Annotated in this window: 55 protein-coding genes, 1 tRNA gene and 1 pseudogene (2 of these 57 cut by a window edge); 21 read left to right on the top strand and 36 right to left on the bottom strand. The window is 61.5% G+C overall.

All coding sequences use genetic code 11. The features are described from left to right. A protein-coding gene (locus tag QZ964_RS03780; protein ID WP_292528934.1) for an FAD-linked oxidase C-terminal domain-containing protein crosses the window boundary here: on the bottom strand, positions 1-801 show its 5' portion. Its footprint begins 693 nt before the window's first position; 801 of the gene's 1494 nt are visible here — the first part of the coding sequence; the start codon lies at positions 799-801; the stop codon falls past the left edge of the window. Positions 802-1043: 242 nt separating this feature from the next. Here QZ964_RS03780 and QZ964_RS03775 point away from each other — a divergent pair, with 242 nt between their 5' ends. Together QZ964_RS03775 and QZ964_RS03770 are read left to right on the top strand one after the other, a co-directional pair. Beyond that, positions 1044-1418: a response regulator gene (locus tag QZ964_RS03775; protein ID WP_292528932.1), complete on the top strand. Its 375-nt coding sequence runs from the start codon at positions 1044-1046 to the stop codon at positions 1416-1418. A 124-nt stretch (positions 1419-1542) separates the two neighbouring features. After that, positions 1543-1618: transfer RNA gene (locus QZ964_RS03770), tRNA-Ala, on the top strand. Positions 1619-1973: 355 nt separating this feature from the next. On the opposite strand, the gene QZ964_RS03765 is transcribed toward QZ964_RS03770, so the two are convergent. Both QZ964_RS03765 and QZ964_RS03760 read right to left on the bottom strand, forming a co-directional pair. Further along, on the bottom strand, positions 1974-2288 hold the full coding sequence (locus QZ964_RS03765) for a hypothetical protein (protein ID WP_292528929.1): 315 nt from the start codon (positions 2286-2288) through the stop codon (positions 1974-1976). An 852-nt stretch (positions 2289-3140) separates the two neighbouring features. Further along, positions 3141-3305 (bottom strand): hypothetical protein, encoded by a 165-nt coding sequence (locus tag QZ964_RS03760; protein ID WP_292528927.1) that lies wholly within the window; start codon positions 3303-3305, stop codon positions 3141-3143. Positions 3306-3675: 370 nt separating this feature from the next. Here QZ964_RS03760 and terL point away from each other — a divergent pair, with 370 nt between their 5' ends. From terL to QZ964_RS03750, 3 genes are read left to right on the top strand one after another with little or no spacing between them, the layout of a single operon-like run. Beyond that, complete coding sequence (terL, locus tag QZ964_RS21475) at positions 3676-4098, top strand: phage terminase large subunit (protein ID WP_367119215.1); 423 nt, start codon at positions 3676-3678, stop codon at positions 4096-4098. A gap of 57 nt (positions 4099-4155) precedes the next feature. Then, entirely contained in the window at positions 4156-4488 is a 333-nt protein-coding gene (locus QZ964_RS03755) for a hypothetical protein (RefSeq protein WP_292528925.1), read from the top strand. A gap of 58 nt (positions 4489-4546) precedes the next feature. Continuing rightward, complete coding sequence (locus QZ964_RS03750; RefSeq protein ID WP_292528924.1) at positions 4547-4759, top strand: hypothetical protein; 213 nt, start codon at positions 4547-4549, stop codon at positions 4757-4759. Positions 4760-4763: 4 nt separating this feature from the next. Here the strand turns inward: QZ964_RS03750 and QZ964_RS03745 are convergent, their stop codons facing one another. From QZ964_RS03745 to QZ964_RS03735, 3 genes and pseudogenes are all read right to left on the bottom strand, one after another. Next, positions 4764-5075, bottom strand: a complete 312-nt coding sequence (locus tag QZ964_RS03745) for a cytochrome c (RefSeq protein WP_292528923.1) — start codon at positions 5073-5075, stop codon at positions 4764-4766. Between the two features lie 4 nt (positions 5076-5079). Further along, on the bottom strand, positions 5080-6285 hold the full coding sequence (locus QZ964_RS03740) for a molybdopterin-dependent oxidoreductase (protein WP_292528922.1): 1206 nt from the start codon (positions 6283-6285) through the stop codon (positions 5080-5082). Positions 6286-6520: 235 nt separating this feature from the next. Beyond that, positions 6521-6895, bottom strand: a pseudogene (locus QZ964_RS03735) (DUF2778 domain-containing protein); the annotation flags it as partial. Between the two features lie 751 nt (positions 6896-7646). Between QZ964_RS03735 and QZ964_RS21470 the strand changes: the two are divergent. Beyond that, positions 7647-8006, top strand: coding sequence for a TfuA-like protein (locus QZ964_RS21470; RefSeq protein ID WP_367119214.1), 360 nt, complete (start codon positions 7647-7649; stop codon positions 8004-8006). 41 nt (positions 8007-8047) lie between these two features. On the opposite strand, the gene QZ964_RS03730 is transcribed toward QZ964_RS21470, so the two are convergent. After that, entirely contained in the window at positions 8048-9634 is a 1587-nt protein-coding gene (locus QZ964_RS03730; protein ID WP_292528921.1) for an alpha-amylase family glycosyl hydrolase, read from the bottom strand. Between the two features lie 18 nt (positions 9635-9652). Next, positions 9653-11782 carry a glycoside hydrolase family 3 N-terminal domain-containing protein gene (locus QZ964_RS03725; protein ID WP_292528919.1) on the bottom strand — a complete coding sequence of 710 codons (2130 nt, stop codon included), beginning with the start codon at positions 11780-11782 and terminating at the stop codon, positions 9653-9655. Positions 11783-11957: 175 nt separating this feature from the next. Here QZ964_RS03725 and QZ964_RS03720 point away from each other — a divergent pair, with 175 nt between their 5' ends. Continuing rightward, the gene (locus tag QZ964_RS03720; RefSeq protein ID WP_292528917.1) at positions 11958-13745 is read left to right on the top strand and encodes an ABC transporter ATP-binding protein/permease; all 1788 of its coding nucleotides are present in this window, start codon (positions 11958-11960) and stop codon (positions 13743-13745) included. Here the strand turns inward: QZ964_RS03720 and QZ964_RS03715 are convergent. The 11 genes from QZ964_RS03715 to QZ964_RS03665 form a co-directional block, all read right to left on the bottom strand. Beyond that, a complete protein-coding gene (locus QZ964_RS03715) occupies positions 13731-14579 on the bottom strand; it encodes an ROK family protein (RefSeq protein WP_292528915.1) in 849 nt (282 codons plus the stop codon). The two genes, QZ964_RS03720 and QZ964_RS03715, sit on opposite strands and share 15 nt — an antisense overlap. A gap of 27 nt (positions 14580-14606) precedes the next feature. Next, positions 14607-14873, bottom strand: coding sequence for an acyl carrier protein (locus QZ964_RS03710; RefSeq protein ID WP_292528913.1), 267 nt, complete (start codon positions 14871-14873; stop codon positions 14607-14609). Beyond that, positions 14870-16048, bottom strand: a complete 1179-nt coding sequence (locus QZ964_RS03705; protein WP_292528911.1) for a dihydrolipoamide acetyltransferase family protein — start codon at positions 16046-16048, stop codon at positions 14870-14872. Before QZ964_RS03705 ends, QZ964_RS03710 begins: the two co-directional genes overlap by 4 nt. Continuing rightward, a complete protein-coding gene (locus tag QZ964_RS03700; RefSeq protein WP_292528909.1) occupies positions 16045-17052 on the bottom strand; it encodes an alpha-ketoacid dehydrogenase subunit beta in 1008 nt (335 codons plus the stop codon). Before QZ964_RS03700 ends, QZ964_RS03705 begins: the two co-directional genes overlap by 4 nt. Beyond that, a complete protein-coding gene (gene pdhA / locus QZ964_RS03695; RefSeq protein WP_292528905.1) occupies positions 17049-18035 on the bottom strand; it encodes a pyruvate dehydrogenase (acetyl-transferring) E1 component subunit alpha in 987 nt (328 codons plus the stop codon). Before pdhA ends, QZ964_RS03700 begins: the two co-directional genes overlap by 4 nt. Beyond that, entirely contained in the window at positions 18032-19810 is a 1779-nt protein-coding gene (gene acsA / locus QZ964_RS03690) for an acetate--CoA ligase (RefSeq protein WP_292528902.1), read from the bottom strand. The genes pdhA and acsA overlap by 4 nt, the downstream gene beginning before the upstream one ends. 467 nt (positions 19811-20277) lie before the next feature. After that, positions 20278-21696, bottom strand: a complete 1419-nt coding sequence (locus tag QZ964_RS03685; RefSeq protein WP_292528901.1) for a helix-hairpin-helix domain-containing protein — start codon at positions 21694-21696, stop codon at positions 20278-20280. A 42-nt stretch (positions 21697-21738) separates the two neighbouring features. Then, positions 21739-23397 (bottom strand): AMP-binding protein, encoded by a 1659-nt coding sequence (locus QZ964_RS03680; protein WP_292528899.1) that lies wholly within the window; start codon positions 23395-23397, stop codon positions 21739-21741. A gap of 55 nt (positions 23398-23452) precedes the next feature. Then, positions 23453-26278 (bottom strand): AMP-binding protein, encoded by a 2826-nt coding sequence (locus QZ964_RS03675; RefSeq protein WP_292528898.1) that lies wholly within the window; start codon positions 26276-26278, stop codon positions 23453-23455. Between the two features lie 483 nt (positions 26279-26761). Beyond that, positions 26762-26932, bottom strand: coding sequence for a hypothetical protein (locus tag QZ964_RS03670; RefSeq protein ID WP_292528896.1), 171 nt, complete (start codon positions 26930-26932; stop codon positions 26762-26764). Between the two features lie 224 nt (positions 26933-27156). Beyond that, entirely contained in the window at positions 27157-27858 is a 702-nt protein-coding gene (locus QZ964_RS03665) for a hypothetical protein (RefSeq protein ID WP_292528894.1), read from the bottom strand. A 380-nt stretch (positions 27859-28238) separates the two neighbouring features. Here QZ964_RS03665 and QZ964_RS03660 point away from each other — a divergent pair, with 380 nt between their 5' ends. Beyond that, complete coding sequence (locus QZ964_RS03660) at positions 28239-29282, top strand: hypothetical protein (RefSeq protein WP_292528893.1); 1044 nt, start codon at positions 28239-28241, stop codon at positions 29280-29282. Positions 29283-29375: 93 nt separating this feature from the next. On the opposite strand, the gene dapE is transcribed toward QZ964_RS03660, so the two are convergent. The 3 genes from dapE to dapD all read right to left on the bottom strand — a co-directional run bounded on the left by dapE (position 29376) and on the right by dapD (position 32103). Then, positions 29376-30533, bottom strand: coding sequence for a succinyl-diaminopimelate desuccinylase (dapE, locus tag QZ964_RS03655; protein ID WP_292528891.1), 1158 nt, complete (start codon positions 30531-30533; stop codon positions 29376-29378). A gap of 227 nt (positions 30534-30760) precedes the next feature. After that, positions 30761-31246 (bottom strand): hypothetical protein, encoded by a 486-nt coding sequence (locus tag QZ964_RS03650; protein ID WP_292528889.1) that lies wholly within the window; start codon positions 31244-31246, stop codon positions 30761-30763. Continuing rightward, entirely contained in the window at positions 31246-32103 is an 858-nt protein-coding gene (gene dapD / locus QZ964_RS03645; RefSeq protein ID WP_292528888.1) for a 2,3,4,5-tetrahydropyridine-2,6-dicarboxylate N-succinyltransferase, read from the bottom strand. The genes QZ964_RS03650 and dapD overlap by 1 nt, the downstream gene beginning before the upstream one ends. Before the next feature lie 317 nt (positions 32104-32420). Between dapD and QZ964_RS03640 the strand changes: the two genes are divergently transcribed. Continuing rightward, entirely contained in the window at positions 32421-32930 is a 510-nt protein-coding gene (locus tag QZ964_RS03640) for a DinB family protein (protein ID WP_292528887.1), read from the top strand. On the opposite strand, the gene QZ964_RS03635 is transcribed toward QZ964_RS03640, so the two are convergent. From QZ964_RS03635 to QZ964_RS03580, 12 genes are all read right to left on the bottom strand, one after another. After that, positions 32927-33631, bottom strand: a complete 705-nt coding sequence (locus tag QZ964_RS03635) for a pyrimidine 5'-nucleotidase (RefSeq protein WP_292528885.1) — start codon at positions 33629-33631, stop codon at positions 32927-32929. The two genes, QZ964_RS03640 and QZ964_RS03635, sit on opposite strands and share 4 nt — an antisense overlap. A gap of 118 nt (positions 33632-33749) precedes the next feature. After that, positions 33750-34445 carry an NAD-dependent deacylase gene (locus QZ964_RS03630; RefSeq protein WP_292528883.1) on the bottom strand — a complete coding sequence of 232 codons (696 nt, stop codon included), beginning with the start codon at positions 34443-34445 and terminating at the stop codon, positions 33750-33752. A 187-nt stretch (positions 34446-34632) separates the two neighbouring features. Next, the gene (gene argB, locus QZ964_RS03625; protein ID WP_292528881.1) at positions 34633-35499 is read right to left on the bottom strand and encodes an acetylglutamate kinase; all 867 of its coding nucleotides are present in this window, start codon (positions 35497-35499) and stop codon (positions 34633-34635) included. 235 nt (positions 35500-35734) lie between these two features. Beyond that, positions 35735-36397: a ribosome biogenesis GTP-binding protein YihA/YsxC gene (yihA, locus tag QZ964_RS03620; RefSeq protein ID WP_292528878.1), complete on the bottom strand. Its 663-nt coding sequence runs from the start codon at positions 36395-36397 to the stop codon at positions 35735-35737. Positions 36398-36471: 74 nt separating this feature from the next. Then, on the bottom strand, positions 36472-38253 hold the full coding sequence (yidC, locus tag QZ964_RS03615) for a membrane protein insertase YidC (protein ID WP_292528876.1): 1782 nt from the start codon (positions 38251-38253) through the stop codon (positions 36472-36474). Next, the gene (rnpA, locus tag QZ964_RS03610) at positions 38250-38675 is read right to left on the bottom strand and encodes a ribonuclease P protein component (RefSeq protein ID WP_292528875.1); all 426 of its coding nucleotides are present in this window, start codon (positions 38673-38675) and stop codon (positions 38250-38252) included. Before rnpA ends, yidC begins: the two co-directional genes overlap by 4 nt. Before the next feature lie 32 nt (positions 38676-38707). Continuing rightward, complete coding sequence (gene rpmH, locus QZ964_RS03605) at positions 38708-38842, bottom strand: 50S ribosomal protein L34 (protein WP_083858773.1); 135 nt, start codon at positions 38840-38842, stop codon at positions 38708-38710. A gap of 294 nt (positions 38843-39136) precedes the next feature. Further along, positions 39137-40189: a cytochrome c peroxidase gene (locus tag QZ964_RS03600; RefSeq protein ID WP_292528869.1), complete on the bottom strand. Its 1053-nt coding sequence runs from the start codon at positions 40187-40189 to the stop codon at positions 39137-39139. A 158-nt stretch (positions 40190-40347) separates the two neighbouring features. After that, the gene (locus tag QZ964_RS03595) at positions 40348-41031 is read right to left on the bottom strand and encodes an SCO family protein (RefSeq protein ID WP_292528867.1); all 684 of its coding nucleotides are present in this window, start codon (positions 41029-41031) and stop codon (positions 40348-40350) included. Then, on the bottom strand, positions 41028-42311 hold the full coding sequence (locus QZ964_RS03590; protein ID WP_292528865.1) for a selenium-binding protein SBP56-related protein: 1284 nt from the start codon (positions 42309-42311) through the stop codon (positions 41028-41030). Before QZ964_RS03590 ends, QZ964_RS03595 begins: the two co-directional genes overlap by 4 nt. A gap of 33 nt (positions 42312-42344) precedes the next feature. Beyond that, on the bottom strand, positions 42345-42614 hold the full coding sequence (locus tag QZ964_RS03585; RefSeq protein WP_292528862.1) for a DUF4242 domain-containing protein: 270 nt from the start codon (positions 42612-42614) through the stop codon (positions 42345-42347). Between the two features lie 64 nt (positions 42615-42678). After that, positions 42679-43308, bottom strand: coding sequence for a TetR/AcrR family transcriptional regulator (locus tag QZ964_RS03580; RefSeq protein WP_292528860.1), 630 nt, complete (start codon positions 43306-43308; stop codon positions 42679-42681). A 387-nt stretch (positions 43309-43695) separates the two neighbouring features. Here QZ964_RS03580 and ctrA point away from each other — a divergent pair, with 387 nt between their 5' ends. Beyond that, entirely contained in the window at positions 43696-44397 is a 702-nt protein-coding gene (gene ctrA, locus QZ964_RS03575) for a response regulator transcription factor CtrA (RefSeq protein ID WP_292528858.1), read from the top strand. Positions 44398-44557: 160 nt separating this feature from the next. Beyond that, positions 44558-45115, top strand: coding sequence for a DUF4142 domain-containing protein (locus tag QZ964_RS03570; protein ID WP_292528856.1), 558 nt, complete (start codon positions 44558-44560; stop codon positions 45113-45115). A gap of 132 nt (positions 45116-45247) precedes the next feature. On the opposite strand, the gene chpT is transcribed toward QZ964_RS03570, so the two are convergent. Then, entirely contained in the window at positions 45248-45937 is a 690-nt protein-coding gene (gene chpT, locus QZ964_RS03565; RefSeq protein WP_292528855.1) for a histidine phosphotransferase ChpT, read from the bottom strand. A gap of 190 nt (positions 45938-46127) precedes the next feature. Between chpT and cysQ the strand changes: the two genes are divergently transcribed. Continuing rightward, positions 46128-46982 (top strand): 3'(2'),5'-bisphosphate nucleotidase CysQ, encoded by an 855-nt coding sequence (gene cysQ, locus QZ964_RS03560; RefSeq protein WP_292528854.1) that lies wholly within the window; start codon positions 46128-46130, stop codon positions 46980-46982. 124 nt (positions 46983-47106) lie between these two features. Next, positions 47107-47703: a DUF1134 domain-containing protein gene (locus QZ964_RS03555; RefSeq protein WP_292528852.1), complete on the top strand. Its 597-nt coding sequence runs from the start codon at positions 47107-47109 to the stop codon at positions 47701-47703. Here QZ964_RS03555 and QZ964_RS03550 read toward each other — a convergent pair. After that, the gene (locus QZ964_RS03550; RefSeq protein WP_292528850.1) at positions 47672-48154 is read right to left on the bottom strand and encodes a hypothetical protein; all 483 of its coding nucleotides are present in this window, start codon (positions 48152-48154) and stop codon (positions 47672-47674) included. The genes QZ964_RS03555 and QZ964_RS03550 overlap by 32 nt on opposite strands. Positions 48155-48384: 230 nt before the next feature. Between QZ964_RS03550 and QZ964_RS03545 the strand changes: the two genes are divergently transcribed. From QZ964_RS03545 to QZ964_RS03515, 8 genes are all read left to right on the top strand, one after another. Beyond that, the gene (locus tag QZ964_RS03545; protein WP_292528847.1) at positions 48385-49428 is read left to right on the top strand and encodes a hypothetical protein; all 1044 of its coding nucleotides are present in this window, start codon (positions 48385-48387) and stop codon (positions 49426-49428) included. A 113-nt stretch (positions 49429-49541) separates the two neighbouring features. Then, complete coding sequence (locus QZ964_RS03540; RefSeq protein WP_292528844.1) at positions 49542-49823, top strand: YciI family protein; 282 nt, start codon at positions 49542-49544, stop codon at positions 49821-49823. Then, positions 49823-50242: an EVE domain-containing protein gene (locus QZ964_RS03535; RefSeq protein ID WP_292528843.1), complete on the top strand. Its 420-nt coding sequence runs from the start codon at positions 49823-49825 to the stop codon at positions 50240-50242. The genes QZ964_RS03540 and QZ964_RS03535 overlap by 1 nt, the downstream gene beginning before the upstream one ends. A gap of 167 nt (positions 50243-50409) precedes the next feature. Then, positions 50410-51132 (top strand): outer membrane protein, encoded by a 723-nt coding sequence (locus tag QZ964_RS03530; RefSeq protein WP_367119211.1) that lies wholly within the window; start codon positions 50410-50412, stop codon positions 51130-51132. After that, positions 51086-51301: an outer membrane protein gene (locus QZ964_RS21465; RefSeq protein WP_367119210.1), complete on the top strand. Its 216-nt coding sequence runs from the start codon at positions 51086-51088 to the stop codon at positions 51299-51301. Before QZ964_RS03530 ends, QZ964_RS21465 begins: the two co-directional genes overlap by 47 nt. 490 nt (positions 51302-51791) lie before the next feature. After that, positions 51792-52988: an ADP-forming succinate--CoA ligase subunit beta gene (gene sucC, locus QZ964_RS03525; RefSeq protein WP_292528841.1), complete on the top strand. Its 1197-nt coding sequence runs from the start codon at positions 51792-51794 to the stop codon at positions 52986-52988. Positions 52989-53292: 304 nt separating this feature from the next. Continuing rightward, positions 53293-54510, top strand: coding sequence for an LL-diaminopimelate aminotransferase (locus QZ964_RS03520; RefSeq protein WP_292528839.1), 1218 nt, complete (start codon positions 53293-53295; stop codon positions 54508-54510). Positions 54511-54793: 283 nt separating this feature from the next. Next, on the top strand, positions 54794-56751 hold the 5' portion of the coding sequence (locus tag QZ964_RS03515) for a valine--tRNA ligase (RefSeq protein ID WP_292528991.1). It continues 751 nt past the right edge of the window; only the first 1958 of its 2709 coding nucleotides appear in the window; the start codon lies at positions 54794-54796; its stop codon lies beyond the right edge, outside the window.

Here is a 56751-nt window from a genome sequence, read left to right as displayed (position 1 = left end):
TCTGTCCATCATCTCCAGCCCAGCCGGGATGACGCCGCGCGCGATGATCGCGCCGACGCAACGCGCTCCTGCCGCCACGCTCGCAAAGCCGAGCAGCAGCCCCCGCGCGAGAGGCGGCCTTTGCAACAGCCGCACCGTCACCTCCGTGACGACGCCGAGCAATCCTTCAGAGCCCGTCACCAGGCCTATGAGGTCATATCCCTCGCTATCCAGATGCTTGCCGCCGAGCCTGATCAAGTCGCCGCCCATCAGGACGACGTCGAGTCCCAGGATATTATTGGTCGTCAGTCCGTATTTCAGACAGTGAATGCCGCCGGCGTTCTCGGCGACATTGCCGCCGATCGAACAGGCGATCTGCGAGGATGGATCCGGCGCGTAGTAGAAGCCCTGCGCCTCGACGGCTTTGGAGATCGCCAGGTTCTGGACGCCAGGCTGCACGCGCGCGCAGCGGTTCTCATAGTTGATGTCGAGGATTCGATTGAATTTGGACATGCCGAGAAGAATGCCGTCCTCAAGCGGCATCGAACCGCCGGAAAGCGATGTGCCGGCGCCGCGAGGCACGACCTTGACATTCATTTCGGCGGCGAGCGCCATGATGGCGCGAACCTGCTCAACGCTCTCGGGCAAAGCGACGACAAGCGGCAGCGCGCGATACATCGTGAAGGCGTCGCATTCATAGGCGCGCCGCGAGACCTCGTCGACGATCAGGCTTTCACGAGGCAGAATGGCGCGAAGTCGCGCGATCAATTCGTTGCGTCGCGACATGATCTCCGGCTCGGGCGCCGGCATGAGGAGAGTCATCGACCCGCGCCTCCGATGCGAGCGAGAGCGCCGCTGAACGCCGCAGATTTCCGCTGACCGCGAAGCGTAGACTTTACGCCAGGCTGCGGCCTACCGCGCAATCCGTTTAGTTGAGGGCCGGAGTGAGCGCAAGCCCGCAAGGACCGCATAATCGTTAGAATTGCGCCGATCATTGGCGCTTTCCATTAAGCCGCTTATGCTAAGCGGAAATCCATCGCATCCGGACAGCGGGCCGAAAGGCAATGACCAAAACCATACTGATCGTCGAGGACAATGAGCTCAATATGAAGCTCTTCAACGATCTTCTGGAGTCCATCGGCCATGCGACGCTGTGCGCGAAAAACGGCCGCGAGGCGATTTCTCTGGCGCGCAATCATCGGCCCGACCTCATCCTGATGGATATTCAGTTGCCAGAGATCAGCGGCCTCGACGTCACGCGCCTGCTTAAGGCTGACGATGATCTAAGAGGGATTCCCGTCGTGGCGATCACCGCATTCGCGATGAAGGGCGATGAGGAAAAAATCCTTCAGGGCGGCTGCGAAGCCTATTTGTCGAAACCGATTTCAGTGGCGAAATTTCTGGAGACGGTGAATTCTTTTCTTGCCGAACGCCCCTGACCCACCGTTTCTTAGCGGTCGCGCCAGGTTTTCGACGGGCTTGCAGGCGACGCGCGGCTGAACTATACAGCGCGCGACGGCGACGAGCCGCCCGGACCTCCCCCAAGAGGCGTCCGAAAACTATGGGGCCATAGCTCAGTTGGGAGAGCGCTTCAATGGCATTGAAGAGGTCGTCGGTTCGATTCCGTCTGGCTCCACCACGTTAAGCCGCTGTTTGGATAACTCTTTTATCTCGTCGCAGTTCTGCCGACAGATCCGTGACTTAGCGTCCTCCTCCCATGAATAGAGCCTCACCGAGACGCCCGAAGTGGAGGCTTCTACCGCCATTTAGCCGAAAGTCTCTGCTCGCAAGAATTCGTTTTCCGTCGAGGGCGGCGCGGAGACTCGGTTCGACAATGGTCGAGACCGGTTCGATTCCGACATGGTTGGCGCGGCGCAATGTGGATTGAGCGACCAACCGCTGCATCGGGCATCAGTTCGAACTGATTATCTCGTGACGAGTTGGGAATTCAGCGAAGCCTATCGAAGCTCTCGCCGTCGCTGGCGATCGGCAAACTAGGCTGGTCGGTGAAGTCCTAGCGCGGACCACTGGTCGGCAAAGGCGATTGGCAAATCAGCAAGACGCGAGACGCCATGGCCGCGCGGGAGCCGACTATCGACCGCAGCCTTAACGATGGCAGGATCGAGGTATGCGAGCGATAGCGTCATGCGAACCGATCGCTCGCTGCGCTGTTCGCGTTCTGCAAGTTCGTTGATGTCGGCGATCGATCCCTGGACAATGTCATCGAGCCAGCGACGGGCCAGACTGATCGCTTTGACGAGCCGCGCCTGTTCTTCGACCCGGATCGGACGCATCGGCTTGTCGCTCATTTCGGGGAGAATGATCTGGCGTCTGCGGATTGCGAACGGCTTGACCCAGTCCGCGATGATGACGCCATCGGTGGAAGCGTCGCACGCTTAATTTCGACGGCGTATCTCCAGCCGGTCGGGCCGAACGATGACCCTGTCGAGTTCCTCCGCGACGATGGCGGCGCCAGTTTGATCCGATGCTCCGGCCTCTCGCTGATCCCGGGAAGTTCATTCAAGACCCGTTCTTCGATGAGTTCGGCCGGAACCCGCGCAATTGATCCAGCTTCTGTCTTGCGGCCCTGAGCGATGGCGCCTGAGACATAGTAGCGGTAGCAAACGCCCTTTTTGACCGCGAAGCTTGGCGACATTGGATTGTCTCGGTCATCGAAAATCTTGCCCATCAACAGCGCGGGCCGAAGCGAGACGGCGAAGCGATGGAGCGCAAAGCAGAGTTAGGGCTCTCGAATGACGTTCGGGCGCTAAGCGTCGCCTGCGCCTACCACGCTTGCCTCGGCGCGTTGGTCGGCGTCGCTCTCGTGGCGACCTTCTTCTGTCATCATTCCCGCGACTTCACGGTCGCGGGTCTTTTTTCAGCTTCACGCCGGCCGATCGGAGGACGATACTTGTCATCGCGTGAGCCGCGGCTATTCTGACAAATGCCTGCCTTCGGTGAGCCATTGCGATAGGTGGGCGCACTCCGTCCCTTGCCCGCGGCTTCGATGACGGCTGCGGGCTTTTTTGCGGATCAATGTGCTTGCAAGTTGGTCAGATGCGCCTGCGCTCCCCACTCCCGGCGCGTCTCTGGCCGCCAAGGCGAAGTTACCCGGCGGGAGCTGACGCCGAGCTAAGCTCACCGTCAGCTGAATTTTTGGTTTACATGAACAGGCCCAGGCACCCGCCTGCCAGTCCACCGACAACAGCCGCGGCGACCGTGTTGGCGACGCCGCCAAGCGCTATCGCAGCGAGACCTCCGATGATAACGGCCCCGATGGCTGCGAAGATGTATGTGTTCGACGTGACTTCGAGTTCTTTAGCCATGATCGTGACTCCATCCCTTGTTTCGGAGAACCGCGCCTAAACAATTGTTTTGTAGCGCTTTTTCTCGTCCCTCACCAGGGGCGCGCGTCATTTCGACGCAGCGTGACATTAGCACAAGGGCGGATTGAGTCCAATTTTGCGGCACCTCACGCCCGGCTCGCCGCCATTGATGAACTCGATGCCGACCTTTTCGAGCGCGGCGCGGATGGCGGTCAGCTCCGGCGCGAGGACCGCTCGCCGATTTGCGTGAAGGCATCGACCATCGCACGAAAAAGTCCGGCCATCGCTGACCGGGCTATATAGGAACCAAGAAATAGCCGGCCCATGCGGTGCCGGCGCATGCTCGTCAGATAAGGCGCGGACGCGGGGAGTGGAAGCTGCCTTCCGGACGAAAAAGCCCGGTCGTCGCCGGCCGAGCCGGAGTTTTACGGTTGAAAGGATCGTCAAGGATACGGAACTCGGCCGGGCGTTGGCGCAGGATCTCTACCGAACCGGTCATTTACGCGCGATCGCGCAACCGCCCCAGCGGGAAAAGCTCGCCAGGCTGCTGGCGCAGGCGGCGCGTTTCGAGGCCGGGCAGGACCACCTGCCCGAATCGGCGCCCTGGCTCGCGACCTATTTGAATGAACTACTCGGCTTTCCAAATTCGACGCACGACGACCAAGTCGACGCGACATCGCAGGCCTCATGCAACCTCGCGACGCTGCGGCAACCCAGCGCGTCCACGCGAGCATCGGCGAGGCCTATGCACGGGTGGACGCCGTCGCCGCCGAGGCGAAGCACGGGCAGATAAGCTTCCTCGCGGGAGGTCCATCGGATTGTTGCTCGCTGGCTGCGTCACGACCTCGTAATGATCGGGCGGGTCGCCTCCGAGCCTCTTCTCGAGAAATTCCAGCCGCGGCTCGGGCCCGTGCTCGACCGCGTCGCTGAAACCGCAGCAGATCATCTTCGCAAATGCGGAAAAGCGCTGGTCGCTCGGGGCAAGCCACCACCGCTCGACAAGGCCGAAGCCGCCATCGATCACTTCACACAGGCTCTTGCCGCGATTCGCCGCGAGGGTCTCACCCAGGACCTGAGCGTCAACGCAGTGGAACGCATTTTCACTCTCGGGTTTGCGCTCGAGCAGACACGCCAAAATCACCGCGACCTCGATGTTTGTGTAAGGCAAGCCGCGCGCAGATGATAATCGGTTGCGATGCGGACCGCTAAATTTGCTGGGGACGGCGATTCCCGCGAGAGCCATGACGGCTCAGGCGTTGGCGAATATGACGGCGAGCTTCGAATGCTTCTGCCATGCCTCGGGGATAGAGGCGCTCGCCGAGATGATGGAAAGCGACGCGGCGCCGTCCTGCGGCCCTCGGCATGCACGCGACAAGACGCGAAAGGCGCGCAACATCCTGGACCGCCTGCCGAAGTCCATGCATGCGTCCGTGCGGCGTAAGGCCGAGCGGTGAAGCTTCAATACGTCGCAGCGAGATAATCGACGATCGCGGCAGCGCCGGCCTCGTCGATCTCGGCGCGATAGGACTCGATCATTTTTTTCACGACGCGATCCCAGAACGCCCGTCCCATCCTGGCCGGCTGGCGCTCGATGTAGTCGACGGAATGGCAGGCGACGCAATTCTTCTGCACGGTTTCCTGGCCTAATCCGGCGCGCAGCCTCGCGGTCTCTTCCGGCAGGGAATAGGTGAGCGTCTCCGCGGCGCAGAGCGTGGGCGCGAGAAGCGCCGTCGTCGCGATCAGCATCAATCCTTTATGGAGGCGCTGCATGTTGCTACACTGCCTCTATCTGAACCGTCTCAACAACGTTGCGCATATAGCCGGCGTGGTTCCATAAGGGCGCCAAGGGCTGCGACTGGCCGACGCGATTGACGGCGCGGCATTTCAAATGATGCACGCCGGGTCTTAGGGACAGTTCGCTCCGCCATTCTCGAAAGGAATATCGACCCAGGTCTTCGCCGAGCCGAGTCGCGATCCAGCTCGCGCCGTCATCGGCGGAGAGAAGAACGGCCTCGACGCCATGACCGCCGTCGAAAGCGATTCCCTTGACCTCGAAGGCGACATGGGCCGCGACCTTCGCGTTTTCGGCCGGACTCGTAATGAAGCTGCGCACATTGAGCCGCTTGATCGGCCGCGTCGCGCCTTTCGGCGCTCCTGGCGTCACGCAGGCGCAGTCATTATCCGGGATGCGATACGCGCTCGACATCCAGAAGCCGTCAAAATCCTTGTCGAGCACTTCGATCTCGTTGAGATGCTTCACCCAATAGGTTCCATAGCAGCCGGGAACCACGAGCCGCAGCGGAAAGCCATTCAGCCATGGAAGATCTTCGCCATTCATGCCGTATGCGACCATCACTTCGCCGTCGCCCGCGTGCGCGACGTCCAGCGACTTGACGAAGTCCGGGGTTCCCGGCGCGACCGGACCGTCTAGTCCGTTAAACGCCACCGACCGGGCGCCAGGCTTCGGCCCGGCCTTTTCCAGGAGCGTTTTGAGCGCGACGCCCCGCCATCGGGCGTTGCCCATCGCGCCATGGCCAAATTGTCCGCCGGCGACGCGCGGCTCGAAGAAGCCGCGGCTATTGCCCGAACATTGGTTGACGGCGACGATCTCCGCCGGCTCGAAGTTGCGCTTCAGCTCTACAAGCGAGAACGAGAGCGACGTCTCGACATGGCCCCGCAGTTCGAGGTGAAAAGCTTCTGGGTCGATGGCTAGCGGAATGTTCGCCAAGTGATATCGAACGAAAAACGCGTCGTTCGGCGTCAACACGCCTTCGTTGAAAACCGAACAGGGGGTTTCGAGCTGGGGAGGCCTGATGGTCTGCTCAATTAGCGCGCGCTTCCCTGGATAGCGCACTAGAGTCCTCTCGCCATTGGCGAAGCCCAGCTGCGCGATTTCCGCCGACAAAGCGCGGCGCGCGGCCGGCAAAGAGAGCGCGGAGACGCCAGCGCCCCGCAGAAATGATCGCCTGCTTGTCGCCATTATTTACACCAATGCCGCCGTCCTTCCCTGACCTGACCGCTATTCTGGTCCGGCGGATTTGAGAGTAGTGCAGTGTCGCCCTCTGATCGAGAGTGGGACGGAGGCTGCACAAGATTTCCTGGTTTACGCACTCGTCGCGCAGCTTCCCATTGAAACCCCAGCAATAGCTGGCGCGCGTTCAGGTCAAATGTCGTAGTATTCGAAAAGTCTGTTTGAATGCCTGCATGCGCAACCTTCAATCTATATGCGCCATGACCACCAAACGTTTCACTTCGCCACTTTCAAACGCCTGCAAAAATGCGTCGTAGCGCTTAAAGACTACACAACCATTGGAATCGCCCTTCGGCCCAAGCATATACGTGTGCGCGAGGAGACCTGTCCGTCCATAGATATAGCCATTGCCCCCGATTGGCTTCAGACGCAATGCGCGAACGCCGTGAAACGGCTTCTCCCTCACGGCAAGCTCATATACGTGCGGCGGAGTGGCGCCCTCCATGCGTTTATGGACGTTACGCGGGTCATCCAAATTGGCGCCTCGGCCCGAGTGCGCCTCTAATGCCGCGCCATTGGGTAGATAGACCATATGCGCCGAGATATCATAGACAGCCGTCCATCGATCCAATCCAGACAGGCCGTTGGATGCAAATCGATTGTCAACAATGCTGGCCTCCGGCGACGCATAAGTCAGCGCGGGTTCCGAAAGCGACGGCCCAGAGTTATTCGGGGCGACGGCGAGTTCCGAGGAAAATGCGCGTTGATCCGATTGCACGGCTTCCACAGGCGGTTTTGCCAGAAAACGCCATGGGAATTGCGATGGACTGTAGAGTCGGGTCGTTGCCGCTACCGAACCGACGAACAAGCTGAAAAAGAACAGGACTTCAAATCGCCTAGCGAGCGGAGCCTCAGAATACCGCCATATCCAAATGATAAATGCTAAAGGCAAGCCAGCAATAGCTATTGTGTAACTATAGGGCCATTCCATTGGGCGTCCTATCGAACTAGGCGCGTTTGCGCGTCGAGGTCGTCGTAATTAATACATCAAGTTTATTGAGTTGGCTGTTGCAGGAAGGTCACACGGCCCGGCCATTAGGCAATGACGCGTTCAATCACCGACGCCGTTCTGGAAGCGCCTCGCGACGTTTTCGCTCGATCGTCGGACAGCCGCCTTGTTCAGCTTCACGGGGATCACCGCCACGCCGTCGGCGCGGCCGTTGTCACGAGTTTCTTTCGTTGCAATGCGGTAGTTTTCGGCATCTTCTCCTCCTTTACTTCGACAGCTGACGCTGTCGCCAGCACGACCCCGCCAAGGCCATTTAACCCGCGAGGTGAGGAGAGAAGCGCCCGAAATCGTGCCCGCCTGTATGTCCGAGCAACGCTCTCTTACGCAAGGAAGTCCAGAGAAAGGTCAGCGGCTGCAAGCTGCGCCGAAACAACCTTTCAGTCCCCAAGATGAAAAGGCGTCGCTGCCGCTCGTTCGGCAGCCCTCGCTAGGTATGCGTGAAATGGGGTGGATCTTCGAAGCCTACAAATGTGGGCGTGTGATTGGTGACGATGAGGTTGCACTCATCTACTCTCCCATCGACACGCCGGCCGGCGAGCGGCATGGACAATGGTCGAACCCGTCCATTTCGTCGAGGGCCGAAGTGGGCTGGTCGATGATAATGATGTCAGGGCGCTTCAACAGCACGCGCGAAGCATCCCGATCCTCATTGACAATCTGATCGCCGGCGGGGCTGTCGCATGGACCGCGGGTCAACGCGGTTCATGGTGAGGTGAGGAGGACGCCCTCATCGCGGCGAAGGCATAGTACCGTTCCGACGGCTTCACCGCGGCGGTCGCCATGGGTCGAGATCGTTATTTTGGCGCCAGCGGTCGTGGGAAGCGCGCAACTTCTGGGTTCGCTACAGAAATTGAGCGCCACGAATGCGCGTTCTTCGCCAGAAACACGCTCGTAGGCGAGAATGTCATCGCTAGAGCACAAGAGACGCCATTCGCCCTTGTTGAGCGGGGCACGTTCGCGCCTGTAATGGAGCAGCTTTCGCGTCAAGGCGAGGATCGATGAATTTTCGTCGCGCATTGTCGCGACGTTGCGTGTCTCGCGGTCTGGCGTCAGCGGCAGCCAAGGTTCGCGCGTCGAAAATCCCGCGAATTGCCCGGCGTCCCATTGCATGGGTGTTCTAGACGGATCACGGCCGACGCCGAGATCCGGCTCGCGCTTCGCCCAAGGGTCCCGCACGCGATCCGCCGGAATATCGACATGGCCGATCCCGATTTCATCGCCGTAATAGAGCGTCGGCGTGCCGCGAAGCGTCAGGAGCAGCATCGTGGCGATCCGCGCCTGCGCCGAGCCGACGCGCGCCGCAATGCGCGGCCTGTCGTGATTGCTGAGCACCCAGTTCGGCCAGGCGCCTTGCGGCAGCGCCGCTTCATATTTCTCGATCAATCGGCCGATCTCGGCGGCGTTCCAGCGCGCGTCTAGAAGCTGGAAATTGAACGGGAGATGGACGCCTTGCAGCTCTTTGCCGTAATAGGCGACTAGCCTCTCGATCGGCAGATAGATTTCGCCGATCAGCAGGCGATCGTCAAATTCATCGACCACCCGTCGCATCTCGGCGATGACGTCATGTACTTCGGATTGGTCCGAGGAATAGGTCTGGGCGAGACGAATGATGTCGGGCCCTTCTCCGGTCCAACTCGGATTGGCGGGATTGTCGCGGAAGGCGGCGTCCTTGACGATATGCGAGATCACATCGACGCGAAATCCGTCGACGCCGCGCCGCAGCCAAAAACGCAGCACGTCATGCATTGCCGCGCGGACTTGCGGATGGCGCCAGTTGAGATCGGGTTGCTCTGGCAAGAATGAGTGCAGATAATATTGTTGCGTTTGCTCATCCCAGCTCCAGGCGCCGCCGCCGAAATGGCTGAACCAATTGTTCGGGGGCCCGCCGTTTGGCGCGGGATCGCGCCAAAGATACCAGTCGCGCTTGGGATCGCTACGCGCGCCCTTGCTCGCTAGAAACCAGGGATGCACATTGGACGTATGGTTTGGAACGAAATCGACAATGATCTTCAGTCCCTTGACATGCGTCTCCGTGACAAGCGCATCGAAACCTGCAAGCGAGCCAAAGAGCGGATCGACCTCGCAATAGTCGGCGACGTCATAGCCGAAGTCATGCATCGGCGAAGGATAGAAGGGCGAGAGCCAGATCGCGTCGACGCCGAGCCAGACAAGATAGTCGAGCCGGTGCCGCACGCCCTCGAGATCGCCGACGCCGTCGCCGTCCGAGTCCTGAAAGGAGCGCGGATAGATTTGATAGACCGTTCCTGTTCGCCACCAGGCGTGCGGCATGTGCGCCTCCAACGCGCGTTAAGTCGAAATCATGCGCAAGCTTCCGGTCAACAAATTTTTCCGGTCCGCGCTGAGTCCGACCAGAATGTCGAAAGCGCCGGGCTCGAACATGAACTCCATATCCTCGCCTGGAAAGGAGAAACTTTCTGCGGTCAGCGTGAAAGCAACTGTCTTGCTTTTACCGGGCTCCAAGGCGACCCTGGCCCAGGCTTTCAACTCCATCAGCGGGCGCGCGACACGCGCCGCGACGTCATGAAGGAAGAGAAAGATCGTCTCTTCCGTCGCAACCTCGCTCTCATTACGCGCATCGACGCGCACCTCGACCTCATCGCCGCGCTGGAATTCAAGCCGATTGACGCGAAGATTCGCCAAGGTCACGCGCCCATAGGAAAGGCCGTGGCCGAAAGGAAATTGCGGCTCGACAGGAAGATCGAGATATTTGCTGCTGTAGAAATTGTTTGCGTCGGGCGGGCGGCCGGTCGATCGCGACGCATAAAAAATCGGAACCTGCCCGACATCGCGCGGCCAAGTGACGGCAAGCCGCGCGCAAGGGTTAAAACGGCCCGTGAGCACATCGGCGATGGCTTGGCCCGCCATATCGCCAAGGAACCATGTGGCGAGCACAGCCTGCGCTTCCTCGATAAGCCAGGGCGCGGTCAATGGGCGCCCGCTAGAAAGGAGCGCGATCGTCGGCGCGCCGACCGCGATGATCTTTTCCGCAAGCTGGCGTTGCTTTCCAGGCAAGCCAGGCGTCGCGCGACAGGCCGCTTCGCCGCTCATGCCGGCGGATTCTCCCAGGCAGAGCACGACGACATCGGCGCTTTTCGCCAGGACGCAAGCGAGTTCAATACCCCTCTCGTCGTCGCACTCTATCGAGACGCCCGCGCAGTGAATAAGGTCGCAATCCGGCAAGGCGGCCTTGAGCCCTTCGAGGATCGTGACACAATTTTCAGCCGCCCCGGCCGCCGACCATGGACCAAGCATCTGCACGCGCGCATCCGCCAAGGGTCCAATGACGGCGATCCGGCACACATCCGCGGCAAGCGGCAAAATGCCGTGATTGGACAGCAACGTGATCGCGCGCCGGGCGGCGTCCAGCGCCAGCTGCCGATGCGCCTCCTGCGCGCCTTCAGCAGGCGTCGCGAACCGATAGGGATCGTCGAATAGTCCAAGCCGCTCTTTTAGTCGCAAGACGCGCGCGACGGCTGCGTCAATGTCGGCTTCGGCCACCAGGCCGCGCGCCAGCGCCTCCGGCAGGCAGCGCAGGTAGGCGCCGCTCACCATATCCATATCGACGCCCGCAGTGAGCGCAAGGGCCGCCGCTTCGACAAGATTGCCGGCGACGCCATGCTCGACGAGCTCCGCGACCGCCGTGTAATCGCTCATGATGACGCCGTCGAAATCGAGTTTGCGCCGCAAATATCCGTTCAACAGCTTGTCGTGCGACGTCATAGGAACGCCGTTGACATTGTTGAAGGCGGACATGATCGCCGCGCATCCCGCTTCGACGGCGGCGCGAAACGGCGGCAGATAGACTTCGTGCAGCATGCGCTCCGAGACATCGACAGCCGCATAGTCGCGGCCTGCCGTAGCGGCGCCGCCTGCGCAGAAATGCTTGGCGGTCGCCGCGAGCGCGCCTCGACCACCAAGGCTCTCGCCCTGAAAGCCGAAAACCTTCGCCTGCGCGAATTTCGATCCGACAAACGGATCTTCGCCCGGTCCTTCCGCAATCCGGCCCCAACGCGGATCGCGGGAGACGTCGAGCATTGGCGCGAAGGTTAGATGTATGCCCTCGCACGCCGCCTCGAGCGCCGAAGCGCGCGCCGTGCGCTCCCATAAGAGCGGATCGAAAGCGCCGGCTTCCGCAAGCGGTATCGGAAAGATCGTGCGATATCCATGCAGAATGTCGAGGCCGAAGATCAGCGGCACGCCCAATCGAGTCTCCTCGACCGCGAACCGCTGCGTCCACGCAACGGCATCGCGCCCCCAAAGATTGAAGACGCCGCCAACCCGGCCAGCGCGAATGTCTTGCGTCGTTTCGCTCGGAACGATTGGGCCAGTGACGGCCTGCCCGGCCGTGACGAGGTTGAGCTGGCCGAGCTTCTCGTCAAGCGTCATGGTGCGCAGGAGAGAATCCATCCGGCTCATGGCGTCGCCCACATAATTATCGTCGTTTCTATCGGCGCCCGTATCGGCGCGGACATGGGCCTCGCCTTAGCGGAACGATCTGTTCTAAACTGCTTGTATAACAGATCGTCCGGCCGCTGACGGAGTGAAACGGTCGGAGACAGCGCCGTAAAATGCTTGGGTGAGACACCTCGAGATGACGGATCGAGACGACATGCAGCAGGAGGAAAAGGCTCGGCGAACGACCGCGGCCGGAGATCTATGGCCGCATCTCAAAATGATCCTCGACGCCCTGCGCGCGTCTCGCCAAAGATTCGCGCTCTATTGGCTGGGCGGCGCTATCATCGTGATCGTCAGCGCGACGGCCTATGGCCAGATTCGGCTAAACGCTTGGAATAAGCCTTTTTACGACGCGCTGTCGCGAAAGGAGCTCTCCGCCGTTACCGAGCAGCTTTTGGTTTTTGCCTATATCGCCGGCGCATTGCTAGTTCTCAACGTCGCTCAGACGTGGCTGGCGCAGATGGCCAAGCTGAAATTGCGCGAAGGGCTGACGCGGGACCTGTTCTTTCAGTGGCTGAAATCGCATCGCTGCTTCCGCATCGCGAGTCTGGGCGAAATCGGCGTCAACCCGGACCAACGCATTCATGCGGACGCGCAGCGGCTCGCCGAGGTCTCGACGGATTTGGGAATCGGCCTTCTGCAGGCGACTTTGCTGCTCATAAGTTTCGTCGGTGTGCTGTGGGAACTGTCGGAAGGCGTCACATTCGAGGCGTTGGACAGAAAGATCGTCATTCCGGGCTATATGGTTTGGTGTGCACTCCTTTATGCAAGCGTCGCGTCTTTCGCCAGCTGGCGTGTCGGGCGCCCGCTGGTCGAGCTCGGCGCCCAACGCTATGCGCGCGAATCCGAAATGCGTTTCGCGCTGATGCATGTCAACGAATATGGCGAGGCGATCGCCGTATCTCGCGGCCAGAAGCTGGAAGAAGATCGTCTGCACCAGGAGTTCGATCGTCTTCTCGACGTGCTGCGCCGAATTGTCACCGCAACCACCAATCTGACATGGGTCACGGCTGGATATGGGTGGTTCACCATCGTCGCGCCCATCATCGTCGCCGCCCCCGCTTATTTTGCGGGAAATCTCACCTTCGGCGGCTTGCTCATGGCGGTGGGGGCTTTCACGCAAGTGCAGCAGTCGCTGCGCTGGTTCGTCGACAATGCTGGAACGATTGCCGATTGGCGCGCGACGCTGCATCGCGTCGGCGGCTTTCGGCAAGCCTTGCTCGACATCGACAAGGACGGCTTGGACGCTCGTCGCATCTCATTCGAAGAGACGTTCGACGATCGGCTTGTCCTCGACGAATTATGCATTCTTTCGCCTGCCGGGCTTACGAGCTTAAGCGAAGGGCATGTCGAGATTGCGCCCGACCAACATGTTCTCATCGTCGGCGAGCCGAGGTCCGGCAAGACCCGGCTGTTTCAGGCGATGGCGGGATTGTGGACATCCGGGAGCGGACGCATTCGTCTGCCGTCGGCGGAACATGTTCTCTTTGTCCCGAAGCGCGCCTACATACCCGATCTTTCATTGCGCGCGATTCTATCCTACCCGTCGCCGTCGAACGGCTACCCCGAGGAAGCCTATGTCGCGGCGCTGATGCGCTTCGATCTTCAACATTTGGCGCCATGGCTCGATCGGGTAGCGCGATGGGAAAAGGAATTGACGGATACGGAGCAGCAACAACTCGCCTTTGCGCGCGTTCTGCTGCACAAGCCGCGCTTCGTCATCGTGGACGAGGCGATAGAATCGCTCTCACCCCATGCGCGCCAAACGCTTTTCGACGTCTTTGGACAGGAACTGACGGGAACGGCCCTGATCTATGTCAGCGGACCAAGAAGTCAGGACAAGTTCTTTGGCCGCGTCATTTATTTGACCTTGGATACGCGCAACCGCCTGCCGGAAATTACGGCGGCGTCAGGCGCTCCCTAAGCCAGCCGGAGCTGATTTCCCGTCACGTTCTCCGCGTAATCGCGCAAGACCGCCCCATAATCCGCCGAAGTCGCCGAGCGTCGCATGTGCGATTTCGGGCAGCGCCGGATTCTTGCGCGGCAGCGCCTGCAGGTGCGTCCATATGCGATCGATCGGAATGCCTACTTCGTTCATCATCGAGCCGCCGATGACGATGCGGTCTGGCGACCAATGCGCGATCGCATTGTGCAGAGCGCGCGCGGTTATCCTGGCGAGTTCATCCCATATAGGATGATCCTTGCCGAGATCGCGCGGAGGAATGTTGAAGCGCACAGCGATAGCGCGGCCCGAGACAAGCTCCTCAAAAGTGCGCGTCGAATCGTCGACAAATTGCTCGCCGATTTCGAAACCGTAAGTCGCACGATCGATTTGAGCGTCGACGATGCGCGCGCCGTTCACGCCCGTCGAGATCGTGACATAGGCGAGGATCGCCGAGCCTTTACCCGCGCCTTCCGTCGCTTCGCCAAGGCCGACAAGCGCCGTGTCATTTTCCAGCACGACGCGCGCGCCGAGAGCGCCTTCGATGTCGTCGGCAATCGCGGCGCCATTCCACTTCAGAAGATTGGGCGCATGAACCAAAACGCGCTTATCGCGTGACAGCACCCCTGGAACGCCGATCGCCACGTCTTCGATCGACGCGCCCGCCGACACCTTTACAGCTGCAGCGTACAGAGCGTCGAGCGCTTCTCGGTAGTTCTGCCGCGTATCGAAGATGACGGGTTGTAGGAACGCACCAAGATCATGAGCGCCTGCGAGTCGCGTCCTAGTTCCGCCGATATCGATGACGACATGCATCTTGCTAAACATCCCTGACGATGTGCGCTACCCATCGTTCCGTTTTTGTTGCATGAGCGCATCATGCAGGTAGGCGATCGCATGCTCCAGCGTGAAGAGCCGATTGTAGTGGGCCTCGGGAATATTGACCCCCAGTCGATCATGAATGGCGACGACGAGATTGGCAAAATCCATCGAATCAAGATCAAATATTTCACGTAAATCATCTTGATCGCGAGCCAACGCGAGATCGGCCTCGGGCGCGATGTCGCCAATCAGCTCCAGAACGATCGCTCTAATTTCGGCGTCCGTCATAATTTATCCGGCTCCTGTAAGAGACGCCCGACTGCGGCGAGATACAAGCCGCCGATATGGCCGTCAGTGACCCTATGATCCGCCGCGAGGCTGACGGTGACGAGCGGATGACTCTCGATGCGCCCATCGACAACCCATGGACGCACGACCACACGGCCAAATCCGACAATCGCGACCTGCGGAGGATAGATAATGCCGGTCACCGACTCCGCTCCTCGATCGCCGACGCTCGTGACGGTAATAGTGGGAGAAGTGAGTTCGGAGCTACGCAAATTCCCGCGTCGCGCGCGCTCCACCAGGTCGCGCATGGCCGCCATCAGTTCGGCCAGCGATTTTCTGTCGGTGTCGCGTATAGCCGGCGCGATAAGCCCACCGCCTCGCAATGAGATCGCCCAGCCGACGTGAATGCTCGAAGCAGGAATAAAGGCGCCGTTTTCATAAGCGCCGTTGAGCTGCGGTTGCTCGCGCAAGGCCAAGGCCGCAGCCCTGAGAAAGAGCACGGCGGGCAGAATGCGTTCGACTGGGGGTTTCTCGGCGTTGTATCGCTCGATCCAGGTCGAGGCGGTGTTTAGGTCAACCGTTTCGGTGAGGTAATAGTGCGGTATTTCCCGCTTCGAACGACTCATTGCGGCAGCGATCGCTTGGCGCATTTGAGAAAGGTCGAGGCCTTTTTTTTTGGCCGGGCGCTGCACGAGCTTTGCTCCGCTCGCGTAGGTTTCGATATCGGCGAGCCGGATCGATCCCTCAACGCCGGTTCCTTTCACGATCATTGTTGGGTCGAAGCTCAATGCCGCCGCACGACGCCGCGCCGCGGGCGTAATTTTTAGTCGCGAACTCGGCGCCGCGATGACCGGCGTCGGCGGCGCCTGCGCCAATATTTGCGGCCCCGGCTTCAGCACAGCGACGGCGGGTTCAATGAGAGGCGGCGGGGCGGCGCCGGGCGCGCCGTCAATCTGCGCGAGAACCGTCCCTACCGGAACGCGCTCGCCCTCGGGAATGAGAATGTTCGAGACGACGCCCTCCAGAAAGACTTCTACCTCTATCGCGCCCTTTTGCGTCTCGACCACCGCGATGACGTCCCCGGATTTGACGCGATCGCCGGGTTTCACAAGCCATTCGACGAGCGTGCCGGCCTCCATGTCGGCGCCGAGCGCGGGCATTTTGAAGTCGCTCATGAAGGACGGACAAGTTCGCGCGCCACAGCAACGATCGTGGCCGCCTGCGGCAGACAAGCGTCTTCGAGATGCGCCGCATAGGGTATCGGCGCCTCGCGCGAACAGACGCGCCGCAAGGGCGCGTCAAGTTCAAAGAAGCCTTCCTCGGCGATGCGCATGCCCACTTCGGCGGAGATCGAACCGCTGCGCCAGCCTTCATCAATGATGACGCAGCGGCGGGTCTTTGCGACCGAGTCGAGGATCGACTTCGTGTCGAGCGGCCTGAGCACGCGCAAATCGATGACTTCCGCCTCGATCCCCTCGGACGCCAATGCGTCGGCCGCCTGCAGAGTCTTGAACAGACTGCCGCCATAGGTGATGAGGCTTACGTCTCGTCCGGCGCGACGCACTTTCGCGTGCGCGATATCGACCTCCTTCATGTCCGATGGAAGATCGCCCTCCATATTGTAGAGCATGACATGCTCGAAAATAATCACCGGATTGGGGTCGGCGAGCGCGCCCTTCAACATGAAGCGCGCGTCCTCGACCGTGGCGGGCGTCAGGACGCGCAGTCCGGGGATATGCGCATACCAGCCCTCGAGACTGCGCGAATGCTGCGCGGCGACGCGTCGCCCGCCACCGGTGGTCATGCGAATGACTAGGGGGATCGCGAATTGCCCGCCCGACATATGGGGAATGGTGACGGCGTTGTTGACGATCTGATCCAGCGCCAGCAGACTAAAATTCACCGTCATGATTTCGACGATCGGCCGCATCCCCACCATGGCGGAGCCGACGCCCGCGCCGACGAAGGCGCTCTCTGAAAGCGGCGTGTCGCGAATGCGTTCCTCGCCGAATTCCTCTAGAAGCCCCTTCGTCACCGCGTAGCAGCCGCCATAGCGGCCGATGTCTTCCCCCATCAGGAAGACGCGCGGATCGGAGAGCAGCGCATCGCGAAGCGCCTGCTTACAGGCTTCACGATAGGTCAGCCGCGTGGCGGCGGCAGTCGCTTGCGGCGCATTCACGATGGAACCTCCTCCATCGTGACGAAACGTTCGAGTTCTGAAACTGGCTCAAGGGGGCCAGCCTCGGCGAAAGCAACCGCCGCCGCGATTTCTTTGTCGACTTCCTCTTCAATCGTCGCAAGCTCTTCGGGCTTGATCAAGCGATTGGCTTCCAGCCAGGTCTGGAAGCGGACGATCGGCCCCTTTTTGCGCCAAACTTCAACTTCATCCTTCGAGCGGTAGAGTTGCGCGTCGAACATTGAATGCGCTCGAAATCGATAGGTTCGGCATTCGAGAAAATAGGGCTCGTTTTCGCTGCGTATTCTGTCAATGGCGTTTCTCGCCGCGCTTTCGACGGCGACAACGTCCATGCCGTCCACCTTCTCGCCAGCGACTCTGTAGCCCGATGCTTTGTGCACGAAGTCGATGTCGGCCTCCGCGCGTTCAACCGCCATGCCCATGGAGTAAAGATTATTCTCGCAGACGAACAGGATCGGAAGCCGCCAGAGGCTGGCCAAGTTGAGCGTCTCGTGGAACTCGCCCTCGTCGACCGCTCCTTCGCCGAAGAAACAGGCCGTGATAGCGGATCGTCCCTGCATCTTGTCGGCGAGCGCAACGCCGAGCGCCAGCGGCATCCCTCCGCCGACGATGGCGTTGCCGCCATAGAAACGACGCGCCCGATCGAAAAAATGCATCGAGCCGCCGCGTCCACGGCAACATCCGTTGAGTTTACCCATCATTTCGGCCATCAGGCACTTCGGATCGACGCCGCGAGCGAGCGCCTGGCCGTGTTCGCGATAGGTCGCGATGACGGCGTCGTCTTGCGTCAGCGCCTCCATCACGCCGACAGAGACCGCCTCCTCGCCGTCATAGAGGTGAAGAAAGCCGAGAATCTTTTGCGCCTGATAGAGCTCGACGCATTTGGCCTCGAAACGCCTGATGCGGATCATCGCCTTCAAGAGATGCTGCATGTGTGCGTGATCGAGATGCACTCTCTTGATCATCGCTCATCGCTCTCCAGCGTCGATAGATCGCCTTCCGGCAGCCCGAGCTCGCGCGCCTTGAGTAAGCGCCGCATGATCTTGCCGCTGCGGGTTTTCGGCAGATTGGCGCAAAACTGGATTTCTTTGGGCGCCACGGCAGCGCCGAGCCTTTTGCGGGCGTGTCCAAGCAGTTCCTTGCGCATAGCTTCGCTCGCTTCTAATCCGAGCTTCAAGGCGACGAACGCCTTGACGATCTCGCCGGCGATTGGATCCGGCTTGCCGATGACCGCCGCCTCGGCGACGGCGGGATGCTCCATGAGCGCGCTTTCGACTTCGAAGGGGCCGATGAGATGGCCCGACGACTTGATCACGTCGTCGGCGCGTCCAACGAACCAGAAATAGCCGTCACCGTCGCAACGCGCGAGATCGCCAGTCAGATACCATTCGCCAGCGAAGCATTTACGATAGCGCGCTTCCTCGTGAAGGTAGCCGCGCATCATCGATGGCCAGCCGCTTTTGAGCGCGAGCTCGCCTTCTTGGCCAACGTCGGCCGTTTCAACTCCGCCGTCTGGCTTTCGCCTGACGATTGCCGCTTCGATGCCCGGCAAGGGCCGGCCCATCGAGCCGGGCTTGATGTCCATCGACGCGAAATTAGCGATCATGATGCCGCCCGTTTCGGTCTGCCACCAATTATCATGGAACGGCAGGCCAAAGGCCTCTGCGCCCCACACCACCGCCTCGGCGTTCAGCGGCTCTCCAACGCTGGCGGCGAAACGCAAGGCGGAAAGATCGTAATCCTTCAAGGTGTCAGCGCCGAGCTTCATCATCATGCGGATGGCGGTGGGAGCGGTGTACCACACGGTGACCCGTTCCTGCGCGAGCAGGCCGTACCATGTGGGCGCATCGAATTCCGCCTCGACGACAATATTGGTCACGCCATGCGTGAGCGGCGCGATGACCCCATAGCTCGTTCCAGTCACCCAGCCCGGGTCCGCTGTGCACCAGAAGCGATCGTCGTCATGAAGATCGAGCGCATAGAGTCCTGTCGCGAAATGCGTTACTACGGCCTCGTGCACATGTATGACGCCCTTGGGGCGGCCGGTCGTGCCGCTGGTGAAATGCAGCAGCGCCGTCTCCTGCGGATCTGTGGGCGCGATCTCAAAGGCGTCTGAGGCTGTTTGCGTGAGCTTGCGCCAGGAATGGACGCCTTCGCCGGGCTCCTCGGCGTCGACGAGAATGACATGCTCAAGCCTGGGCAATCGCCCTCGCAGCGCTTCGACCTTACGCCGATAAAGCGTTTCGGTCGTAACCAAGACGCGCGCGTCGCCGATTTCCATGCGGGTCGCGATCGGCTCTGGCCCGAAGGCGGAGAAGAGCGGCGTGACGACGCATTTCATCTTCAACGCACCCAGAATGGCGACATAAAGCTCCGGAACGCGGCCGAGTAGAACGAAGACGGCGTCGCCCGGCTTAACGCCCATGGATTGTAAGGTGTTTGCGAAACGATTGGTCTCGAAGGCCAGTTCGCGATAGCAATAGTCGCGACGTTCTCCGGTCTTCCCAATCCAACGCAGCGCCACCCGATCCGCGCGAAGCCCGTACGCATGTCGATCCACTGCTTCGTAAGCGATATTCAGGCCTTTGCTGTGCGGTAAGCCGCTCAAACCCGCTCGCGCCGCCTCCCAGTTGAACGTGGCGCAGACGGCGCGATAGTCCGCAAGGTTTGGCGGAACCGCAAATGAGGCCGGATCCTTCTGGATCGTCGCATATCGAGCAGCGTTTTCAGGGGCGCGCATCTAATGCTTCCCGTAGCCACCACGCTTCTTCTTCCATCGTCCAATATGCGGTGTCGATCAGAGGCGTTCTCGCGTCGGACTTGGCCAATTGAGCTTATGCAACAGCTCCTTAATGGGCAAGAACCCGATGACGACCTCAAGGCGACGCCGCCATGCGCCATAGCGCCGCGGCTATCGCCCAATCAATTTCTTGAGCTCCCGTAGCGGCCGCGTGTTTATGACATCGCTAGGCTCCAACCATCCGCGACGCGCCTGGTCCACGCCATAGCGCATGTATGCGAGACCGGCGGTCGAATGCGCATCCGTGGAGATTGCTATTTGCACGCCCAATTCCTTTGCAGCCTTGGCGGCGACGTCTGTCAAGTCAAGGCGATCGGGCTCGGCGTTAAGCTCCAGGCAGCAGCCGCGTTCCTTGGCCGCCTTCATCACGCGATCCATATCAATGTCATAGGGCGCGCATTCTTCGATCAAGCGACCGGTTGGGTGGGCCAAGATCGATACATGCCGATTGTCCATCGCCCGGATGATGCGCTCGTTTGCTCGTCGCGCGACAAGTCGAATTTGTAGTGAACCGCGGCGACAACGATGTCGAGCCGCGATAAAACCTCGTCTGGCAAATCGAGACTTCCGTCGGCAAGAATGTCGACCTCGACGCCCTTCAGCACGGTAAAGCTGCGTAATTTGGCGTTGAGACGGTCGATCTCGTCCATCTGGCGCAACATGCGGGCGCGATCCAACCCATGGGCGATCGTCACGCGCCGGCTATGATCGGTCAACGCCATATAGGCGTAACCGCGCGCTTTCGCCGCCTGCGCCATCTCGGCAATCGTCGCGTTTCCGTCGCTCCAATTGGAATGGACATGTAGGTCGCCGCGAATGTCGGACAATTGCACGAGATGGGGCAGCGCATTCTTCTGCGCGAGCGCGATCTCGCCCCGATCCTCGCGCAACTCCGGCGGAACAAATTGAAGACCGAGCTTCTTGTATATTCCTTCCTCGGTTTCGCCGGCGATGGCTCGGTCCTCGTCGAACAAGCCGTATTCATTGAGTTTCCAGCCGCGATCGTTCGCGATATTGCGCAGGGCGATGTTATGAGCTTTTGAACCCGTGAAATACATCAGAGCGGCGCCATAGCTCTCTTCCTTGACGACGCGCAGATCGACCTGAATCCCTGAACGCAGGACAACAGTCGTACGCGTCGGGCCATGGGCGAGCGCCAGCGCGACATTCTCATATTCGACGAGCCTGTCGCCGACCGGCGCCGCATGGGCTGTCGTCGCAAGAATATCGAGATCGCCCACGGTGTCGCGACGGCGCCGAAAGCTCCCTGCCGCCACGACGCGGCCGCCATCCAAGCCGCGACTGAGCCAATCGATCAGCGCGCCCGATTCCGCTTCGGCGAATGGCAATTTGAAGCGCTTCGCGGCGACGGGCTTGGCGAGCGCCGCCAAGATATTTTGTTGGAGCTTGGGGCCGAAGCCGGGAAGCTCGCCCAATCGGCCTCGCCTTGCCGCGCGGCGAACGTCCTCGATCGAACGAACGCCGAGATTCTCAATGAGCAGCTTGACGCGTTTCGGGCCAAGGCCTGGAATGGCAGCGATTTCGCCAAGATCTCCGGGAAGCTCGCGTTTGAGCGACTCCAGCCGGTCGAATTTGCCTGTCTCGACAATCGTCGCGATTTTGCTCGCCAGATCTTCGCCGATCCCCGGCAGTTGCGCGAGGTCTTCGCCCTCGCGCAACATCGCCGCCACGCTCTTGGGAAGACTCTCAAGAACGCGCGCGGCGCGCCGATAGGCTCGCGTGCGAAACGGATTATCGCCCTTGATCTCAAGGAGCTCCGCCGTCTGGTCGAACATCGCGGCGATTTCGGCATTGTGGACAGGCATCCCAACGCCTCCGAATGATTGCGCGTCGTCGCGCCTAATGCCCTAGTCGCGCAACGCTCTTCGCAGAATCTTGCCCAGATTCGTTTTCGGCAATTCGTCTCGAAACTCGATGACCTGCGGAACCTTATGGCTCGTGAGATATTTACGACAGTGCGTCCTGAGCTCGGCATCCGTCAAGGACGGATGGCGCTTGACGACGATCACTTTGACAGCCTCTCCCGAAACCGGATCGGGAACGCCGACCGCGCCGACGTCCTGCACCCCGGGATGCATGGAAATGACTTCTTCCACTTCATTGGGATAAACTTTGAAACCGGAAACATTGATCATGTCCTTCTTGCGATCAACGATGCGCACGAAGCCTTTCTCGTCCATTGTCGCGATGTCGCCCGTCTGCAAGAAGCCGTCCGATGTCATGACCTTCGCCGTCTCTTCGGGCTTGTTCCAGTAGCCCTTCATGACTTGCGGACCGCGCACGCAGAGTTCGCCGGCTTCGCCGACAGGCAGGTCCGCGCCCTGTTCGTTTTTGATGGCGACTTCCGTCGAGGGAATCGGAACGCCGCACGAGCCGTTGTATTCGGCCAGGTCCGTTGGATTGCACGTCACGACGGGCGACGTCTCGGTCAGGCCGTAAGCTTCGATCAGCGTCTTGCCGGTGATCGCTTTCCATTTGGTCGCGACAGCTTCCTGTAACGCGGAGCCGCCCGAGGCGGCGATGCTAAAACTCGAAAAATCCAGCAGCGCAAATTCAGGACTATCGAGGAGCGCCTTGAACAAGGTGTTGACGCCGGGAAGGCAGGTGAATCTGTATTTCGCTAGCTCCTTCACGAGTCCCGCTATGTCGCGCGGATTAGCGATCAGCACATTGGCCGCGCCAACCTTGATTGCGAGCAGGCAGCTGACCGTCAACGCATAGATGTGAAAAAGCGGTATGGCCGTAATCACCACGTCGCGCCCTTCCCGAAGCACGGCGTTCAAATGCGCGTGATGTTGCTGGAGGTTAGCGACAATGTTGCGATGCATCAGCATCGCTCCTTTCGGCACGCCGGTCGTTCCGCCGGTATATTGCAGAAAGGCGATGTCGTCGGGCTCTATCGAGGGCGCCGTCCAAGCGAGGTTCGCGCCCCGCCGCAATGCGATGCGAAATTTCACCGCGCCCGGAATGCTCCAAGCCGGCACAAGCCTCCTGACATATTTGACGACAAAATTGACGAGCGTTCCCTGACCCCAATCCAGCATGTCGCCGATCCGCGTCGTGATGACATGCTTGATCGCCGTCCGGGGCAGCGCTTCTTGCAGAACGGACGCAAAATTTTCGATGATGACGATGGCTTCGGCGCCGGAATCCGCCAACTGCCGTTCGAGTTCGCGCGCGGTGTAGAGCGGATTGCAATTGACTACGACATATCCCGCCCTGAGCGCCCCGAGCATCGCGATGGGATATTGAAGAATGTTGAGCATCATCAACGCGACGCGCGCGCCTTTTTGAAGTTTAAGCTCCTCGCTCAAATAGGCTGCAAAGTCGCGGGACAGGCGATCGACTTCGGCGTATGTGAGAGTCGCGCCCATTTGAATAAATGCGGGCTTGTCCGAAAATTTCGCGACGCTCCGCTCAAAAAGATCGGCGATGGAGCGATAAGCCCTGACATCGACTTCCGCAGGGACTCCCGCGCTGTAGCTTTTCAACCAGATCCGCTCCATTGGAGCTCATTCCTTCAATAGCGCGGGCTCCGTGATGCGAGCGCCGGCGTTTTCGTCATGTGGGCAGCGCCACGCGCTCATGACCGAGGTCTGGTTCGCCGCAACGCTCCAATATCTTTTCTCGCGTCGCATCACGCAACGCGACCGCGGCTTCAAAATCTTCGCCTGCAGGCCTGATCGGCGCGCCGATATGCACGGTGATGGCGCCGCGCCGGAACAGCCATGAGCCGCTGCGCAGAATCGAACGTGTGCCGCAAATTGTGATCGGAACGACAGGAAGCCCCAATTGCGCGGCGATCGAGAAGGCGCCGATATGGAACTCCAATAGTCCTGGCATCCGCGAAAAGGTTCCCTCCGGGAACCAAATCAGCCGAACGCCGGCATGCGCCGATTCAAGGGCCGCCCCAGCGTCGGCCACGCCGCCGGCCGGGTCGGAACGGCGAACGAAAATCGCGCCCAAGCGGCGCAAGAAGGGTCCCGCGACGATTTGATGCGCAAGCTCCTCCTTCGCAATGAAGGAGATTTCGCCAGGGCAAATCGCAACCAGCACAGCGCTGTCGAGATAGCTGGAATGATTGGCGACGATGATGGCGTTATCTTGCGGCAGCGGCGCTTCGCGCTCGACCGTCAGCCGGCACCCAATCAAGCGAAAAAACAGGCGCGCGCCCGCGCTGACGATGTGATGGCGCCATGCCCGCTTTGGCACCAATATCACGCACGGCCATACGCAGACAGCGATCAGGGCGAGCGCAACCCAAGCGTAAGCATCAAAGGCCAAGGTCGTTAGGTTCGACAAAGCGCGACTCAGCCGAGGCCCAATGCCGGCCAGGGCAATGCGCAAGAGCTGCCAGCGCGGGCTTGTGCTCTTGATGTGCAATTGACCGGTCTCGAACATCGCGCGGGCGGCGGATCGACGTATTTTTCCGCTTGAAGTCTTTGGGACCGAGTGCGGCGGGACGAGAACGACTTCGTCCGGCGCGAAGTCGAGCAAGGCTTGAGATGCCTCGACAATCGATTTTCGTAAAGCTTCCCGGCGCGTTTCATCGGTCAGGCGCGTCTCGGCCATGACGATCAGCCGTTCCGTTCCGGCGCGCGCGTCGAGCGTTGGAAAAATCGCGACGCAGCCTTTTCTCGCCCCTTCGATCGATCCGACGGTCTCTTCCAGTTCTTGCGGATAGATGTTGCGTCCCGCGCGCTTAATCAAATCCTTGATGCGGCCGGTGATGAAGACGTCGCCGCCAGCGATATAGCCACGATCGCCCGTCTCCAGCCAATCGCCGTCGAACAGAGCGCGCGTCTTTTCGGGATTTTGGTAATAGCCCCGCGTCGCCGATGGCCCCCGAAATTGAATGCGGCCCTCCCGGCGCTCGGGCAATTCGCGACTTGCGTCGTCGACGACGCGAATTTCGTGACGCGGGAGCGGCCACCCGCACGCCACCAAGGAGACAACTTCCGCACCCTCCGCCACCGCGATGCGCGCGGCGCCGTCTCGATCCAGCGCGCGTCGATCGACGCGATCAATGAGAGGCCCTCTACCGAGCGGCGGAAAGGCGAGGCCGACCGCGTTTTCTGCGAGACCATAGACCGGCGTCATCATCTGCGACTGAAACCCATAAGGCGCGAATCTTTCAGCAAAGCGCGTGATCGATATCGGGCTGACGGGCTCGGCGCCATTCAGGATCGCGCGCAGTGATGAAAGATCGAGGCCCGCGATCCTCGTGTTGCTGATCGATTTGAGGCAGAACTCATATGCAAAATTAGGAGCCGCCGAAATCGTCGCCTTATGCTCGCAGATCGCCCAGAGCCAGCGCGCGGGATCGGCAAGAAACGACAGCGGCGACATGATCAGGACCGGCGCCCCATAATAGAGGCCGCCCAGCCAACAGCCGATCAGGCCCATGTCGTGATAGAGCGGCAGCCAGCTGACGACCCTGTCCGCGGACGAGGCCTTCAACGCCGAACCCATGGCGCGAATATTGGCGAGAAGATTGCCGTGAGACAGCACGACTCCCTTGGGGTCGCCCGTGCTGCCCGACGTATATTGGATGAGAGCCGTCGTATCCGCCGTCGCCGGCAAAGGCGCCGGCAAGGCTTCCGCTTTGGCGAGGTCCGGGACCGTCATGATGTCCTGCAACGCGCCAACCAAACCAAACAGCAAATTGCCGACGATCCGTATGTCGGCGCTGGTGATGAGCGCGCTCGCCTCGGCGTTCGCCAAGATACCGGCCTGGCGACGCAGGTGATCCTCAATCTGCGACAGTCGAAACGGCGGATAGATCGGCACTGGAATCGCGCCGGCGAATAGAACGGCGAAAAATGCGACGAAGAAGTCACGGCCCGTCGGCAGCATGATCGCAACCCGCCCCCCCGGTCGAACGCTGCGTTCAATCAGGCCGCCCGCGGCTTTGCGCGCGTCGTGATAGAGTTCCCGGTAGGAGAGCGGTTCCGGGGAGCCCTCGCTGCGCCAGAGCAACACATGCGCACGGTCGCCATGATGCTCCGCATGCGCGATGAGCGCCTCAATCAAGGTGCTCGCCTCGATCGGCTCCTCCACCGACTCAAGCGTTGGAGGCGCAGTTCGCGGAATAGCCGCGCTTTGAGGGATATCCAAACCTGAGGCGAGAAGGGCGTCTACGAGATCGCATGGGCGATCGGCCTCGCCGATCAGCCGTTCCGGAAGCTGCGCCTTGAATTTACGATTCAGCCGCAAGAGCAGTTCCGCCCGCGACAGACTGTCGAGCGCCAAATCGCGATCGAGATCGCTGTCAAGCCGCACGAGGCGCGGATCTATCAGGTTTGGATGCAGTTCAACAACAAGCTCGCGCACGATCTGAAGAACTGCCGCGTTGAGGTCGTCACCCGACAGTGACGCCGCGCTCATCTCAAGGTCTTCAGTTTGACGCTTCCTCTCAGCTTGATCAGTCAAAACGCCCGTTCCTGCCACAGAGTTCTTTCATGGCGATGCGTCATTCAATTTATGCTCATCTCCAGCATCGTAGCTATAAATCATGGACGCAGATCATCGTCGCGTCCACGTGCAAAACATTCCGCTGACGTGATCTATCTCAAGGCCGACGTTTTGCGACGTCAATCATGCGCGCCAAAATCCGACACAAAGGCGTTAATGCGCGAGCATGACCTAAAGCGCGTCGACCGAGCGAGCTGGCGATCAAGCGACAGCGCTCACGCATAGACCCAATATGTCAATTCAAACCTGCCATTTGGCCTTCGGCGCGGCAATGTTACGGCCCCAAGGGCGGGGTGTAGTGCGGACTGGTCCTCTCTCAAACTATCGCGAGCGCGCGTTCCTGATCTGCGAGGAACTGACCGCGAAGGATAGTCGGATTTGACACCGCCTGCGAACTTATTCCACTTCCGACGGTTCGTCCCAAGCGTCTGCTGTCTCGTGCAATTGTTCCGCGTCTTCTTTGCGCAGACCCAAAACGCCGTCGAGATCCGCTTCGGGGGTCGGTTGCTGCAGCAGCCCAGCGTCTTCCAGCTTTTCGATGTCGGGTGGATTGCGCAGGCTCCCCAATCTGAACGGCGTTCTCCGCCTCCAAGTCCTTCAACCGCTGACCTGGTCGCTCTTCAGTCCGCGCCTCCCGTCGACGCCTCTCGGCGACTGCCCCTGCTGATTCCTCGCCGTCCTTTGGCGATTGACGCCGCGCGGCTGGAATTTAGCTGGTTAGCTTCGACGACAACGAGGAATTCTTCGTCGGCAATGCTGCAGGCGAGGCCGTCCCTGCCGGAAAGCGGATGCTATTTCGTATGAGAACCTTCAGAAATCGCTTTAACGGCGATGCTAACGAGAGCGTGAAATTGGACCGCTTTTTCAGCGGGCACAAGGAGGATTGCGCTCATAAAGCCAATCGAACCAGCCAAGAATGCGGTGACCACGAAGGAATTAAGCGCTTCTGCTACCTTGCGCGCCGGCCCCGCCTGAATTGGCTCGCCGTTCCGCAGTGGATGTATCTCGACAAAATCGCTTGGAGTCCTGCTCCTGTTGTCGCGCCATGAGTCGCTTGCATGTGATTGAGCATGCGGATCACAGATTTTACGATCGTCGGCCGACTCATCCTGTTCGACTTTGCTGTAAGTGAATTCTGGCCGTGATTTCACCTTCGAATAATCTTCTCCTTGACGGACGGAAATATCGTCTCCGAAATATGCCGTCCCGCCGGTCGGCATCCCTGTTTGGGACTGCGGCGAAGTGGCTTCAAACTTTTCTCTAATTTGACGCTCATGCTCCCGCTGCTCAAGAATAGAGAGACGTTGTTCGAGGAGAAGAAATCTTCGCTGCAGATTTACGACAGTCACGCCGCTCAAAGGCTTTTCATCGTTGTTAGGAAACTCCTGCCCAGGCGGCGCCGCTCCCGCCGGCTTTTGCTCGTTTCGGCGGCGCTCTTCTTCCCTTTGCAAATAGGCGATCGGTGTCCAATCGCTGAGAGGTGTCTCGCTCATTTAGCTTCCCTCTTCCGCGCTTTAGGTGCTTGGCGCATTGAGCCGACGGTCGGACGAATAGCATGACGACCCAGAAGCGATGTACATGGAAAAATGTCGGAGCATTGCTGATTTTACGGCGAGCGTGAGGCGTCAGCGACAAAACGCCAGCAGGGGTGAAAAGTTTCACATCACACATTCGGCGTTCGACGGAACAGGCCAGGCGTCAACCTGTCGGCGCGGTGCAAAATACCTGTTTATTCTCCAATTGTTGCGCCGCTGCTCACGCTTGCCTATGATCGTTGCAGCTTGAGCGAGTCGGCGCTGCGCGTACGCCTCATCGGCAGTGTAGTTGATTGTTATTCAGTTATTTGACCGAGTCTGGCTGAGGAGTGCTCAACATGGCTGAGCGCGCATTAATTCGTCGATCCATATCTTTCATTGCGGCCATCTGCTTGATCGCCCCTGGCCTTTCGAGCTGCATCCTTCCGGAAGCCGCGCCCTTGCTCGGGCATGAAAGAAAGAAGCGCATTCTCTACGACGTGATCAGAGGAGTGCAATGCGAAATCAGCAACGCGGTCAGGTATCAGATCAAGCGCGATCAGGCCGGCCAATGGGGGGCGCGTAAGCTCGAATGGCTCGAGACCTGGAACGCTTTGATCGATTTGAATGTCAAAGTCGACGATTCGGTTGCTTTCAATCCGGGGATTTCCTTTCTGACCCCCAATTTGCCCGATGCGGTCGTGTGGCTGGCGAACACCACGCGGCACACTGTGCAGCAATCCTATCGATTCGGCGTCGGCGCAGGCGTCCAATATAATCCCAGTCGAGAGGACATGGTCCAATTCGTTTACCCGTTCGAACTGTTCCTGAATGAAAGAAGAGAATTTGTCGAACTTTCCGATACGAGACCATGCTATTCGATCGCCGGCATTACTATCGAAGCAGATCTTAAACTGCACGATTGGCTCGACGATGTGCTGGAGCCGGTTAAGAAATGCGCCTTTTTGGGGTTCCCGCTCGATGTTGAACAAGCGGAAAAAATGACGATGTTCGCTGGCGAAGCCGAACAGAGCGAAGCCTGCTATAAGACGGACTTCAGAAAAATCCTTATGGGAAATCCGATTTCCACGCTCACCCATCAAGTGCAATTCGCGCTGCGGTTCAACGTCAACGCCACGCCCTCGTGGAGCCTTGTGCGCGTCTCCACGCCAGCAAGCCCGTCGCTGTTCGACGCCAGCAGAAAGGACACAAGCACCCTGCTGATTACCATCGGCCCGCCTTCTGGCAGAACGGCGCTGACGAAGGTCGTCTACCCAAAAAACTCCCGGATTGGCCGGGCCCCGCCGCCGATTGCATCATCCTTGTCGCTATTGTCGCCCGAAATGCTCTTCACCCATCAAGCGTATGAGATTCGAGCTTTTGGGCTGTCGGCTTCACCTTAGAGCGCGGCTCGCGAAAAAGTGGGAACGGGTTTTGACTCGATCACGTTATCTGCATTTGGGCGAATTCGCCCAAATGCAACGTGATCTAGAGCCTCATGAACGGAAGTAGCGCTCCAGCACATTCAGATACACGGCGCAAAGCTGGTCGATGTCGGCGACGCGCGCATTCTCATTGACGGCGTGGATGGTCTCATTGGTCAGGCCGAACTCAAGCACCGGACAATAATTGACGATAAAGCGCGCGTCGGACGTGCCGCCCGTCGTCGAGAGTTCGGGCGTCAGGCCCGTCACCTGCCGCACCGCCTCGATCACAAGTTCGGTGAAGGGACCGGGCTTGGTGATGAAGGAGACGGCGTTCGACGGCGGGAATTCGACTTCGACATTGGCGTTCGGCGCCGCCGCCTTGATCACCTGCAGAATGCGTTCCTTCAGCGAGTCATGCGTCCAGACGTCATTGAAGCGCACGTTGAATTCGGCGCGCGCCTCGCCAGGGATGACGTTGACAGCTTTGTTGCCGATGTCGATCGTGGAAAATTCAAGATTGGAGCGCTCGAAATGGGTCGTGCCCTTGTCGAGTTCATGCCCCGAAAGCGCGTCGACGATGCGCGCGATGATCGGCGCCGGATTTTCCGCGCGATGCGGATAGGCGACATGGCCCTGCTTGCCGATGACGCGAATGCGCCCGTTGAGCGAACCGCGCCGGCCGATCTTGATCATGTCGCCGAGCGTCGAGACATTGCTCGGCTCGCCGACGATGCAGTGATCGAAACGCTCGCCGCGCGATTGCGCCCATTCGAGGAGCTTCACGGTGCCGTTGATCGAAACGCCTTCCTCATCGCCGGTGATGAGCAGCGAGAGCGTTCCCTTCGGCGCGCCATGCCGCTCGACGTAGCGAAGCGCCGCCGCGACGAATGCGGCGATGGCGCCCTTCATGTCCGAGGCGCCGCGGCCATAGACGCGGCCGTCGGATATTTCCGCGGCGAAGGGGGCGTAACGCCAGCGTGCAATATCGCCCGGCGGCACGACGTCGGTATGCCCGGCGAAGGCGAGATGTGGCGCGCCTTCGCCGATCCTGGCGAAGAGATTGTCGACATCCGCCGTCCCTGGCGCGGTGAAGACAATTCGATGCGTCTCAAATCCGGCGGCCTTCAGCGCCTTTTCGACCACGTCCAGCGTGCCGGCGTCGACCGGCGTTACGGACGGACAGCGGATGAGTTCGCGAGTGAGCGCGACAGCGCGGGATTGGGTCATTTGGCCGATAATATCAGAGGCGCCCTTCTCCCGCTTGCGGGAGAAGGTGTCCCGCGGAACGCGCGACGGATGAGGGTGATGACGGCGCAATCGGCAGTGGCGCCCTCAGCCGACCCGGCGAAAGCCCGTCGTTCTCGATGGGCGTCTTTACAGACGCCCATTGGCCGGGCCACCCTCTCCCGCAAACCGGAGAGTGATGCGCCAATCCGCTCATCAGCGCCACTTCCTCATGCTCGGGGCGCGCCGGATTCATTCTCGCGCCAACCCAGTTCATAGATGGTCCATAGAGCGGCGGCGACAAAGAGCGCGTCGACGCCCCAGACATACCAGCGGGACATGACTTCGGCGACGTAAGGCTGGAGAAAATGGGCTGCGCCGGCGATGAGCGCCAGGAGTGGCGCAAGACTCGCGAGGCCAAGCGGCGGCGAGAGCTCCCGATCGCGAAAGCGCTTGGCCGAAAGATTGATGAAGCTGACAACGCAGAGCATGACGGCGAAAGCGTAAAAAATGACATAGGCATAGGCGAGGATCGTCATCGGCGCAAAGAAGGGCGTCGTCGTCAGATCATGGGCCGAATAGGGCTGAAGCGCGAACCAGATCAGCGTCAGCGACAGAAGAACTGCGACGAGCGCGGCCGCGCCGCGCCGCCAGGTCGCGCGATCGATGCGGCCCTGCTCGGTTTGATAGAGAAAGCGCAGGCGCGCGGCGTCCATCAATCCCTCAGAAGCTCGTTGATGCCGGTTTTGCTGCGCGTCTGCGCATCGACCGTCTTGACGATCACCGCGCAATAGAGCGAGGGGCCCGGCGCGCCGCCCGGCAAAGGCTTGCCCGGCAGGCTGCCGGAGACGACCACCGAATAGGGCGGCACATAGCCCATGTGAATCTTGCCGGTGGCGCGGTCGACGATTTTGGTCGAAGCGCCGATGAAAACGCCCATGGAGAGCACTGAGCCCTTGCCGACGACGACGCCTTCGACGACCTCGGAGCGCGCGCCGATGAAGCAATCGTCCTCGATGATGGTGGGATTGGCCTGCAGCGGCTCCAACACGCCGCCGATGCCGACGCCGCCCGAAAGATGCACATTCTTGCCGATCTGCGCGCAGGAGCCGACGGTGACCCAGGTGTCGACCATGGTGCCGCTGTCGACATAAGCGCCGAGATTGACGAAGGACGGCATCAATATCGCACCTGGCGCGACATAGGCCGAATGGCGCACGATCGCGCCCGGAACGGAGCGAAAGCCCGCCGCCGAATGCTCGCCCGCGCCCCAGCCGACGAATTTAGAAGGGACCTTGTCCCACCAGGTCGCGCCGCCGGGTCCGCCGGCGATTACCGCCATGTCGTTCAGGCGGAAGGACAGCAGCACGGCTTTTTTCAGCCACTGATTGACCTTCCAGCTTTCTGGACCATCCTGGCGGTCGATTTTTTCGGCGACGCGCAGCTTGCCGGCGTCGAGCAAACGCAGCGCGCTGTCGACAGCGCGGCGGACATCGCCCTGGGTCTCGGCGGTGATATTGGCGCGATCTTCGAAAGCGGCGGTGATGAGCGTCTCAAGTCCGGTGTGCGACATGAAATTCCCGAGATGATGCGGTGATTGCTGGCGCGGTTGTAGGAGTCTGGCGAAGGGAGTCAACAAGGGGGCGGTGGCGAGCAGGAAAGGCGGCGCGGTTCTAACCCCTCACGCTGAGGACCAAGGAGCCGCCGAAAGCGGCGTCTCGAAGGGCAAGGACTGCAATGCATTGATGGCCGGACCACCGGATTTGACGATGATCGGGCGCAACGAAGAGAGACCTGGCGCAAACTTTCGGCGTCATGCCCGGCTTGTGCCGGGCATCCACGCGGGAAACCATAAGCAAGCGCCGCAGCGCAAAGAGGCACGATAGTCTCATGATACGCTCAACATTTGTACAGACCATGGCGCGCTACAATCGCTGGCAAAACGGCAGCCTTTACGCCGCCGCCGACAGCCTGTCGGACAAAGAGCGGCGCAAGGACCGCGCTGCTTTCTTCAAATCAATTCATGCGACTCTCAACCATCTTCTCTGGGCGGACCATATGTGGCTGAGCCGCATTGCCGACGCCCCGAGGCCTTCCACGCCGCTGAGCAAATCGGCTTCCTATCGCGACGATTGGGACAGCTTGAAACAGGACCGCCTCGCCTGCGACGACAGGCTGATCGCCTGGGCGGACGCCGTTACCGACGACTGGCTCGCCGGCGAGCTCATCTGGCGTTCAAGCCTAATGCAATCGGATGTCGCCAAGCCGAAGTGGCTCGTCGTCAGCCACATCTTCAATCACCAGACCCATCATCGGGGCCAGATTCATGCGATGTTGACGGCCGCCGGCGCCAAGCCGCAAGACACCGATCTGATCTTGATGGAACAGCTTACGACTTAATCCCCAATCAATCCCTCCAAAAACCCCACCAAATCATCGGTCACGAAATCCACATGCGGCTCGTCGCCGGTGGCGATTTCCCATGTCTCCCGCTCCGGGCCTTTGTCGTGGGACGGCAGCACCAATACCGTCGTCATGCCGCGCGCATGCGGCACGACGAGATTGCGGTCGATATCTTCGAAAATCGCCGCGCGCTTGGGCGCGATCTTCAGCTTCTCGAAGAAGCGCATGTAGGCGCCCTCATCAGGCTTGGCGATGAACTCCGCGGCGATGATGTCGAAAATATCTTCGAAGACATGATCGATTCCAAGCTGCTTCGCGGTTTCGATCGCGTGATGGCGCGAGCCATTGGTGAGGATCAGCTTGCGACCGGGCAGCGCGGCGATCGCTTCCGCAAGCGAGTGATTATGCGCAAGCGATGAGCGGTCGATGTCATGCACATAAGTCAGATAGGCTTCGGCGTCGATCCCGTGTTCGGTCATCAGCCCGCGCAGCGTTGTGCCGTATTGGCGGTAATAATGTTTTTGCAGCGCGCGCAGCGAAATCGCGTCGAGGCCGAAGAGCCGCATCATGAACAGCGTGATGCGCGCATCGATCTTTGGCCAGAGATCGGCGGTCTGCGGATAGAGCGTATTGTCGAGATCAAACACCCATGTGTCGATCCCGGCGAAGCGGGATTTGTCGGGCGAGAGTTTGGTCATCGCGAGAGACGCCGCCGCATGTCATTCCCGCGAAAGCGGGAATCCAGAGCAATGCGAGCGATCGTTGTGGTTGCTCTGGATTCCCGATCGCGCTTCGCGCGTCGGGAATGACACTGATTCATCGCGCTAGTATCTCCTCGACCCATGACGGGACGGTCTCGCTCGCAGGGCCGTAGCGTCTGTCGTCGAATTCCTCGGCGTTTTCGGAAGCCTCAAGATTGAGTTCGCAGCAACGCAAGCCTTTCGCCCGCGCCTCGCGCACAAAGCTCGCCGCCGGATAAACCGCGCCAGACGTGCCGATGGCGACGAAGAGATCGGCCACATCGAGCGCCGCATATATCTCGTCCATATAAAGCGGCGTTTCGCCGAACCAGACGACATGCGGGCGCAGCGCGCCGTCGCAGTCGCAGCGCGAGTCGACGGCAAGATCGTCGCGGTAATCGCTCACGGCACCGCATGACGCGCAACGCGCTTTCAGCAATTCGCCGTGCATGTGAATCACGCGGATCGATCCACCGCGCTCATGCAGATCGTCGATGTTCTGCGTCACCAGAGTCAACGCGCCGCCACGCTGCGCAAGGCTAGCTTCCAGCCGCGCCAGCGCTACATGAGCGGCGTTGGGCGAAGCGGCGATGAGATTGCGCCGCCGCGCATTGTAAAACTCATGCACCAGCGCCGGATCGCGGGCGAAGGCTTCGGGCGTCGCGAGCTGTATCGGATCATGGCGCTTCCACAGCGCCGCGCCCGGCCCGCGAAAGACGCCGAGCCCGCTCTCGGCGGAAACGCCCGCCCCGGTGAGAATGAAAATGTTCATCTGAGGACTCGCTGTCCTCCACCCGTCATGCCCGCGCTTGTCGCGGGCATCCATGCCGTGACATCGCGATCGGCCGGAGATTCAAACTCGCTTGTGCATCTCCCTAGTGAGGGCGCGGCTTCTCGGCGTGGATGGCGGGCGCAAGGCCGGCCATGACGCGCTGAAGAGGACCCTATGTAACGTCCTTTCACCGCGTGATCAGCGTGCCGGCGCCATGATCGGTGAGCAGTTCGATCAGCACGGCGTGCGGTAGTTTCCCGTCCAGGATAACGACGCCCTCGACCCCGCGCTCGATGGCGTACATGCAGGTTTCGACTTTCGGGATCATGCCGCCGGTGATCACGCCTTCGGCGATGAGGCCGGGAATGTCCTGGACCTTCAGCTCCTCTATGATGTTCTTGTCCTTGTCGAGCACGCCCGGGACGTCGGTGAGGAAGATGAGGCGCTTGGCGTGAAGCGCGCCGGCGATGGCCCCGGCGAAGGTGTCGGCGTTGACGTTATAGCTCGCGCCGTCGGGACCTTGCGCCACCGGGGCCAGCACCGGAATGAGTTCGCGGCCCAGCACCTGATCGAGCACGGTCGTGTCGACCTTGTCAGGTTCGCCGACAAAGCCGAGATCGACGCCGTCGGGGCGCTCCAGCTTTTTGGCGGTGACCATGCGCCCATCCTTGCCGGTCAAGCCGATGGCGCGCCCGCCCTCGGAATTGATAAAGCCGACGATCTGCTTGTTGATGGCTCCGGCGAGCACCATTTCGACGACGTCCATCGTCTCTTCGTCGGTGATGCGCAGGCCGTCGGCAAAGCGCGACTCGACGCCGAGCCGCTTCAGCATCGCGCCGATCTGCGGCCCGCCGCCATGCACCACGACCGGATTGACCCCGGACTGTTCGAGCAGGACCATGTCGCGCGAGAAATCGCGCGCCACCTGATCGTCGCCCATGGCGTGGCCGCCGTATTTCACCACGACGATGGCGTCGTCATAGCGCAGCATGTGCGGCAGCGCCTGCATGAGAATGCGGGCCTGCTGGAGCGCGGTGTCGGCGGCGTCGGTCATGACAGTTCCTTGCAGGCGCCTCGCAGCATTCCTCGTCCTTCGAGACGCAAGCTTCGCTCGGTTCTCGAGATGAGGAAAGCTCAGATCGCGCCGCATATGGGCGAAATCGTCCAAATGCGGTTTAGCGTGATCGATTTCGAAAGCTCGGAGCGCGGTTCAAGCGAAAAAACCGGGTTCCACTTTCTCGCTGCGCTTTAGAGCTCCGCGCCCAACTACCCCGCCCCGCCCGTCGTATTCAAGCGTTTCGTTCGAAAAGAAGCCGCGCCACGGCGCCGCGTAGCGCGCCGATCCCCTCGCCGCTTTGCGCCGACGTGAATATCACCTCGGGAAACGCCGCCGGCCGTTTCTCCAGCGCCTTGACCGTCGCGGCGAGGACCTCGTCGCGCTCGGCCCGCTTCAATTCGTCATGCTTGGTCAGAATCGCCTGGTAAGAGACAGCCGACTGATCGAGGAGATCGAACATCTCTTCGTCCAGGGGCTTCACGCCGCGCCGCCCGTCGACGAGCACGAAAACGCGGGCGAGACTCGCCCTGCCCTTCAGATAGTCGCGCATCAGCTGCGACCAGCTCGCAACCTTTTCCTTGCCGACCGCCGCGTAGCCATAGCCCGGCATGTCGACGAGGCGCAGGCGCGCTGCGTCCGGCGCGCCGCCGAGCGCAAAGAAGTTGAGCTGTTGCGTGCGGCCCGGCGTGTTGGAGACGCGCGCCAGCGTCTTGCGATTCGTCAAGGCGTTGAGGAGCGAGGATTTGCCGACGTTCGAGCGCCCGGCGAAGGCGACCTCCGGCGGGCCGATCGGCGGCAGATCGCTCGCCTTGGCGCTCGCGAAGATAAAGTCGCAGGGGCCAGCGAAGAGAACGCGGCCCTGCTCGGAAAAATCGGTCTCTGTTGTGTCTTGCATGAGATCGGCAGCGGCAGATCGGCTGTCGGCAATCGGCTTATCTGCTGCCGACTGCCTAAGACCGACTGCCGCCCTTACGCGCGCTGAAACGTCTTGCGCAGATTGTCCCAGAACTCGAACTTCACGCCGGCGCGCTTCATGATCACGCCCTGTTGAACGATGGACAGGAGATTGTTCCATGTCCAGTAGATCAACAGTCCCGACGCGAAGCCGCCCATGGTGAATGTGAAGATCACCGGCATCCAGGCGAACATCGTCTTCTGAATCTCGTCGGCGGGTTCCGGGTTCATCTTCATCTGCAGCCACATCGAGACGCCCATCAGCAGCGGCCAGACGCCGAGCGCCAGATAGGGGCCGAAGATCGCGACATGGGTGGGATCGAAAGGCAGCAGACCAAAGAGGTTGAAGACATTGGTCGGGTCGGGCGCCGACAGATCCCTGATCCAGCCGAAGAAGGGCGCGTGACGCATTTCGATCGTCACGACCAGCACCTTATATAGCGAGAAGAAGACGGGAATCTGCACAATCACCGGCAGACAGCCGCTCGCGGGATTGACCTTTTCCCGCTTGAACAGCTCCATCTGCTCCATGTTGAACTTGTGCTTGTCGTCGCCGTATTTTTCCTTCAGCTCTTTAATTCTTGGCTGAATCGCCTTCATTTTGGCGATCGACTGATAGCTTTTGTTGGCGAGCGGCAGGAAGGCGAGCTTGACGATCACCGTCACCGCCAGAATGGCGAGGCCGAAATTGCCCAGGAGCTTGTAAAGGAAGTCGATCAGCCGGAACATCGGCCTTGTGATGAAGTAGAACCATCCCCAGTCGATCAGCAGATCAAAGCGTTTGAGGCCGGGATTCTGCTTATAGGCGTCGAGCACGTCGACGACTTTGGCGCCGGCGAAGACATATGTTGTCGCCTCCGCGGGTTTTCCGGGCTCGACCGTGGTCGGGTCGCTGACCGTATCCGCCTGATAGGTTTTCACCGCGCCGCCCATTGAAGCGTAGCGCGCCTCCATCGGCGCATTCTGATTTGGAGCGACGACCGCGGCCCAATATTTGTCCGTCAATCCGACCCAGCCGCCGACCCCTTTGAAGGTTTTGGCCGCATCGGTCTCCTTCTCGATCTTGTCGTAGGTGACTTCCTGTCCGGCGTCCCCAACGACGCCGACGAAGCCTTCATGCAAAGCGGCGTAGCCTGCGGACGGCGGATGGCCGACGCGGCTCACGCGCGCATAATTGTAAAGCGTGACCGGCTTGTCGGCTTTGTTTTCGACGCTGTCCTTGACGGTGAAGAGATATTCGTCGTCGACGGCGATAATGCGCTTGAAGACGAGGCCCCGGCCGTTGTCCCAGGTGAGCGTCACCGGGCTTGTCGCGGTCAGCCTGTCGGAATCGGTCGTCCACAGCGTCTCGGTAGTAGGCAGAACGGGCGCGTTCTGCGTTTCGGCGGTCAAATAGCCGAGCTCGGCGTAGTAGGCGCCGGGAGCGTCCTCGGGCGAAAGCAGCGTGATGATCGGGCTCGAGGGGTCGACGGTCTCGCGATAATTCTTCAAGGAGACATCGTCGATGCGCCCGCCCTTCAGCGCGATCGAGCCGGAAATCGACCTTGTGTCGATGGCGATGCGGGGGCTGAGCGCCAACGCTTCAGCGCGGGTCTTGGCCGCTGCCGTGGCGGGAGGCGCCGCCGTCGCCTTTTGCTCGGGCGCCCCAAGCTTGGGAACCTGCGCGAGCCGCGCTTGCTCCGACTGCGAACGGCGCTGCTTGTCCATCTCCGGGAAGGCGTAGAAATAATCCCACAGGCCGATGAAAATCAGCGACACGGCCGCGGCGAGGAGCATGTTTTTTGTGTTCTCGTTCATGGCCGCGTCAGCCTGTCTTCCTGTTTGCGTCTTAGTCCCGCCGCGCCGCGATCATTCAATCTGGCGAGTCCTTCGGTCATCTGCGCGAGCAGTTCGGGAAACGGCGCTAAGAGGGCGGCGCGCCGCGCGACGAAGACGTAGTCGCGACCAGGCGTCCCGCCAAGGGCGCCGCCGAGCCGCAGGGCCTCGCGAAGTCTGCGGCGGATGCGGTTGCGGTCCACCGCCCCGGCGACCTTCCGCGTGACCGTGAAGCCGAACCGGGCCGGCGCATGCGCGTCCTTTTGCTCCTGCGGCGCCATCTGCACCGTAAACGCCGGCAAGGCGACGCGCGCGCCGCGCGACGCCCGCATAAAATCTCCGCGCCGGCGCAGAACCTCTGGGCGCGGGGACTTCTCATCGTCTGCGGGGACTTGCGCCGTCATGCAGCCATCCGCCTCGCCCGCATCGCTCCGGATCAGGCCGAGAGGCGCTTGCGTCCGCGTGCGCGCCGCGCGGCGATAACGTTGCGGCCGCCGACGGTGGCCATGCGGGCGCGAAAGCCGTGACGCCGCTTGCGCACGATCTTGCTGGGCTGAAATGTCCGTTTCACCGTTCGTCTCCGCTGGCGAAAGGGACGTCTTGGCCCGCTCCCGCGCTCGTTTTGCCGATCGCCGCCCACGGCTCCGCCGCAGACCGCTCAAATATGGTTCGGCGCCCGTAACGACGCACAGCCGTCACAAAACATTCGCCGCCCCTTTTGGAGCGGCGCCGATCGCACGCATATAGGAGAAAGGGCGCGTTCAAGTCAATGTTTGTCGCGGGCCGGTTTGCGACCGAGCCTCGCAAAAAAAGGCCTAGCGCGGCGCGGCCGACGATCAGCGAGTTGAAGCCCGGCTGTCTCGATTCAAAGCGCTCCGAGAAAGGCGACGATCGCCGCCTTTTCTTCCGCGGTCAGATCCAGCGGGTGGATCTTGGGGTCGAGCGACGGATTGCCTCCCCCGCCGCGGTCGTAGAATTCCACAACCTCGGCAATCGTGCTCAAGCTTCCGTCGTGCATGTAGGGCGGACTCTCGCTTACGCCGCGCAGCATTGGAGTCGTATAGGCCCAGCGGTCGGCGGGCGCATTGGTGATCTCAAACCGGCCAATATCCTTTGGCGCGCCGGTCAGTGCGAGGCCGACCGCCGCCAGGTCGACATGTTGGAAGACGCCGGGCGCGAGTTGCACCAGCCGTTTGCCGCCGCCTGTCGCCTCGGACCGAAAGGCGACCCCGGTATTGTGCCAGGACTGGTCGGTGAAAAGCGCCGTCTCGGGTCCGATCGTATGGCAGGCGGCGCAGCCGCCTTTTCCGATGAAAATCTCGTAGCCTAGCCATTCCTGAGGCGTCAGCGCCGCCTTCTCGCCCCCGTAGAGCGCGCGATCGAAGCGCCCGCCGCCGCGCAACAGCGAGGCTTCATAGGCGGCGATGGCGCGGCCCAGCGTGCTCATTGTCGCGCCTTCGCCCGGAAAGGCCGCCTCGAACAGCGGTCCATAATCCGCGTGGGTGCGAAGGCGGGCGATCAGCGGACCGATGCCGCCGTTGCCCATCTCGTCAGCAGCGAGCAGCGGCCCCCACACCTGCGCGGCAAGATCGGTCTCGCGACCGTCATGGAAGAGGAATTTCTTGAAGACGACATTGTAGAGCGAGGGCGCGTTACGCCGCAGCGATTGCCCCTCCATGCCGATCGAAAGCGCGCTCTGGTTTGATGCGAAGCCCTGCGCGGGAATGTGGCACATGGCGCAGGAGAGCGTGCCATTCGCGGAAAGGCTGCGGTCGAAGAACAGTTTCTCGCCGAGCTTGCGCATCGCCGGCGTTCCGGCGACCGTGGCGGGAATTGGAGGAAGCCCCAACGGCGGTGTGATGGCCTCCGCTGCGGCGCTGTTGACGCAGCCGATCACCATCACTGCGAACGTCTGCAAAACGCGCGCGATACTTCCTTCTTGCGGGGCGGTCGCGACCAATAGCGCCACGCGTGGGAGGAAACGCGACGCCAACCCCGAGCGCTTCGCGGTTCGACCTCTGCCGCCCTTGCACTGCTTCCTCGCGGCGCCCCTTGCAATGAAGGATGGCGCGACGCTCATTTCACCGCTACCGTGTTGCTCGCGTCCGGAAACTCCATCGCGAGCGTCCGCAGGTCGTTCAGCAGGCCGTCCGGCGTCAAGAACGCCGTGCTGTAGATCTCGCGGACCCAGCCTTCGGGATCGATCAGAAATACTTTCAGCATATGATTGATCGCGCCGGTGCGCTTCCCGGCGCGATCGGTCTCATGGGCGATATCCTGTCCCATAGCGGCGAGCAGCGGCGTCATCTCTGCTTCGCTCGCGCCGGTGAGAAAGACCCAGGGCACGTCGCCGCCCCGCTCTTGCGTCTCCAGCATGCGCAAGACGGAAGGCGTGTCGCGGACGGGATCGACGCTCACGAAGACAAGGCGCAGCCTGCCCTTCAGGAGCGGATCGGTCTCCGCCTGCTTTCGCGTCTCTTCAAATGTAGACCAGGCGACCGGGCAGCCGAGAGGATCGGCGCAGCGCGAATAGAAGAAGCCGAGCGCCGTCACCGCGCTCCGCGTATAGGCGGAGAGCGGCGTCCGCTTGCCCTGCGCATCGAGCAGCGACGCGACCGGCATGCGCTGGATCGGATGCAACGCATAGCTTCCCGGCGCCGGCAGTCTCAAAGCCGCCGGCTCCATCGCGAAAGCCGATGTCGCGGCAAACGCGAGCGCCAAGGCGCCCCTGACGCGCGCAAGGTTGCGGCTTGCGCTCACGGCAGCTCAGCCTTTTGGGCGCGCGCGGTGAATTTCATGTGATGCGCGCGGCCGAGCCCTTCCTTGTGGAAGTCAACGACGAAGTCCTGCTTCAGCTCCTTGCCGTCCCAGGAGTAGCCCTTGAGGAACTGCTCGTTCTCGGCGCCCTTCTTGTCCCAGTTGGCGAGCAGCGAGGTCGTGAAATAGACGCGCTTCCCATCCCAGCTTTGCGAGACCATGTTCACCTGCGCGCCGATTTTTTTCGCATAGACCTGTTTGGGCGCTTCCGGATCGGAAAGGTCGAAAAGGCGCGTCGTTCCGTCCATGAATGTGTTGACCCAGAGCGACGTCGCATCGGACGAAATCGAAATGTCGACGGGCAGCGGAATTTTCGATGGATCGCCGACATCGGCGACGGCTTTCGACTGCCATTCGTTCTTGTCGTCCTGCTTGATCAAGTAGAGTTTCGAGGTGAGCGCGCCGGCGGTGATCGCCCAATTGGCGCCGGGCTTGAGCGCCCAGCGAATTTCGAGCGGCGCGCCGGGAACGGAGAACACCTTTAGAGGCTTCATCGCCTTCAGGTCCCACATCGCCATCGTGTTCCCGAAGTTCTTCATCGCGGAATCGTCCTGGATGAGCTGGGAAAGATCCATCATGTAGTTGGTCCAGCCGGTGAAGCTCGACGTCAGCATGCGGTTCTGGGCGGGATTGATGGCGATGTCGTAGCCATAGCCATCGCCGCCGTCATTGAGCGGCATCGGCGTTGTCGTAATGAGTTCGCCGGCGTTGTTGTAGGTGATCAACCCAGTGACGCCGCCATGATCCTTCTTGTTCGAGAGCGCCTGCACCAACATGCGGCCGGGCAGCGCGTAGAACGTATGCGGGCCGACATAGCCCGTGCTCTCGGCGAGATTGTCGATGGTTTTGACGAGCTTCGGCGTCGACGGGTCGGAGCCCACGTCGAAGATGAAAATCTTGCTGTCGTCGAGACGGCCCGCCCAGAGAAATTTGCGATCGTCGGTGAACCCCATGTGATGCGCTTCTCCGCGCCCGCCGACGGAAATCGCGTGAATCACCTTGCCATAAGCCGCAGAGCCGGGAATGACGTCGATGGTGACAAGCTTGTCGGATCCATCGCCGACGCCTCTCTCGCCGAGCGTCCAGACATGGAGATACTGCTCTTGACCTTTGATCAGCCCGGTCATGAAGGGCGAGTTGCAGGTTTCGTCCGCGACTGCGGGCGCTAGCGCCCAAGTCAAGGCAAGCGCACAGGCGGCTGTGCGCAACGGCAAGCTTTTCATTCGAACCTCTCTCCCTTGTTGGTCAGCGTCCATTCAGGCGGTCGCAGGATCTATGATCGCCCTGATTTCGCTAATCCGGTTCGCTGGAAAGCCTCCTTGCTCCGCATGTTCTTTGATCGCTTCCGCGTCGTCGGCGATGTAGACGCAGTAGACCTTGTTATCGGCGACATAGCTTTCGAGCCACTGCGCCCGCGGGCCGATCGCGCGCAGCACGGCGCAGGAACGCTGCGCGATCGCCTGAAGTTCGGCCGGCGTCATCCGGCCGGCGCTGGGAATGTCCCGTTCGATGATGAATTTCGGCATCGGCGCTCTGTCCTTCCTACGCCAAAATTAATATGACCGGTCATCTCATTTTGCGGCAAATGAGTCAGGCCTTGAAGTAGCCGTTGAGCAGCATGTCGCAGAACTGCGTCAGCGGACGCACCGAGCGTTCGATCTTCATGCGCAGCAACGCGCCCTGCCAGACGCTGACGAGAAAATCGGCCATCTCTTTCGCCTCCATATCCATGCGGAAACTGCCCTCGCGCTGGGCCCGGGCGATTCCTTCGCCCAGCTTGTCGCGATAGCGATGCACTGCTTGACGCAGCGACGTCTGGCAGAGTTCGCTCGTATCGCCGATCTCGCCGATGAGATTGCCAAGGAGGCACCCGCCCTTGAAATCGTGACGTTGAGTCTCCTCGATCAACTCGTCGAAATACCCCTTGAGGGCGACTTCGGCTTTGACGTCCGGCCGACGCAGGTGCGCTTCGAGCCGCTGGATGAACGGCTCGACGTAATGTTTGACCACCTCAGCGCTGAAGGCTTCTTTGCTCTCGAAATAGTTGTAGAAGGAGCCCTTCGGCACGCCGACGCTTTGCACCAACTCCTGCAACCCGGTGCCGTGGTAGCCCTGCTCCATCAGGAGGGCGACTCCACGGTCGAGGAGCTTCGCTCTCAGCTCTTTTACGTCGCGTCGGCTCACGGGGTCATAATACGACCAGTCGTCTGATTTTGGCAAGAGCGGCGCAAATCGGCCGCCGGCGCGCGATCCGAATCGACTTTGGCTGGACGTGAATCGCCCCTGTGAACGTTGGCGCCGGCTCCATATACGCGTCGCGTATTTTGTCTTTGCCCACGTGACTCACGACGGCGTATAGATTGGAAACGACGTGATTCGCGTCGCTGTCCGTGTCCTTCCAGACGTTGCGTGATGCGTCCGCCTCGCTTGGCGCCCATGATTAAGACTTTGGGCCGCGTTTGAGGCGTAAGTGAAGGTTTATTAACCAATTCCGCTTACCTTCGCTGGAAGGTCGGTCAGGTCGCTGGGGCGAGGATTCGCCGGCCCGCCGGCGCGCGTCCTTCGCGCGAGCCGGTCGCGGACGATGGAGCTCGGTGGGGAAGCAACATGCGCGTTTTATTGATCGAGGATGACAGCGCGACGGCTCAAAGCATCGAGCTGATGCTCAAATCCGAAAATTTCAACGTCTATACGACCGATCTCGGCGAAGAGGGCATCGATCTCGGCAAGCTCTACGACTACGACATTATTCTTCTCGACCTCAATCTGCCCGACATGTCCGGCTATGAGGTTTTGCGCACGCTCCGCGTCGCCAAGGTGAAGACTCCGATCCTCATTCTCTCCGGACTGGCCGGCATCGAAGACAAGGTCAAGGGCTTGGGCTTTGGCGCCGACGACTATCTGACGAAGCCCTTTCACAAGGACGAACTCGTCGCGCGCATTCACGCGATCGTCCGCCGTTCAAAGGGCCACGCTCAATCGGTCATCATCACCGGCGAGCTGGTCGTCAATCTCGACCAGAAGACGGTGGAGGTCAGCGGCGCCCGCGTGCATCTCACCGGCAAGGAATATCAGATGCTGGAGCTGCTCTCGCTGCGCAAGGGCACGACGCTGACCAAGGAAATGTTCCTCAATCATCTCTACGGCGGCATGGACGAGCCGGAACTGAAGATCATCGACGTCTTCATCTGCAAATTGCGCAAGAAGCTCGCCAACGCCAGCGAAGGCCGCAATTACATCGAAACCGTCTGGGGCCGCGGCTATGTGCTGCGCGAGCCAAGCGAAGCCGCCGAGCGCATCACGGCGTAAGCGAGCGAGCGCCGGATCCCGGCGCAAATAACGATCAGAAGTCTCATGGAAAAGGCTGCGTCGGAGGACGCGGCTTTTTCTTTGCGAGCTGAAGCTCGTCGCGGAACAGGCGTGTGCGCAATCGGTTTAGGCCCGGGGGGCGAACGTTAAGGAGGCGAAGATGAACAAACCCCTTTTGGCGGGAGCCGTTGCGCTCGCGCTTCTGGCGCCAAATCCCTTGCTTGCAAAGTCCCCGTCAAGCGCCGGCGCCACGCAATCGACCCGAGCCGACGCCACGACTCAGAACTTCGTGGACAAAGTCTGGAACATCAATAATTTCGAGATCGAGGCGGGACAGGAGGCTCAGAACAAGGCCAACATCCAAGAATTTCTCGATTATGCCCGGATGATCGTGAGAGACCATGTGAAAGCGGGAAGCGAGCTAAACGCTATTTTGGGGCAAAACGGTTTCAACGCGCCGGACGCGCTCGACGCCGAGCACAAGAATCTCCTGCAACAATTGTCCTCGATCACCGGCGCGCGATTCGAAGAGCAATTCCGGACGCAACAAATCAATGGCCACGAGAAGGCGATCCGGCTTTTCCAGAACTATGCCAGAAACGGCCGGAACGAAGCGCTGAAAACTTGGGCGCAGAATACGCTGCCGACGCTGGAGAATCATCTGCGCGACGCCAAGGCGCTTCCGCGTCCCGTACTGCGCAGCACGCACGCCGAATGATAAGCCTCGAATAGTCGGTTTCGGCAGAACATTTCTGACCCGCGCTCAAGCCTGGCGCGGGTCCTTATTTGACAGGCTCAAAATGAAATCGCTATCCGGGCGCTTCGCGCCCTGATCAGCGCTAGCGCCTTCTCAGGCGGCGGCGCTCTCCGCCGAGCCGTCCGACTCCGTCGTCTGGGCTTGCATCGGAACCGCCTCGATCGTCACAAGCTCAGGCTCGCCCGACACGACGACCCGCATCCCGCACGCCTTTGAGACAAGCCCGGCGTAATAAGCCTGGACCGCGCGCGCGTCGATTGCGCCTTCTTCCGACTCGCCTTCGAGCAGAGCGGGCACGTTTGACGCGACGCGCGCATTGACGCCCTTCGCCTCGATCTTGAACGCCAGCCCCTCGTCGTCGCCCGAGCAGCTCACCGAGATGACGCCACCGCGCGGAATCGCCGCGTCGGCGAGAAGGCAGAGGTTCAGCAGCAGCTTCACTTTGTTCTTCGACATCAGCGCGCGCGGCACGCTCCACAAGAGCTGCGTGCGTTCGTCGGCGATCAGCTGACGGGTCACGAGTTCCGCGTCGCCGGTATCGATCGACGCGCCCTTGGAGCCCGCGGCGCCGAAGGCGAGCCGGCAGAACTGCAGCCGCGCCGAGGCCTCGTTGGCGCTCGACTTGATCAACGCCAAGGCGTGGCCGCGCATTTCGGCGTCTTTTTCCTCTTCGAGGACTTCAAGGCCGTTGACGATCGCGCCGACAGGCGAAATGACGTCGTGGCAAACCCTCGACGACAACAGCGCGGCGAGATCGAGTGGGTCGAGCGAGAATTTGGTCATGGCGCCATCCAATATGGGCGAAGACTGCGATATCCAAGGAAGTTCGAGCTAAACTTCCTGTAGAATGCGCGACGGAATGACTTTACGCGCGAATCACTGCATTCAGGCTCATCGAAACTAGCGGGCGCGGCGCGGAATGCAAATGACGCGCGCCTCAATCGTAAAACCAGCGCAGAGAAATCGAGCGATAATGGAAGATAGAACTTCGCGTTCAGCCGCCGCGTCCGACGAGATCGACAATCTCGCCCGCCTGTTCGCGAATCTCGCGATCGCCGCCGGCGCGTTGGCGATGGAGATTCTGGACAATTCAAGCATAGAGTCGCGCCTCAAGAGCGATGCGTCGCCGGTGACGGAGGCTGACGAGCGCATCGAGGCTTATTTGCTCCGCGAACTCGAACGATCTTTGCCTGGCGTGCCCTTTTTGGCCGAAGAGAGCGCTGCGCGCATCAAGGCGCTCGGCGCCGGCGAGGCCTTTCTATTGATCGATCCGATTGACGGCACGCGCGAGTTTCTCGCCCGCAGCCCTGATTTCACAATCAATGTGGCGCTGGCAGAAAGGGGAGTGACGTGCGTCGGCGCCGTCTACGCGCCGGCGCAAGGGCGCGTTTGGTTTGCCGGCGCGCGCGGCTATGAGGCTGAAGCGGTCCCGGGCCGATCCTTGCCGCCTGCGCAGGATTGGCGCTTCCTTCGAGCGCGGCCGCGGCCCCGAGACGGACTGGTTGCGCTGATTTCAAAATCTCACCTCGACGAGGAGACGAAGGCGTTTCTGTCCAGCCAGCGAATTAAGCGCAGCGTGCCCGCCGGCTCCTCGCTTAAATTCTGTCTGCTGGCCAGGGGCGAGGCGGATGTTTATCCGCGCTTCGGTCCGACAATGGAATGGGACACGGCGGCAGGGGACGCGGTGCTGCGCGCGGCCGGCGGAGCCACGCTCGATCCGCACGGCGCGCCGCTGCGCTACGGCAAGACGGACGCCGATTATCGCAACGGTCCGTTCATCGCCTGGGCGGACCCAGCCAGGCGCGACACCGCAGCAACGCTTCCTTAACCGCGACGCGCAATTGTGACTGGAGCAACGCCGGGCGTCATCTTTGCGACGCAGCTGCGCCCCGCGTCGGCCTTGGTTCGCGCCGAGGCATGCCCTGACATCTGGGATCGGGAGTTTCGTCGCCATGAGCAAATCTTCGTTCAACGCCGCCTCGCGTCGCGACCTCATTCGCCTCGCCGCCGCCTCGGCCTGCGCATGGGCCGCGCCTGGGTCTTTCGCGCGCGCCGCTCAGCGCCCCGAAACCTATGCGAGCGGCGAGATCGTCGACAATGGACACCGCTTTTTCGGCTCGATCTCCCGCGGGCTCGCTGAAGGCGTCGAGCGCGCCTCGCGCCAATGGGGCAGCCCGAACGCTTATATCCTCGGCCAGGAGGCTAGCGGCGCTTTCGTCGGCGGGCTCCGATACGGCGAAGGCACGATGTATACGCGCAACGCCGGCCAGCAGCGGATCTTTTGGCAAGGACCTTCGATCGGCCTCGACGCCGGCGGCGACGGCGATCGGACGATGATGCTCGTTTATAATCTTCCATCCGTCGACGCCATCTATCGGCGCTTCTCCGGCGCCAATGGCTCGGCCTATCTCGTCGGCGGATTCGGCTTCACCGCGCTCAACAGTGACGAGGTCGTGGTCATGCCAGTGCGCGCCGGACTCGGCGCGCGGCTAGGCCTCAATCTCGGCTATCTGAAATTCACGCCGGAATCGACCTGGAACCCGTTCTGAGTTGATCGGCGGAAGGCTCCAGCGGCTCTCTCGCGACGAAGCCGCAAATGCCGCAGGCTTCATCATTGTGCTGCCGGCGCCAGCGGCAGTCCTGACGAATGCTGCAGTCATATGCGGGGCTCGGCCTGACCGGCGCGCGCGCCTGCGCGAGCAATTGCGCGATTCGGGCCACGAGATCGCATCGCTCGCCGCGCCAATGCGCGCAGTCGCTTTGGACGCAAGCTGGCGCGAACTGGATGCGCGCAGCCGGCGCGCCCTGCTTTTGCACCGCAGCCAGAAGGCCTTCATCGGCGACAAGCGTCGTCGCAAAGGCTGCCGCGCTCGAGCGGACGCCGCCGGCTGCAAGCGCCGGAACGCTGGGGCAGCGCAAGGCGCTCATTGAGCGGGGACGCACGAATCGCGGCGCGACGCGCTTGCCGTCGCCGCAAAAAAGGCCGGCAGATAAAGTCATACGGCTCGTCTCCTATTTGTCCGCAAGCGGCCTGCGCCCGCGATTTGTCCGCGTTCTGCGGCGCTCCGGCGGAGAAGTCGTCATCCAAATAGAGGAAGCCGCTGGCCGCGCGGCGGCCGCGCCTGACGGCGGCCAATGACGCGAATCGCCCTGCACGCTTTGCGTTTGGCGGCGTTACGTGGCAAAATCGCGCGCCGTCCGCCTTGAGACGGATCAAGGATTACTGCGTCTTGATCGAACAAGCGATGTATTTTGCGCTCGGCTTTCTCGTCGCCGGGCTTTTCGCCTTGATGTTCCTGCCGGCTTTCTGGCGGCGCGCGCTTCGGCTTTCGATGCGGCGGCTGCAGATGCTTGCGCCGATGTCGATGGAGGAGGTCTTTGCCGAGCGCGATCTGCTGCGGGCCGAGTTCGCCGTCCGCGAACGGCGATTCGAACAGTCGATGGAGGCGGTTCAGGCCTCGCGCGCCAACGATCTCGCGACGATCGGCCGTCATGTCGCTCGAATCGCCGATCTCGAAACCCAGCTCAAGCGCGCCGAAGCCGACAATCGCGACATGAACGTTCGGGTCGGCGAAGCGCAAAAGGTTTTGGCGGAGCGCACCGGACTTCTGGACGCGACCGAAAAGGCGCTGCAGGAAATGACCGACCGCGCCGAAACCCGTGTCGCGCAGTTGCGCCTGATTCGATCGGAGACGGCGCAACTAAATGAAGACGCCGGGGCGCAATTGGAAGGCCTCGTCGCCGCTTATGAGGCGCGCGTCGCGGCGCTGCATCAGCACAATGCCGACTTGCAGAACGTGCTGGAGGCTTTGCGCGAGGAACATGCGCGGGCCGGGCTGTCGGGCGCGCGGGCGACGGAGCTCGAACATCAGCTCACGCATCTTTCAGGAGAGCTCGCAGCGACCCGCGCGCTGGGCGAGACGCTTTCCTGCGAACTCGACGACGCGCGGACCAAGCTCAAAGCCGCCGAGGAACGCCAAAATAGCGAAGCCGACCAATTGGAAGGAGCGCTGCGCGTCGCCCGCGCCGAGGCGAACGACGCCGCCGGCGAACTCGAATCGGCGCGCGCCGACAACGCCATGCTGCAAGGCGCAGTCGAGGCGTTACGCGCGGAGCGGGCCAATCTGCGTCGCGCCGTCAATGGGGCCAAGGGACTTTCCGTCGTTCCCGTCGCGGCGAGCGACGCCGAAATCGCTTCGCTGCGGGAAGCGATCGTCGAATTCGGCGACCGGGTGGTCGCGCAGGATTTTCAGGCGCCGGCCAAGCGCGCCTGACGCGCCGTCCCCAAAACTTTCGCTAGAAAGCGAAACCCGTCTCGCGCGCTGTTGACCGGCGGCGCGCGCTTTGGAACAAGTTGCGCCTTCGTCCGTCTCACGCGAGGCCGCCCTTGCTGTTCGTCGCCCTTTGCCTGGATAAGCCCGACCATGTCGACTTGCGCCTGTCGACGCGCGCCGCGCATCTCGCTTTCCTCGACAAGCACGCCTCGCGCGTAAAGCTCGGCGGCCCCTTTCTCGACGGCGAAACGCCTGTCGGCTCCCTGCTCATTCTCGACTGCGAAGATGAGGCGTCCGCGCGCGCGCTGCTCGGCGAGGACCCCTACGCCCTCGCCGGCCTCTTCGCCTCGGTGGACGTAAAACCCTGGAAGCGCGTGGTGGGAGCGCAGCTCTGATGGCGCATTGGCTGCTAAAAAGCGAGCCGTCGAGCTGGTCATGGGATCAGCAGGTCAAGGCCGGCGCCAAGGGCACCTTCTGGAACGGCGTGCGCAACCACTCGGCCAAACTCAATCTGATGGCGATGAAGAAGGGCGAGCGCGGCTTCTTCTATCATTCGAACGAGGACAAGGCGGTCGTCGGGATCGTCGAGATCATCAAGATCTATTATCCCGACCACACCGACGAGACCGGCAAGTTCGGCATGGTCGACGTGAAGGCGGTAAAGGCCCTGAAAAAGCCGGTGACGCTCGCCGAGATCAAATCCGAGCCGCGGCTTAAGGATATGGTTCTCGTCAACAATTCCCGCCTCTCCGTGCAGCCGGTGACCGACGAAGAATGGCGGGTCGTGCTCGAAATGGCGGGCGAGAAAGCCTAGTCCGCGAACCTGTCGCCAAGCCGATCTGTTGCAGATATGCCACATCCGTCCCGAAACGGAATAAAAGCGCCGTTTCAGCATAAGTTCGGATTGCGAAATGTCTTTTGCCTTGCTCAGTTGCGCTCAGGCTTTTTGTAGTCGTGCGCAGCGGCGAGGACAAAGCGGTGATGAATAAATTCTTCGCGGGCGCGATCATGACATTGGCGCTCGCATCCGGATCGGCGCTCGCCGCGGATTTGCCGTCCCACAAGGCGCCGCCGGCCTATATTCCGCCGCCGCCGCCGCTGTGGACCGGAGTCCATCTCGGATTGAACGCTGGCGGCGCATGGGCCGCGAGCAACGCGACCAACTACGCCTCGACGCCGTTCGTCATCAATGGCGCCGACAATGTCGTGTGGGCTGTGGGCGCGGCGATCGCAGGCACTGGCAGCCTCTCGACCAATGGCGCCGGCTTCATCGGCGGCGGACAAATCGGCTATGATTGGCAGTTCGCCGGCGGCTTCCTTGCCGGATTCGAGACCGACGTGCAGGGCCTCGCTGGTTCCAGCGCCAACGCTGGCTCGGTGACGCTTGCGCCCACGCCGCTGGCGGCGCAGGGGCTCAATTTCCTGACGAGCGTTTCGGGCGGCAAGTCGCTCGATTTTCTCGGCACGGCGCGGGCGCGCCTCGGCTATCTCGTCACGCCGACATTGCTCGCCTATGCGACCGGCGGCCTCGCCTATGGCCAGGCGACCTCGACCACGAATTTCTTCCAGCACGCCGGGCTTTTTGCTGCTCGGCGCCAGCCAGGGCCGATATTCGCAAATGCGCGTCGGTTGGACGGCGGGCGGCGGATTGGAATGGATGTTCTGGCCGCAGTGGAGCGCAAAGGTCGAATATCTCTATTTTGATCTTGGCGCCGCCTCCTATCCGGTCGCGGTCACTGGCGACTGGCAGGTCACAAATCTCCTGGCCGCCAACGCCACGCAGGCGCGCGCCCGCTTCGACGGCCATGTCGTCCGCGTCGGCCTGAACTATCACTTGAACTGGGGCGTCGCGCCGATCGTCGCGAAATACTGACGTTCGGCCCAAAAAAAAACGCCCAGCCAGGTTGGTCGGGCGCAGTCCGAGGGGGAGGGGGAGCTCCGTGCCGATGGAACCCGCGGGCATAGAAATTGTTCCGCCACTCAAACTCTGCTTGGTAACGCAGCCTTTGCAATAACTTCCATTTCATGGGCCATGGGGTCTTGTCGCCGCCCGTTGCCCGCCCCTGCCTCGCCTCCAGGGCTCCGCATCCAGGTTAACGAAGCGTCATCTCACCGCGTCATGGTCGGGCTTTACGGAAAGGACTGCCCCGTCTCGTCCGCGCTGACTGACGCCGACAAGGCGCGCCTGGGGGAGATCCAGGCGGATGCTCTGAAGACACTTCGCAGCCGGCCGACGCGGCCAAGGCGCCTGAACCTTCCGCGACCGCGTCGCCCCGCCGCCTTGACGAAACCGCGCCGCTCATGCCTTTTGGCCGCGATTAGGACCGCGCCGGCGCGCCATTGCGCCAGGGAGACATAGGCCCATGAACATCCACGAATATCAGGCCAAAGCTGTTCTGCGCGCATTCGGCGCGCCCGTCGCTGACGGCGTCGCCGTGCTGCGCGCCGAAGATTCGCGCTCGGCGGCCGAAAAGCTCCCCGGCCCGGTCTATGTGGTGAAGGCGCAGATCCACGCCGGCGGGCGCGGCAAGGGCAAGTTCAAGGAGGCGTCTGCGGGCGAGAAGGGCGGCGTGCGCATCGCCAAATCCATCGACGAGGCGGAAGCCTTCGCCAAAGAGATGCTGGGCGCGACGCTGGTGACGCTGCAGACCGGCGACGCTGGGAAGCAGGTCAACCGCCTCTACATCGAAGACGGCGCCGCGATCGACAAGGAATTCTACCTCTCGATGCTGATCGACCGTTCGACGTCGCGCATCGCCTATGTGGTCTCGACCGAAGGCGGCATGGACATCGAAAAGGTGGCGCATGACACGCCCGAGAAGATTGTGACCTTCTCGGTCGATCCTGCGACCGGGCTGATGCCGCATCATGGCCGCCAGGTCGCCGCCGCGCTCGGCCTGACCGGCGATCTCGCCAAGCAGGCGGGGGACCTCACCGAAAAGCTCTATGCCGCTTTTGTCGCCAAGGACATGGAGCTGCTCGAGATCAATCCGCTGATCGTCACCAAGGACGGCAAGCTGCGCTGCCTCGACGCCAAGGTCAGTTTCGAGAACAACGCGCTCTACCGCCATCCCGACATGGTCGAGCTGCGCGACAAGAGCGAAGAGGACGAGAAGGAAATCGAGGCGTCGAAATACGACCTCGCCTATATTTCGCTCCCCGGCAATATCGGCTGCATGGTCAATGGCGCAGGCCTCGCCATGGCGACGATGGACATCATCAAGCTCTACGGCGAGTTTCCGGCGAACTTCCTTGATGTGGGCGGCGGCGCCACGACCGAGAAGGTGACGGCCGCGTTCAAGATCATCACCGCTGATCCGAACGTTAAGGGCATTCTCGTCAACATCTTCGGCGGCATCATGCGCTGCGACACCATCGCCGAAGGCGTGATCGCGGCGGTGAAGGAAGTGGGCCTCAAAGTGCCGCTCGTGGTGCGGCTGGAGGGCACCAATGTCGACCTCGGCAAGAAGATCATCAATGAGTCGGGACTGAACGTCATACCCGCCGACGATCTCGACGATGCGGCGCAGAAAATCGTGGCGGCGATCCGGGGGGCCTGATCTTTCCTTTGGGCTAGCTCCCGACGACCGACGCGTTCGGCGAAGCGCAGCACGGGCATGGCGACCCCATAGGCGCTGCGGCGCATGTCGTTGACGATACGGGTGATGCAGCGCTTCGCACCGCGGCGGGTGTCCACGATGTCGTTGGACATTGGCGGGCGCGACCTCGACGCGCGTCGGCCCTGCGTGAGATGCGCCTTTCCGCCGTGGATGGGGCCCCCACCCTCGCTGCGCTCGACCTCTCCCCGCGCGCCGGCAGAAGTGTTAAACTCCCGCTTCGCGCCCTCCGGAACAAACACTGAAAATGTCGGATTTTTATCGCATCAAGCGTCTGCCCCCTTATGTCTTCGAGCAGGTGAACCGCCTCAAGGCCAAGGCGCGGGCCGGCGGCGCCGACATCATCGATCTCGGCATGGGCAATCCCGACCTGCCCGCCCCCAAGCATGTCATCGACAAGCTCGTCGAGACCGCAGGCAAGCCGCGCACCGACCGCTATTCGGCGAGCAAGGGCATCGCCGGGCTGCGCCGGGCGCAGGCGGGCTATTACCGGCGCCGCTTCGGCGTGGCGCTCGATCCCGATTCGCAGGTCGTCGCCACGCTCGGCTCCAAGGAGGGCTTCGCCAATATGGCCCAGGCGATCACCGCGCCGGGCGACGTGGTGCTGGTGCCCAACCCCTCCTACCCGATCCACGCCTTTGGGTTTCTGATGGCCGGCGGCGTCATCCGCTCCGTGCCCTCGGCGCCGACGCCGGACTATTTCGTGGCGCTGGAGCGCGCGATCATCCACTCGATCCCCAAACCGATCGCGGTCGTCGTCTGCTATCCGTCCAATCCGACGGCGGAAGTGGCGTCGCTCGACTTCTACAAGGACCTCGTCGCCTTCGCGAAGAAGCACGAGATTTTCGTGCTCTCCGACCTCGCTTACGCCGAGGTCTATTTCGACGACAACCCGCCGCCCTCGATGCTGCAGGTTGCGGGCGCATTGGACGTCACGGTCGAATTCACCTCGATGTCGAAGACCTTCTCGATGGCCGGCTGGCGCATTGGCTTCGCCGTCGGCAATGAGCGACTGCTGTCGGCGCTGGCGCGGGTGAAGTCCTATCTCGACTATGGCGCCTTCACGCCGGTGCAGGTGGCGGCGGTGGCGGCGCTCAACGGCCCCGACGAGTGCGTGCGCGAGATGCGCGCGATCTACAAGCGGCGCCGCGACGTGATGGTCGAGAGCTTCGCGCAGGCCGGCTGGCCGATCCCGGCGCCGCGCGCCTCGATGTTCGCCTGGGCGCCGGCGCCCGAGCGCTTCCGCAATATTTCGACGCTCGAATTTTCGAAGCTGCTGATCGAGAAGGCCGACCTCGCCGTCGCGCCGGGCGAAGGCTTCGGCGAGCACGGCGAGGGCTTCGTGCGCCTCGCGCTGGTCGAGAACGAGCAGCGCATCCGGCAGGCGGCGCGCAATCTGCGCCGCTTCTTCGAGACGGCGGATGCGCAGCTCCACAATGTGGTGCCGCTCGCCGCGCGGGGGTGACCTCGCAATCCTGGTCGAGGCGCGTCATGGCCGCGCTTGTCGCGGCCATCCACGCGGCGACATTATGAAAATGTGAGTTCTAAGTCCTGCAGGGGCGACCGGCGCGTCCGGCGGGCAGGCTGCGCGCAGCTCGCCGGGCGGGTGGCATTTAAAAAGCGGCGACTTCGACGCACGGGATTTCTTTGCGCTATAGAACCTCACCGGACCCGGCTTCGCGGGTCCGCCCTCCCCGCAATGGGGCGGGATCAGCGCCCTTCCTGCCTCCAACTGGCCCCCGATGACGATGGAAAAAACCTTCGATCCCGCTTCGATTGAATCGCGCATCCGTGACGCCTGGGAGGAGGCGCAGGCCTTCCGGGCCGGGCGGCCCGAACGCGCCGGGGCGAGCCCCTATTCCATCGTCATTCCGCCGCCCAACGTCACCGGCAGCCTGCATATGGGCCATGCGCTCAACAATACGCTGCAGGACATTCTCGTGCGTTACCGGCGCATGAAGGGCGACGACGTGCTCTGGCAGCCCGGCACCGATCACGCCGGCATCGCCACGCAAATGGTCGTCGAGCGCCAGCTGATGGAGCGCCAGGAGCATCGCCGTGCGCTCGGCCGCGAGAAATTCGTCGAACGCGTCTGGGAATGGAAGGCGGAGTCAGGCGGCAAAATCGTCGAGCAGCTGAAGCGGCTCGGCGCCAGTTGCGACTGGTCGCGCGAACGTTTCACGCTCGACGAGGGATTGTCTCGCGCGGTCGTCAAGGTTTTCGTGCAGCTTTATCGCGAGGGGCTGCTTTACAAGGACAAGCGTCTGGTCAATTGGGATCCCGCGCTGCACACGGCGATCTCCGATCTTGAAGTGCAGCAGGTGGAAGTGAAGGGCCATTTATGGCGCTTCAAATATCCGATCGTCGACGACGAGGGTGAAGAGACCGGCGAATATATCGTCGTCGCGACGACGCGGCCCGAGACGATGCTCGGCGATACGGCTGTCGCCGTGCATCCTGACGATGAACGCTACAGCCCGCTCGTCGGCAAGCGCGTCCGTCTGCCCTTGGTCGGCAGATTGATCCCCATCGTCGCCGACGACTATTCCGATCCCGAGAAGGGCACGGGCGCGGTGAAAATCACGCCCGCCCATGACTTCAATGATTTCGAGGTCGGCAAGCGGCATGGGCTGCGGCTCGTCAATGTGCTCGACGCGCAAGCGCAAATGACGCTCAAAGCCAACGCCGAATTTCACGAAGGCTTGGAGCCTTCGGAAGAACTCGTCGCGACCGTCTCCACGCTCGATGGCCTTGACCGCTTCGCGGCGCGCAAGCGCGTCGTCGAAATGATGGAGGAGCGCGAGCTGCTCGACGGCGTCGACGATAATAGACATGTGGTGCCGCATGGCGACCGCTCCGGCGCGGTGCTCGAGCCGCGCCTTACCGACCAATGGTATGTCGACGCCAAGACTCTTGCGCAGCCGGCGCTCAAGGCGGTGCGCGACGGCCGTACCGTTTTCGTGCCGAAGAATTGGGAAAAGACTTATTTCGAGTGGCTGGAAAACATCCAGCCATGGTGCGTGTCGCGTCAGCTCTGGTGGGGCCATCGCATTCCGGCGTGGTATGACGAAGATGGCAATGTCTATGTCGAAGAGACGGAAGAAGCGGCGCTGGCCGCCGCGCGCGCCAAGCTCGGCGACGGCGTGACGCTCACGCGCGACGAAGACGTGCTCGACACCTGGTTTTCCTCGGCGCTCTGGCCCTTTTCGACTCTCGGCTGGCCGGAAGAGACACCGGAGCTCGCGCGCTACTATCCGACGAGCGCGCTCGTCACCGGATTCGACATCATCTTCTTCTGGGTCGCCCGGATGATGATGATGGGCCTCCATTTCATGGGCGAAGTTCCCTTCCGTGACGTCTATATCCACGCCCTCGTCCGCGACGAGAAGGGCGCGAAGATGAGCAAGTCGAAGGGAAACGTCATCGACCCGCTTCATCTCATCGACGACTATGGCGCCGACGCGCTGCGCTTCACGCTTGCGGCGATGGCGGCGCAGGGCCGCGACATCAAGCTCGCGACGAGTCGCGTCGAAGGCTATCGCAATTTCGCGACGAAGCTCTGGAACGCTTCGCGCTTCGCCGAGATCAACGGCTGCGCGCGCGCCGAAAATTACGATCCGCGCGCCAATAAAATCACACTCAACCGCTGGATCGTCGGCGAGGCGGCGCGCACGGTCGCGGAAGTGAGCGCGGCGATCGACGCCTA

It is taken from the genome of Methylocystis sp. (assembly GCF_021731785.1).
Taxonomy (GTDB): Bacteria; Pseudomonadota; Alphaproteobacteria; order Rhizobiales; family Beijerinckiaceae; genus Methylocystis.
The sequence above is the reverse complement of the archived record's forward strand: the minus strand, read 5'-3'. Positions and strand labels throughout refer to the sequence as shown.

Coding starts and splice junctions, on each gene's coding strand:
- QZ964_RS03750 (WP_292528924.1), top strand. CDS start 4,547: ATGACGGCTCAGGCGTTGGCGAATATGACGGCGAGCTTCGAATGCTTC.
- QZ964_RS03675 (WP_292528898.1), bottom strand. CDS start 26,278: ATGAGCGCGGCGTCACTGTCGGGTGACGACCTCAACGCGGCAGTTCTT.
- QZ964_RS03755 (WP_292528925.1), top strand. CDS start 4,156: ATGATCGGGCGGGTCGCCTCCGAGCCTCTTCTCGAGAAATTCCAGCCG.
- yihA (WP_292528878.1), bottom strand. CDS start 36,397: ATGCAAGACACAACAGAGACCGATTTTTCCGAGCAGGGCCGCGTTCTC.
- QZ964_RS03710 (WP_292528913.1), bottom strand. CDS start 14,873: ATGACGGACGCCGAAATTAGAGCGATCGTTCTGGAGCTGATTGGCGAC.
- dapD (WP_292528888.1), bottom strand. CDS start 32,103: ATGTCGCACACCGGACTTGAGACGCTCATCACCGCCGCTTTCGAAGAT.
- QZ964_RS03740 (WP_292528922.1), bottom strand. CDS start 6,285: ATGGCGACAAGCAGGCGATCATTTCTGCGGGGCGCTGGCGTCTCCGCG.
- QZ964_RS03570 (WP_292528856.1), top strand. CDS start 44,558: ATGAACAAACCCCTTTTGGCGGGAGCCGTTGCGCTCGCGCTTCTGGCG.
- acsA (WP_292528902.1), bottom strand. CDS start 19,810: ATGCGCGCCCCTGAAAACGCTGCTCGATATGCGACGATCCAGAAGGAT.
- argB (WP_292528881.1), bottom strand. CDS start 35,499: ATGACCGACGCCGCCGACACCGCGCTCCAGCAGGCCCGCATTCTCATG.
- QZ964_RS21465 (WP_367119210.1), top strand. CDS start 51,086: ATGTTCTGGCCGCAGTGGAGCGCAAAGGTCGAATATCTCTATTTTGAT.
- QZ964_RS03775 (WP_292528932.1), top strand. CDS start 1,044: ATGACCAAAACCATACTGATCGTCGAGGACAATGAGCTCAATATGAAG.
- sucC (WP_292528841.1), top strand. CDS start 51,792: ATGAACATCCACGAATATCAGGCCAAAGCTGTTCTGCGCGCATTCGGC.
- rnpA (WP_292528875.1), bottom strand. CDS start 38,675: ATGACGGCGCAAGTCCCCGCAGACGATGAGAAGTCCCCGCGCCCAGAG.
- QZ964_RS03715 (WP_292528915.1), bottom strand. CDS start 14,579: ATGCATGTCGTCATCGATATCGGCGGAACTAGGACGCGACTCGCAGGC.
- QZ964_RS03550 (WP_292528850.1), bottom strand. CDS start 48,154: ATGACTTTATCTGCCGGCCTTTTTTGCGGCGACGGCAAGCGCGTCGCG.
- QZ964_RS03530 (WP_367119211.1), top strand. CDS start 50,410: ATGAATAAATTCTTCGCGGGCGCGATCATGACATTGGCGCTCGCATCC.
- QZ964_RS03725 (WP_292528919.1), bottom strand. CDS start 11,782: ATGAGCCGGATGGATTCTCTCCTGCGCACCATGACGCTTGACGAGAAG.
- QZ964_RS03685 (WP_292528901.1), bottom strand. CDS start 21,696: ATGCCTGTCCACAATGCCGAAATCGCCGCGATGTTCGACCAGACGGCG.
- QZ964_RS03680 (WP_292528899.1), bottom strand. CDS start 23,397: ATGGAGCGGATCTGGTTGAAAAGCTACAGCGCGGGAGTCCCTGCGGAA.
- QZ964_RS03635 (WP_292528885.1), bottom strand. CDS start 33,631: ATGACCAAACTCTCGCCCGACAAATCCCGCTTCGCCGGGATCGACACA.
- pdhA (WP_292528905.1), bottom strand. CDS start 18,035: ATGATCAAGAGAGTGCATCTCGATCACGCACACATGCAGCATCTCTTG.
- QZ964_RS03730 (WP_292528921.1), bottom strand. CDS start 9,634: ATGCCGCACGCCTGGTGGCGAACAGGAACGGTCTATCAAATCTATCCG.
- QZ964_RS03760 (WP_292528927.1), bottom strand. CDS start 3,305: ATGGCTAAAGAACTCGAAGTCACGTCGAACACATACATCTTCGCAGCC.
- QZ964_RS03590 (WP_292528865.1), bottom strand. CDS start 42,311: ATGAAAAGCTTGCCGTTGCGCACAGCCGCCTGTGCGCTTGCCTTGACT.
- ctrA (WP_292528858.1), top strand. CDS start 43,696: ATGCGCGTTTTATTGATCGAGGATGACAGCGCGACGGCTCAAAGCATC.
- QZ964_RS03555 (WP_292528852.1), top strand. CDS start 47,107: ATGAGCAAATCTTCGTTCAACGCCGCCTCGCGTCGCGACCTCATTCGC.
- QZ964_RS03660 (WP_292528893.1), top strand. CDS start 28,239: ATGGCTGAGCGCGCATTAATTCGTCGATCCATATCTTTCATTGCGGCC.
- QZ964_RS21470 (WP_367119214.1), top strand. CDS start 7,647: ATGTCCGAGCAACGCTCTCTTACGCAAGGAAGTCCAGAGAAAGGTCAG.
- chpT (WP_292528855.1), bottom strand. CDS start 45,937: ATGACCAAATTCTCGCTCGACCCACTCGATCTCGCCGCGCTGTTGTCG.
- QZ964_RS03650 (WP_292528889.1), bottom strand. CDS start 31,246: ATGGACGCCGCGCGCCTGCGCTTTCTCTATCAAACCGAGCAGGGCCGC.
- QZ964_RS03705 (WP_292528911.1), bottom strand. CDS start 16,048: ATGAGCGACTTCAAAATGCCCGCGCTCGGCGCCGACATGGAGGCCGGC.
- QZ964_RS03630 (WP_292528883.1), bottom strand. CDS start 34,445: ATGAACATTTTCATTCTCACCGGGGCGGGCGTTTCCGCCGAGAGCGGG.
- QZ964_RS03665 (WP_292528894.1), bottom strand. CDS start 27,858: ATGAGCGAGACACCTCTCAGCGATTGGACACCGATCGCCTATTTGCAA.
- QZ964_RS03745 (WP_292528923.1), bottom strand. CDS start 5,075: ATGCAGCGCCTCCATAAAGGATTGATGCTGATCGCGACGACGGCGCTT.
- QZ964_RS03585 (WP_292528862.1), bottom strand. CDS start 42,614: ATGCCGAAATTCATCATCGAACGGGACATTCCCAGCGCCGGCCGGATG.
- cysQ (WP_292528854.1), top strand. CDS start 46,128: ATGGAAGATAGAACTTCGCGTTCAGCCGCCGCGTCCGACGAGATCGAC.
- QZ964_RS03720 (WP_292528917.1), top strand. CDS start 11,958: ATGACGGATCGAGACGACATGCAGCAGGAGGAAAAGGCTCGGCGAACG.
- QZ964_RS03520 (WP_292528839.1), top strand. CDS start 53,293: ATGTCGGATTTTTATCGCATCAAGCGTCTGCCCCCTTATGTCTTCGAG.
- yidC (WP_292528876.1), bottom strand. CDS start 38,253: ATGAACGAGAACACAAAAAACATGCTCCTCGCCGCGGCCGTGTCGCTG.
- QZ964_RS03640 (WP_292528887.1), top strand. CDS start 32,421: ATGATACGCTCAACATTTGTACAGACCATGGCGCGCTACAATCGCTGG.
- dapE (WP_292528891.1), bottom strand. CDS start 30,533: ATGACCCAATCCCGCGCTGTCGCGCTCACTCGCGAACTCATCCGCTGT.
- QZ964_RS03765 (WP_292528929.1), bottom strand. CDS start 2,288: ATGAGCGACAAGCCGATGCGTCCGATCCGGGTCGAAGAACAGGCGCGG.
- QZ964_RS03535 (WP_292528843.1), top strand. CDS start 49,823: ATGGCGCATTGGCTGCTAAAAAGCGAGCCGTCGAGCTGGTCATGGGAT.